General features: G+C 53.8%; 49 protein-coding genes and 1 riboswitch (1 of these 50 only partly in view). Of the genes, 41 read left to right on the forward strand and 8 right to left on the reverse strand.

Annotation, left to right across the window (positions count from 1 at the left end; genetic code table 11):
• Nucleotides 1-114 precede the first annotated feature (114 nt).
• The 23 genes from NST26_RS04280 to NST26_RS04390 all read left to right on the forward strand — a co-directional run bounded on the left by NST26_RS04280 (nt 115) and on the right by NST26_RS04390 (nt 29703).
• A complete protein-coding gene (locus NST26_RS04280; protein WP_340978641.1) occupies nt 115-1560 on the forward strand; it encodes a sensor histidine kinase in 1446 nt (481 codons plus the stop codon).
• 23 nt (nt 1561-1583) lie between these two features.
• Nucleotides 1584-2219, forward strand: a complete 636-nt coding sequence (locus NST26_RS04285; RefSeq protein ID WP_036693598.1) for a response regulator — start codon at nt 1584-1586, stop codon at nt 2217-2219.
• Between the two features lie 455 nt (nt 2220-2674).
• Nucleotides 2675-3415, forward strand: a complete 741-nt coding sequence (locus NST26_RS04290; RefSeq protein WP_209879404.1) for a YveK family protein — start codon at nt 2675-2677, stop codon at nt 3413-3415.
• Nucleotides 3399-4040: a CpsD/CapB family tyrosine-protein kinase gene (locus tag NST26_RS04295; protein WP_036723430.1), complete on the forward strand. Its 642-nt coding sequence runs from the start codon at nt 3399-3401 to the stop codon at nt 4038-4040. Before NST26_RS04290 ends, NST26_RS04295 begins: the two co-directional genes overlap by 17 nt.
• 46 nt (nt 4041-4086) lie before the next feature.
• Nucleotides 4087-4977, forward strand: coding sequence for a UTP--glucose-1-phosphate uridylyltransferase GalU (gene galU, locus NST26_RS04300; RefSeq protein ID WP_340955785.1), 891 nt, complete (start codon nt 4087-4089; stop codon nt 4975-4977).
• A gap of 79 nt (nt 4978-5056) precedes the next feature.
• Nucleotides 5057-5749 carry a sugar transferase gene (locus NST26_RS04305; protein ID WP_339312934.1) on the forward strand — a complete coding sequence of 231 codons (693 nt, stop codon included), beginning with the start codon at nt 5057-5059 and terminating at the stop codon, nt 5747-5749.
• A 24-nt stretch (nt 5750-5773) separates the two neighbouring features.
• Nucleotides 5774-6709 (forward strand): glycosyltransferase, encoded by a 936-nt coding sequence (locus NST26_RS04310; RefSeq protein WP_209879411.1) that lies wholly within the window; start codon nt 5774-5776, stop codon nt 6707-6709.
• Between the two features lie 15 nt (nt 6710-6724).
• The gene (locus NST26_RS04315) at nt 6725-8071 is read left to right on the forward strand and encodes an O-antigen ligase family protein (RefSeq protein ID WP_340978643.1); all 1347 of its coding nucleotides are present in this window, start codon (nt 6725-6727) and stop codon (nt 8069-8071) included.
• The gene (locus NST26_RS04320; RefSeq protein ID WP_076078985.1) at nt 8068-8841 is read left to right on the forward strand and encodes a WecB/TagA/CpsF family glycosyltransferase; all 774 of its coding nucleotides are present in this window, start codon (nt 8068-8070) and stop codon (nt 8839-8841) included. Before NST26_RS04315 ends, NST26_RS04320 begins: the two co-directional genes overlap by 4 nt.
• 98 nt (nt 8842-8939) lie before the next feature.
• Nucleotides 8940-10370, forward strand: coding sequence for an O-antigen ligase family protein (locus tag NST26_RS04325; RefSeq protein ID WP_340958151.1), 1431 nt, complete (start codon nt 8940-8942; stop codon nt 10368-10370).
• A complete protein-coding gene (locus NST26_RS04330) occupies nt 10336-11715 on the forward strand; it encodes an oligosaccharide flippase family protein (protein ID WP_076078987.1) in 1380 nt (459 codons plus the stop codon). The genes NST26_RS04325 and NST26_RS04330 overlap by 35 nt, the downstream gene beginning before the upstream one ends.
• A gap of 261 nt (nt 11716-11976) precedes the next feature.
• Nucleotides 11977-12831 carry a glycosyltransferase family 2 protein gene (locus NST26_RS04335; protein WP_036693614.1) on the forward strand — a complete coding sequence of 285 codons (855 nt, stop codon included), beginning with the start codon at nt 11977-11979 and terminating at the stop codon, nt 12829-12831.
• Nucleotides 12818-14008 carry a glycosyltransferase family 4 protein gene (locus NST26_RS04340; RefSeq protein ID WP_036723420.1) on the forward strand — a complete coding sequence of 397 codons (1191 nt, stop codon included), beginning with the start codon at nt 12818-12820 and terminating at the stop codon, nt 14006-14008. Before NST26_RS04335 ends, NST26_RS04340 begins: the two co-directional genes overlap by 14 nt.
• Nucleotides 14005-15144 carry a glycosyltransferase family 4 protein gene (locus tag NST26_RS04345; protein WP_036723419.1) on the forward strand — a complete coding sequence of 380 codons (1140 nt, stop codon included), beginning with the start codon at nt 14005-14007 and terminating at the stop codon, nt 15142-15144. Before NST26_RS04340 ends, NST26_RS04345 begins: the two co-directional genes overlap by 4 nt.
• A gap of 101 nt (nt 15145-15245) precedes the next feature.
• Complete coding sequence (locus NST26_RS04350) at nt 15246-16346, forward strand: glycosyltransferase (protein ID WP_036723418.1); 1101 nt, start codon at nt 15246-15248, stop codon at nt 16344-16346.
• A 4-nt stretch (nt 16347-16350) separates the two neighbouring features.
• Complete coding sequence (locus NST26_RS04355) at nt 16351-17691, forward strand: UDP-glucose dehydrogenase family protein (protein ID WP_036723416.1); 1341 nt, start codon at nt 16351-16353, stop codon at nt 17689-17691.
• Nucleotides 17692-17762: 71 nt separating this feature from the next.
• On the forward strand, nt 17763-18101 hold the full coding sequence (locus NST26_RS04360) for a hypothetical protein (RefSeq protein WP_340978645.1): 339 nt from the start codon (nt 17763-17765) through the stop codon (nt 18099-18101).
• 850 nt (nt 18102-18951) lie between these two features.
• Entirely contained in the window at nt 18952-20325 is a 1374-nt protein-coding gene (locus NST26_RS04365; RefSeq protein WP_339253882.1) for a sugar phosphate nucleotidyltransferase, read from the forward strand.
• Nucleotides 20326-20462: 137 nt separating this feature from the next.
• Nucleotides 20463-20543: riboswitch (cyclic di-GMP riboswitch) on the forward strand.
• Nucleotides 20544-20557: 14 nt separating this feature from the next.
• Nucleotides 20558-22918, forward strand: a complete 2361-nt coding sequence (locus tag NST26_RS04370; RefSeq protein ID WP_340978646.1) for a PA14 domain-containing protein — start codon at nt 20558-20560, stop codon at nt 22916-22918.
• 192 nt (nt 22919-23110) lie between these two features.
• Nucleotides 23111-24631 carry a glycosyl hydrolase gene (locus NST26_RS04375; protein WP_340978649.1) on the forward strand — a complete coding sequence of 507 codons (1521 nt, stop codon included), beginning with the start codon at nt 23111-23113 and terminating at the stop codon, nt 24629-24631.
• 76 nt (nt 24632-24707) lie between these two features.
• On the forward strand, nt 24708-27392 hold the full coding sequence (locus tag NST26_RS04380) for a discoidin domain-containing protein (RefSeq protein WP_340978651.1): 2685 nt from the start codon (nt 24708-24710) through the stop codon (nt 27390-27392).
• Nucleotides 27393-27521: 129 nt separating this feature from the next.
• Nucleotides 27522-29000 carry a potassium/proton antiporter gene (locus tag NST26_RS04385; RefSeq protein WP_339253887.1) on the forward strand — a complete coding sequence of 493 codons (1479 nt, stop codon included), beginning with the start codon at nt 27522-27524 and terminating at the stop codon, nt 28998-29000.
• A gap of 247 nt (nt 29001-29247) precedes the next feature.
• Nucleotides 29248-29703, forward strand: a complete 456-nt coding sequence (locus NST26_RS04390) for a Dps family protein (protein WP_076078998.1) — start codon at nt 29248-29250, stop codon at nt 29701-29703.
• Between the two features lie 155 nt (nt 29704-29858).
• On the opposite strand, the gene NST26_RS04395 is transcribed toward NST26_RS04390, so the two are convergent.
• On the reverse strand, nt 29859-30563 hold the full coding sequence (locus NST26_RS04395) for an AIM24 family protein (RefSeq protein WP_036723116.1): 705 nt from the start codon (nt 30561-30563) through the stop codon (nt 29859-29861).
• A gap of 12 nt (nt 30564-30575) precedes the next feature.
• Nucleotides 30576-31067: a hypothetical protein gene (locus NST26_RS04400; protein ID WP_339253888.1), complete on the reverse strand. Its 492-nt coding sequence runs from the start codon at nt 31065-31067 to the stop codon at nt 30576-30578.
• 208 nt (nt 31068-31275) lie between these two features.
• Between NST26_RS04400 and NST26_RS04405 the strand changes: the two genes are divergently transcribed.
• The 11 genes from NST26_RS04405 (at nt 31276) to NST26_RS04455 (ending at nt 41692) form a co-directional block, all read left to right on the forward strand.
• Nucleotides 31276-31962 (forward strand): M50 family metallopeptidase, encoded by a 687-nt coding sequence (locus tag NST26_RS04405; protein WP_209879442.1) that lies wholly within the window; start codon nt 31276-31278, stop codon nt 31960-31962.
• Nucleotides 31963-32149: 187 nt separating this feature from the next.
• On the forward strand, nt 32150-32833 hold the full coding sequence (locus NST26_RS04410; RefSeq protein ID WP_340978657.1) for a hypothetical protein: 684 nt from the start codon (nt 32150-32152) through the stop codon (nt 32831-32833).
• A 233-nt stretch (nt 32834-33066) separates the two neighbouring features.
• Entirely contained in the window at nt 33067-34032 is a 966-nt protein-coding gene (locus tag NST26_RS04415; RefSeq protein ID WP_036723123.1) for a helix-turn-helix transcriptional regulator, read from the forward strand.
• 259 nt (nt 34033-34291) lie between these two features.
• Nucleotides 34292-35281: an ABC transporter ATP-binding protein gene (locus NST26_RS04420; protein ID WP_340978658.1), complete on the forward strand. Its 990-nt coding sequence runs from the start codon at nt 34292-34294 to the stop codon at nt 35279-35281.
• Nucleotides 35278-36270 carry an ABC transporter ATP-binding protein gene (locus NST26_RS04425; RefSeq protein WP_340978660.1) on the forward strand — a complete coding sequence of 331 codons (993 nt, stop codon included), beginning with the start codon at nt 35278-35280 and terminating at the stop codon, nt 36268-36270. The genes NST26_RS04420 and NST26_RS04425 overlap by 4 nt, the downstream gene beginning before the upstream one ends.
• A 113-nt stretch (nt 36271-36383) precedes the next feature.
• Nucleotides 36384-38051: an ABC transporter substrate-binding protein gene (locus NST26_RS04430; RefSeq protein WP_340978661.1), complete on the forward strand. Its 1668-nt coding sequence runs from the start codon at nt 36384-36386 to the stop codon at nt 38049-38051.
• Nucleotides 38052-38076: 25 nt separating this feature from the next.
• On the forward strand, nt 38077-39081 hold the full coding sequence (locus NST26_RS04435) for an ABC transporter permease (RefSeq protein ID WP_339253894.1): 1005 nt from the start codon (nt 38077-38079) through the stop codon (nt 39079-39081).
• Nucleotides 39082-39094: 13 nt separating this feature from the next.
• The gene (gene nikC, locus NST26_RS04440; RefSeq protein WP_036723130.1) at nt 39095-39988 is read left to right on the forward strand and encodes a nickel transporter permease; all 894 of its coding nucleotides are present in this window, start codon (nt 39095-39097) and stop codon (nt 39986-39988) included.
• Between the two features lie 473 nt (nt 39989-40461).
• Nucleotides 40462-41016: an RNA polymerase sigma factor gene (locus NST26_RS04445; protein WP_340955764.1), complete on the forward strand. Its 555-nt coding sequence runs from the start codon at nt 40462-40464 to the stop codon at nt 41014-41016.
• On the forward strand, nt 41017-41337 hold the full coding sequence (locus tag NST26_RS04450) for a hypothetical protein (protein WP_340955762.1): 321 nt from the start codon (nt 41017-41019) through the stop codon (nt 41335-41337).
• Nucleotides 41315-41692 carry a PLDc N-terminal domain-containing protein gene (locus NST26_RS04455; protein ID WP_339253901.1) on the forward strand — a complete coding sequence of 126 codons (378 nt, stop codon included), beginning with the start codon at nt 41315-41317 and terminating at the stop codon, nt 41690-41692. The genes NST26_RS04450 and NST26_RS04455 overlap by 23 nt, the downstream gene beginning before the upstream one ends.
• 289 nt (nt 41693-41981) lie before the next feature.
• Here the strand turns inward: NST26_RS04455 and NST26_RS04460 are convergent, their stop codons facing one another.
• Entirely contained in the window at nt 41982-43193 is a 1212-nt protein-coding gene (locus NST26_RS04460) for an IS4 family transposase (protein WP_340978664.1), read from the reverse strand.
• A gap of 203 nt (nt 43194-43396) precedes the next feature.
• Between NST26_RS04460 and NST26_RS04465 the strand changes: the two genes are divergently transcribed.
• The 3 genes from NST26_RS04465 (at nt 43397) to modB (ending at nt 45389) form a co-directional block, all read left to right on the forward strand.
• Complete coding sequence (locus NST26_RS04465; RefSeq protein ID WP_340955758.1) at nt 43397-43618, forward strand: hypothetical protein; 222 nt, start codon at nt 43397-43399, stop codon at nt 43616-43618.
• A 335-nt stretch (nt 43619-43953) separates the two neighbouring features.
• Nucleotides 43954-44697, forward strand: coding sequence for a molybdate ABC transporter substrate-binding protein (modA, locus tag NST26_RS04470; protein ID WP_340958148.1), 744 nt, complete (start codon nt 43954-43956; stop codon nt 44695-44697).
• 29 nt (nt 44698-44726) lie between these two features.
• Nucleotides 44727-45389 carry a molybdate ABC transporter permease subunit gene (modB, locus tag NST26_RS04475; protein WP_036723137.1) on the forward strand — a complete coding sequence of 221 codons (663 nt, stop codon included), beginning with the start codon at nt 44727-44729 and terminating at the stop codon, nt 45387-45389.
• A 193-nt stretch (nt 45390-45582) separates the two neighbouring features.
• Here modB and NST26_RS04480 read toward each other — a convergent pair whose 3' ends face one another.
• Complete coding sequence (locus NST26_RS04480; RefSeq protein ID WP_036723139.1) at nt 45583-47199, reverse strand: helix-turn-helix domain-containing protein; 1617 nt, start codon at nt 47197-47199, stop codon at nt 45583-45585.
• Nucleotides 47186-48991, reverse strand: a complete 1806-nt coding sequence (locus tag NST26_RS04485; RefSeq protein ID WP_340978665.1) for a sensor histidine kinase — start codon at nt 48989-48991, stop codon at nt 47186-47188. The genes NST26_RS04480 and NST26_RS04485 overlap by 14 nt, the downstream gene beginning before the upstream one ends.
• Before the next feature lie 222 nt (nt 48992-49213).
• On the opposite strand from NST26_RS04485, the gene NST26_RS04490 reads away from it, so the two are divergent.
• From NST26_RS04490 to NST26_RS04505, 4 genes are all read left to right on the forward strand, one after another.
• Nucleotides 49214-50785, forward strand: coding sequence for an extracellular solute-binding protein (locus NST26_RS04490; protein WP_340978666.1), 1572 nt, complete (start codon nt 49214-49216; stop codon nt 50783-50785).
• Nucleotides 50786-50863: 78 nt separating this feature from the next.
• Nucleotides 50864-51772: an ABC transporter permease gene (locus NST26_RS04495; protein WP_036723142.1), complete on the forward strand. Its 909-nt coding sequence runs from the start codon at nt 50864-50866 to the stop codon at nt 51770-51772.
• 24 nt (nt 51773-51796) lie between these two features.
• Nucleotides 51797-52666, forward strand: coding sequence for a carbohydrate ABC transporter permease (locus NST26_RS04500; protein WP_036723143.1), 870 nt, complete (start codon nt 51797-51799; stop codon nt 52664-52666).
• Nucleotides 52667-52714: 48 nt separating this feature from the next.
• Nucleotides 52715-54919, forward strand: a complete 2205-nt coding sequence (locus tag NST26_RS04505; RefSeq protein WP_340980797.1) for an alginate lyase family protein — start codon at nt 52715-52717, stop codon at nt 54917-54919.
• 48 nt (nt 54920-54967) lie between these two features.
• Here the strand turns inward: NST26_RS04505 and NST26_RS04510 are convergent, their stop codons facing one another.
• The 3 genes from NST26_RS04510 to NST26_RS04520 all read right to left on the reverse strand — a co-directional run.
• Nucleotides 54968-55759 (reverse strand): hypothetical protein, encoded by a 792-nt coding sequence (locus tag NST26_RS04510; protein WP_340978668.1) that lies wholly within the window; start codon nt 55757-55759, stop codon nt 54968-54970.
• The gene (locus NST26_RS04515; RefSeq protein WP_340978669.1) at nt 55756-56757 is read right to left on the reverse strand and encodes an iron-siderophore ABC transporter substrate-binding protein; all 1002 of its coding nucleotides are present in this window, start codon (nt 56755-56757) and stop codon (nt 55756-55758) included. Before NST26_RS04515 ends, NST26_RS04510 begins: the two co-directional genes overlap by 4 nt.
• An 81-nt stretch (nt 56758-56838) precedes the next feature.
• Nucleotides 56839-57671: the 3' portion of an ABC transporter substrate-binding protein gene (locus NST26_RS04520; protein ID WP_340978671.1), read on the reverse strand. The gene runs 805 nt beyond the window's last position; the window shows 833 of its 1638 coding nt (coding positions 806-1638); its start codon lies off the right edge, out of view — the gene reads right to left on this strand; it ends in the stop codon at nt 56839-56841.

The raw sequence follows: 57671 nt of genomic DNA on the forward strand, positions 1-57671 counted from the left end.
GTTCCTGCGGGGCCTTCCGTAATATACAAATCCCTACTAATCATTGTGCTATTCTTATTTGCCCAACTATTCCCGTATTATTACCGGAGGTTCCATGCAAAAGCCCGTACTCTAATGCTGATGGTCAGTATAGAGACGGCACTCATTGCGGTGTTGATGTTATTTACTGGAGGATACGATAGTCCTTTTAAGCTATATGTACTGAATCCGGTGCTGTTTGCGGCGGGTGCGCTGTCTTTGTATTGTGCCTGGAGTCTGATCCTGGGTTATATTGCCATGGTGGCGGTATCGGGCTACATGGATGCCGGTTCTCCGGGTCTTACGATTGCTGAAATTATGCTTGCCAATGGTAACCTGTTTCTAGCCCTGGCTCTCGCGGTTATAGTTATGCAGATGGTTAAGGGGATAAAGCGGCAGCGGGAGGAAGCGAACGCGCGGACCAACGATACCATGGAGCATATCAAATCGCTTTATCACATCGTGGAAACATCAAGCCAGCATGACTTCATGAATATTGGTCAAGTCATTACCGACTATGTGGTCAAGCTTACCAAGCTGGAGAAGGCACTGTTCTGGTTCGCCAAAAAAAGCGGTGAGCCTGCTCCGCAGAGCCGCCAGACGGGATGGCAGCATGAGGAGGAGCGCTTTCTGTTCATGGAGCTTGAGAAGCACGAGCATGAATGGAGGCTGCAGCGTGAACCGGTATTCAAGAGTATGCCGGGGATCGGCGACTTCCTGCTGATGCCGGTAAGAATGAGCACCCGGTTCGTCGGAATGATTGGCGTGAAGCTGGAAGCCTCGGAAGGGCTGGAGGGCCGCCGGTGGTACATCCAGCAACTTATGTTCCTGTCGGAGCTGAGTGCTATTATTCTTGAGCGCCACGAGCTGGGCGTGATCGAGAACCGGCTGATCATCACGAACGAGCAGAACCGGATAGCCGATGAGATGCACGACAGTGTCTCCCAGAGTCTTTTCGGCATCGTCTATGCGACCCACTCCCTGAAGCAGACCTGGCGCAAAATGTCTGAGCGGGAGCTGGAGGAGCAAATTGAGCTTATCCATGATTCAGCCACTAAGGTAGCCAAGGAGCTGCGGATTACCATCTACAGCCTCAGCTCCAAGAAGAGCGGCGGCCCGAGCTGGCTTGGGATGGTGCGCTCGCATCTTAAAAGCCTCTCCCGGCTTAATGATGTTGAGATTGAACTGAAAATAACGGGGGATGATTTCAGTCTCCCTTATCCTTACCACAAGGCACTCTTCCGGATTATCTCCGAAGCGACCGGCAACGCTATAAGACATGGTGCTGCCAGCCGGGTGGATGTAGAACTGTCGCTTAAGCCGAAATGGATTAGACTATCGATTATCGACGATGGCGTCGGTTTCGATGCAGATCTAAGCTGGAACGAACCTGATGAGCACTCAGGCGGACTGGGAATGAAGAATATGCAATATCTGGCACAGTCCCTTGGAGGCGATTTCCAGTTAACCAGCAGTGAGAACGCTGGAACCAGAATTTTAATCTCTATACCTGTCGGTGTGGCTGAACTGAAAAATGCATAAACTTTAGGCAGGAGGTCGTTCAAGTGAAAATCGTCATTGTTGATGATCACCCTTTGGTGAGAAGAGGATTGGCATCTGTGATATCGATGCAGTCCAATCTGCAGTTTGCCGGCGAAGCAACGAATGGCCAAGAAGCTCTTCTCGTGATTGAGGAGATACAGCCTGATCTTGTGCTGATTGATCTGAAGCTTGCCGATGAATCGGGCCTGGATATTATCAAGGAAGCCCGCGTGCGCGGATTCTCATGCAAGTTCATCCTGCTAACATCCTCAGCCAGCCGGGAAGATTTCCTGAAGGCGGAGGAAGTGCTGGTAGACGGTTATGTACTGAAGGAAGCTCTGCCGGAGGAATTGCTGTTTGCCATTCAACTGGTCCACAAGGGCAGGAAGTATTACGATCCCGGGCTGATGGAAGATAAGATGCGCATGAGCGGCAGCAGTCCGACCGATGAGCTTACACCCAAAGAGAAGGAAGTTCTGATTGAGCTGGGACAGGGGGCCTGCAACCGCGAGATTGCTTCACGCCTGTTCATCAGCGAATTCACCGTCAAGAAGCATGTCAGCCAGATTCTGGCGAAGCTGCAGGTGGCAGACCGGACGCAGGCGGCCTTATACGCCAATGCTGTCGGGCTTACCAAATATGAGATGTCATACGATTAATAATCATCCCTGTGAATGATCGGGGACGGAGCACGGACCACGTTGTCCGTGTTTTTTTGCGTTCAGGGAAATCAAAGAAGGGGGAGATTACCGGTGCAGGCCGGATGTATGCCAAAAACAGCACACATTATGCTCGCAAGCGGGCCCACGGCCCGAATGTATGTGAAAAACAGCATACATTATGCTGGCGCGGAGTGCTGACACGAAGGTGCGCCGGCATCCTTCACCCGGCTGGGTAATCTTGGCTCACTGCTGGTGTTAGCATTTTCCATGGATATGGTACTAAAGTATACCATCCACCCCCTCTGGCGGACCAAACACAGTCACTCGAAAGTGAAGTGTAAAGTGATGCTAGGGGGCATGTGATAAATCCTGCGCGTTGTTAGAATAAAAGCAAGACATCTGAAACTTTCATGATTGCTTTCAAAACGAACATAAGCGGAAGGAGGGTTACTGTGGAAAAGACGATTCTGGATTACATTAACCTGATAAAGAAAAAATTATGGTTAATCATGGTATTTGTACTGATCTCCTGCGCCACCACCTTCTACGTCAGTAAAAACTTCGTTGCACCCGTCTACTCCGCCTCTGGACAGCTACTGGTCAACAACGTTGTGAATGTCCCCGAGAGCAATAATCTCAACGCACTTAACTTCAGTCTTAACCTCATCGAGAGCTATAAGGAAATCATGAAGTCGCCAACCATTATGAAGAGTGTGATCGCGGAGCATCCCGAGTTCGGTCTGACGGCGGGCCAACTGGCTGCCAAGCTGCAGATCAAATCCTCGGAGAAAAGCCAGGTGATTAATCTGACCGTGGAGGATAAGGATTACGGCACTGCAGCTACGATTGTAAACGCGGTTTCGCAGACCTTCATCCGCAGCCTGCCGGCACTGATGAACCTGGATAATGTAACATTCCTGACTCCGGCTGATCCTGCAGCCCAGCCTCTGCCGGTCAACGGCGGGGTGACCATGAATATTCTAATCAGTTTCGTGGTGTCACTGATGGCAGCGGTCGGGATTATCCTGCTGATGGAGACGCTGAACGGTACGCTGAGAAACGAGAAGGAAGCGGAATTTGAGCTTGGCCTTCCGGTCATTGCCAGTATTCCAGCCATCCGCAAACGCGATTTCGGCAGTGCGAACAATGACAAGGCAAGAGTAGGGGAGGGCAAATATGTTACGGCTGAATAGAAGTCTAATCGCGGACATAAACCCGTCATCGCATGTCTCCGAATCCTTCCGCTCGCTGCGCACGTATATCCGCCAGCTCGGCTTGCTGAAGGGGCCAGGCGGACAGGTGCTGCTCTTCACTTCAGCGGAGAGCGGCGAAGGCAAGACCACCATTCTCTCCAATCTGGCTGTATCCTTCGTACAGGATGGCAAGAAGGTGGCGGTGGTGGATTGTAACCTGCGGAAGCCCGGCCTGCATAGCGTGTTCGATGTGGAAGGCAGCCAGGGGCTGGCAGCTTACTTGAGCGGCTACGAGGAAGCAAAGGACGTTCTGGTATACGGCAGCTTGGCGAATCTGGCGGTAATCCCTGCCGGAGTGAGTACAGTCAGTCCGCCGGATCTGCTCGGCAGCGAGAAGATGGCCGGGCTGCTTACAGAGCTGAAGGCAAGCTTCGATCTGATTCTGCTGGATTCGCCGCAGGCGGTCGATTACAGCGATGCACGGATTCTGGCCCCGCTCTCGGATGGGGTGGTCATTGTCGCCAGACACGGCCGGACGAAGCGCGAAGCGCTCCGCAAGCTGAAGGGTCTCATGGAACAGACGGGTGTAAGGATTCTCGGAATAGCAATGAACCAGACCAAGTAGAACACCGAAGCGGCAATGTGAACGAAACTATTGGGAGGTATGTGTGATGAAAAAGGTAAAAAAGGTAATTATCCCGGCGGCCGGGTTAGGCACACGTTTCCTTCCGGCGACCAAGGCAATGCCCAAGGAAATGCTGCCTATTATCAACAAACCGACGATCCAGTATATCGTGGAGGAGGCCATTGCCTCCGGGATTGAAGACATCATCATTGTTACCGGTAAGGGAAAGCGGGCGATCGAGGATCATTTCGACAACGCCTTTGAGCTTGAATCCCGGCTGCTGGAGGACGGTAAGCTGGAGCTGCTCAAAGAGGTACAGCGGTCCTCCAAGGTGGAAATTCACTACATCCGGCAAAAGGAACCCAAGGGTCTCGGCCATGCCGTATGGTGTGCCAGACGGTTCATCGGCGATGAGCCATTCGGCGTTATGCTCGGCGATGATATTGTAACCGGACAGGTCCCTTGCCTGAAGCAGCTGATCGACCAGTATGAGGAGACCCAGAACTCGGTGATCGGGGTACAGGTTATCCCGGATGAATTCACGAACCGCTACGGGATTATCGAGCCGGATCTGCAAGACGGGAAGCTCTACCGGGTGAACAACTTCGTGGAGAAGCCGGCACTTGGCACGGCGCCTTCCAATCTGGCAATCATGGGCCGCTATGTCTTTACCCCTAAGATCTTCAAGTATCTCGATCTTCAGGAGAAGGGTGCGGGCGGTGAGATCCAGCTGACGGATGCCATTCAGAAGCTGAACCAGAGCGAACGTGTCTATGCTTATAACTTCGACGGTACCAGATATGATGTCGGCGAACGGCTCGGTTATATTTTGACCACACTGGAATTTGCCTTAGAGAGCGAGGATCTGCGTTATCAGGTCATGGATGCTATGGCGGAATGGTTAAAAAAAGCGGGACAGACCTCGGTCAGCAGCTGAGACGGTTCCCCGAAAGCGGGCGACACAAGCCGGAGTCAAGAAGTAAGGCTGCATAAACCTTAACGAGAAATGAGGAGAGATGAGCATGCAAAAACTGCCGGAAGACTATGAGGCCGTCCTGCCGAAACTTTACATGCTGCATTCGGGTGAAGAAAGCAAGGGAATGGAGTCCTATCTGGTCATGAAGCGGATCATCGACATCTTGTTCTCTGCCCTGGGGCTGCTGTTCCTGCTCCCGCTCTTCGCAGTGGTGGCTGTCCTGATTAAGCTGGAAGATCCGAAGGGCAAGGTGTTCTTCCGCCAAATGCGGGTCGGCAAGGACGAGAAGCTGTTCCCCATGTACAAGTTCAGATCCATGGTCTCTAATGCCGAGGAGCTGAAGGAAAGTCTCATGGCCTATAACGAAGTAAGCGGCGCGATGTTCAAGATCAAGAATGATCCCCGTATTACACGGATTGGAAAATTCATGCGCAAGACCAGTATTGATGAACTGCCGCAGCTCTGGAACGTGCTGATGGGGCATATGAGTCTGGTGGGTCCCCGTCCTCCGCTCGTTGAAGAGGTGGAGCAGTACACGGAATACGACAAGCAGCGGCTGATGGTAACCCCCGGCTGCACCGGCTACTGGCAGGTAAATGCCAGAAACAGCGTCGGCTTCGACGAGATGGTTCAGCTGGACCTCACGTATATCCACATGCGCAGCACGATGCTGGATCTGAAGATTATTGTCAAGACCGGCCTGATGCTGCTAGGTTCCAAAAATGCTTATTAAAAATATGGGAATTAGGTGATGCCGATGTTCGTACACGGAGATGGACCTGAGATTTCCATTATCATATGCACCTATAACCGGTCGGCGCTGCTGGTGAAGACTCTTCATTCACTGCTGCCGCTGGAGAATTTGCACCAGGCCGAGATCATCGTCGTGGATAACCAGTCCACGGATGATACGGCGGCCGCCATTAAGGGGTTCATCGAAACCTATGGTGCGGATATGGATATCCGTTATCTGCTGGAGCCGGTTCAAGGGCTGTCAGCAGCCCGGAACACAGGAATTCTGGCTTCCAAATCGCAGCTCATCGCTTTCCTGGATGATGATGCGATCCCCTGCCGGACCTGGATTACAACCATTGTGAACACCTTTGCGGATAAGCCGGAGGTGATGGCTATGGGCGGCAGGATTGCTCCGATCTTCGAGAGCAAGCGCCCGGATTGGCTGATCAAGCCGTTCGAGCTTCCTTATACGATTGTCGATCTGGGGAGCCGGATCAAAGAGTATCCGAAGCGCCTTCACCCTTGCGGGGCCAACATGGCGATGCGCAAGCCGGTATTCGATATCAGCCTGTTCCCGCTGGAGCTGGGCCGCAAGGGCGATTCGCTGCTCTCGGGTGAAGAGACCTGGCTGTTCAGCCAGCTGCAGCAGGAAGGGCATTCCATTCTCTATCATCCCGAGATGGCCGTGGATCATTTCGTTCCGGCGAACCGGCTGACGGAGGACTGGATCATGAAGCGGTATTACAGCCAAGGCATATCGAACGCTATGAAGAGTGAAGGAATGAAAGGGCATCTGCTGCTCCTGGGCAAGACAGGCGCCAAAGTCATCTACATTCTGGCAGATTCCGTTCTATCCCGCAGTAAGGGAAGGAAGCTGCTGAATAAATGCCGGCTGGAGAGTATTCGCGGAACTCTTCATATGATTCTTAACCGGAAGAGGGAATCCGCAGCGGGGTGAGGGGAGGTACGCGCGATGACCCATTTTGAGTGGGGCTCCAAAATCAATAGTCTGCCATACGGAATGCTCTATCTCGTAACAGCACTGTTCCTGGGAACAGCTGTCATCTTCCAGCCGGTCATCGCAGTAGCGGCCGTATTCTTCATTCTGCTGCTGGTTGCCTCCCTATCACGCCCTGAACTGATCAGCTATTTCGTTCTGCTGACCACGGCGGTCTCGATTAACTTCTTGTACAGCGGGAGTATGTTCGGTATTGAGATCCTGTCGCTCTACAAGCTGGTTATTCTGATGCTGCTGGTGCCGTGTATCCTGGTCAATGGCCTCAGGTTCAAGCTCAGTCCTCCCTTATGGGCGATGCTGGCCCTGATTCTGCTCACCTTCAGCTTCTCCATCTGGCTGCCGGAGATGAGCACATCGATTGCGGTCAAAGCCTTCATCGGACTGTCTCTGCCCTTCGTGCTTCTGCTGATCAACTGGAAGAAGGAGGTAGCCGAGAAGCAGATTCGGATCATTACCCTGCTGCCGTTGGTCAGCATGCTGCTGGGCGTGGTGCTCCAGGCTGCGAATATACATTCACTGGTAGCCGTTGAGTTCACAGGCGCGGTTCGGGTGCAGGGGGCGAACATACCGCCTCACCTGGCGATGCTGGCCTTCATGGGAGTAGCGATCGCGTTCATCGAGATCAAGCGCAGTCCGCAGTATATCCGGTTCAATTACATCATGCTGGGGCTGAATTTCTTCATTCTGGTGATTACAGGCACGCGCGGGCCGATTCTCGCCCTGGTGCTGATGGTGCTCTATTACTTCTATGATATCTCCCGCGCTTTTCTGAAGGGGAAGAAGAGATTTCTGATCCCGCTGCTGTGTTCACTGCTGGTCATCACCTCGGCAGTATACATGCAGCTGGACAACATCAAGAAGCGCTCCTTCGAACGGACGACCGAGACGGGAATTGATCTGTCGGGGCGGGCGGAGGCCTGGGAGTACTTCCTGAACAAGGCGGCGGATTCGCCGGTGGCAGGACGGGGGCTTGGAGCCGTAACGGTGGCGAATGACGGAACGCTCTACGGAGGGTTCGTGGTTCCGCATAACGAATATATCCGCTTTTATTACGATGGGGGATACGTTGGTGCCATCCTGCTGCTGCTGTCCTTGCTCGCTGTGTTTCTAATGGTATACAGAGTTCTTTTGCCGGCGGTCAAACCTTATTATTCTCTCTTTATTGCAGCATTTCTGATCTATTCTTTCACGGATAACACGCTGTCGACGGTCCAATTCATTATTCCGTTCTGTTGGTACCTGAACTGCCTGTATCGATCTTCACAGCTGGCCGATTCCCCACAAAAAGAAGTGATACGATGAACCAAGTGAACATGTTCGATGTCAATTTCGATAACTATGATTTCATGGACCTGCTGGATTATATCGACAGAACCATTCAGGAGAGGAACCAATCCTACATCCTGACCTGTAACGTCGATCATGTGATCAAGCTGCGCAAGGATAAAGAGTTCCGGGAAGTGTACTCCGAAGCAGGTGCCGTAGTCGCGGACGGGATGCCGATTATCTGGGCGTCCAAGATGCTCGGCAAGCCGCTGAAGCAAAAGGTGTCCGGCGCTGACCTGTTCAGCCGCCTGGGCAATGCGTTCGAGCAAAGGCAATACCGGTTGTTCTTCCTCGGTGCCGCCGAGGGTGTGGCGGAGCAGGCTACGAAGAATCTGAAGGCCGCCTTCCCGGGCATTAACGTCGTGGGCTGTTACTCTCCTTCCTACGGCTTCGAGCACAACGAAGAAGAGAACCGGCATATTATCCGGCTGCTGACTGAGAGCCAGCCCGATATCGTGTTCGTAGGGGTAGGCGCACCGAAGCAGGAGAAGTGGATCTACCGTCACTATACCTCCTACCAGGCGCCGGTCTCCATCGGCGTAGGTGCAACCTTCGACTTCCTGTCCGGCTCGGTGAAGCGGGCACCGGATTTCATGCAGCGAACCGGCATGGAGTGGCTATGGAGACTTAGCCAGGAGCCGGGCCGGTTATGGAAAAGATACCTTGTCGACGATGCCCAGTTCCTGGTGCTGCTGCTCAAGGAGCTGCGCAAACGGGGCAAGGTGAAGAACAGCAGTACGGATTGAAGAAAGCGGCGAAAGACGGGAGGCAGGGAATGAAGATGCTAAGCAGAGATGAGAATAGTCTGAATCTTCCATCGGCACAAGCTGTGAAGTCGGCTGTAATGATGACCTTGATCTGCGCCTCGGCGCTGGCTCTGCCGCTTGCGATCGGCTTCGCCAGTGCGAACCTGAGCGCGTCGAACAGCCTGCAGGGCATCATCCTGGCAGGCATCCTCTTTCCGGCCTTGCTGCTGGCCTTGCTGAATACACGGATGCTCATCCCGTACACGCTGCTGATCTGGGCGGTTGCCCCGGAGCTGCGGCGGATTGCAGACTGGTACGAAGGCGTGTATCATTCCGTCTCTCTGCTCAGTCTGGCCCCGCTGCTGACCGGAGCGACCTTAGCCATTCCGGTGCTGCGGGAAATTCACCGGATCCGCAAGTCCTCCACCCGGATTATTCTGCTGTTCTCCATCGCTCTGGCCTACGGCGCATTGATTGGTCTGGCGAAGAACGGCATCGGCTCGGTATACGATCTGGCGAATTACATCGTACCGCTGCTGCTGATACCCTTCTTCGCGGTGACGCCGTTTAAGCCGAAGGATATCGACCGGCTGCTGTACGCTTTTGCCAACATTGCCGTGCTGGTTGCCGTTTACGGGATCGTGCAGTATCTGACCGTTCCTCCCTGGGATGCCTTCTGGATGCGGAATGCCGATATGATCTCCATCGGGACCCCCTATCCGCTGGAGATCCGGGTCTTCTCGACACTGAACTCCCCGGGTCCCGCTGCAACCTTCCTGGTCTTCGCCCTGGTGCCGATGATTCTGGAGAAAAGATGGCAGGGTACCCTGCGCTGGCTCGGTGTTCTGCTCGTAGTAGTCTGCCTGCTGACTACGCTCGTCCGGTCCGCATGGCTGGTCCTGCTGGTGATGCTGCTGGTCTACATCGCTTCCTCTCCCTCCAAGGGCAAATGGAAGACGCTGTTCCAGCTCGCATTCGTGGCAGCCGCGCTGTTCTGGATCGTGCCGAAGCTCCCTGGAGCAGAGGGGCTGGTGGCTCGGATGGAGACCCTGACCTCCGTGCAGGAGGATCATTCCTACAATGAACGCCTCAGTCTCTGGACCAACATGCTGCCGATGGTCGCAGGCAACCCGGTAGGGCAGGGGATCGGCAGTGTAGGCCAGGGCACCAAGCTTGGCAACGGCGGAGAGCTGGGGGAATACGGCAATATGGATAACGGCTTCATCGCGCTGCTGCTGACCTTCGGTGTACTCGGCGCATTGTTTTTCTTCGGAGCGCTCGGTGCGGTCATCAAGGAGATCGGCGCCAGAGTCACCCGCAGGAATGAACTTCAGCCTTACGCCAGACTGGCGCTGGCGGCGTGGATGGGAGCTGTAGCCAGCCTGATATCGGATAACGGCTTTCCCGGTCTTAAGGGGTATCTGATCTGGATGCTGATCGGACTTGGCCTCAGTGCCAAGGAGCTCAATCAAAGCAGAAAGAAGGGACTACCGCATGCAGCAGTCAAGCGCCAAATCACTACCCGCTAACCGGGTATGGTCCACCTTCCGGAGATTCACGAAGAGTAAGGACAATAGCTCGGCTGCTGTCAAAACGATGTTCGTCAGCGTGCTGATCCTGCTGGTCAATATGCTGACCGGCGTACTGACCGCCCGTTATCTCGGTCCGACCGGCCGGGGGGAGCAGACAGCGATGGTGAACTGGTCGCAGTTCCTGGCCTTCAGCATGAGCTTCGGGATTCCCTCGGCGCTGATCTACAACGCCAAGAAGAATCCGGAGGAAGCCGGGGTGCTGTACCGGATCGCCCTGCTGATCGGCCTGACGTTCGGAACCATCGCCATGACAGTCGGGATACTCGTGCTGCCTTATTGGCTGGGGTCGTTCAGTCATGAGGTAGTGGTCTTCGCCCAGTGGTCGATGATTCTCTGCCCGCTGATTGTGGTGTCGCAGATCAACAACGCGGCCTTCCAGTTCAGAGGGGACTACAAGACCTTCAACTGGATGCGGTACCTGGTGCCGCTGCTGACGCTGGGAGCCATCGGCATTCTGATCCTGACCGGCTACATGAATCCTTATACAACTGCACTGGCCTATCTGGTGCCGTCAGTTCCGCTGTTCATCGGGATGACAATTCTGCTGCTGCGGACCTACAAGGTCAAGCTCCGGGATTCCTATCTTAATTTCAAAAGATTGTTCACCTACGGTCTGGGCTCCTACGGGAACGACCTGCTTGGACAATTCTCGGTATACATAGACCAGATCATCATTGCCGGATTACTGAGACCGGCAGATCTGGGGCTCTATGCGGTAGCGGTCAGCCTGTCGCGTATGGTGAACTTCTTCGCGAATTCGATCACGGTGGTGCTCTTCCCGAAGGCCTCCGAGATGTCGAAGGACGAAGCGGTTGCCCTTACCTTCAAGGCTTTCCGGATCAGTACTACCTGTACTCTGCTTGGCGCAGTGTTCCTGATGCTGGTAGCGCCCTTTGTCATCCCGCTGCTCTACGGCAAGGATTTCAATACCGCGCTTACCGTGTTCCGCCTGCTGCTGCTGGAAGTAACCATCAGCGGCGGGACGCTGATTCTGGCTCAGGTGTTCATGGCGCTGGGCAAGCCGAAGTTCGTATCCATCCTGCAGGGGGTCGGCCTGATCCTCGTGATTCCGCTGCTCTTCCTGCTGGTGCCGAAGTTCGGATTGTTCGGAGCCGGGGTGGCTATGCTCTCATCGGCTGTGCTGCGGTTCCTGTTCATTATTCTCAATATCAGGTACAACCTGAAGGTTAAGCTTCCACGGCTGCTCATTAACGCCCAGGACCTTCAGTGGATGAAGACGACGATGAATTCGTATATTCGCAAGAAACCTATGGATGTGTAGCAGTTAAGTAACTAGTTGTTTTGGCGAGCCGAGTACACGAGGCGAGCCCTTATCTGCTTAAAAAACCAAGGGACGGTGTTTGGAGAAGCGGAGAGAAAATTTGGAGCTGTAGGAGCGTTAGCGTCCGCCTTTGTTCTCTGATTTCACCCGCTATCAGCGGTCCAATCAAGGAAATCAGAGAACAACAGCGGCCGGAAGCCCAAACTTTTCTCGCAGCGACGACACACGCCGGACCCTACCAGGCAAAGGAGGATACCTATCATGGATTCAGTAACAAGCGTGCTTGGCGGCCGGGGCAGCTACCCGATCTCGGCGGTCATCATTGCCCAGGACGACGAAGTTCGGATATCCAAAGCCATTCAGTCCTGCCGGTTATTCGCCGATGAGGTGGTTGTAATCGACGGAGGAAGCAAAGACGGGACCGTAGGGCTATCCGAGAGCCTGGGATGCCGGGTGTATGTCAACCCATGGCCCGGATATGCGAAGCAAAGGGAATTCGGAGTGGAACGTGCCATCCATGATTGGGTCTTCCTGATTGATACCGACGAAGTGGTCAGCGAGGAGCTGGCCCGGGATATCCTGGAGCGCAAGCCGGGACTGACCGATGCTACGGTCGCGTTCTCGCTGTACCGGATTGGCGACTTCCTAGGCAAATGGCTGGATAAAGGCGAGTATCTGGTGCGGCTGTATAACCGCAAGGAATACGGTATCCGCAACTCTCTGGTGCATGAGATGCCAGAGGTGTCCGAGGAACGGACCGTGAAGCTGAACGGAACGCTGTGGCATCAAGGCTTCCGCAGCATCAACGATCATGTCGCCCGGTTCAACAAATACACCGATCTGGAAGCAGAGAGTGCATTCGCCAGCGGCAAGCCGTTCAAGCTGAGTCACCTGCTGCTGCGTCCGCCGGCACGGTTCCTGCAGAAGTATTTCCTGCATGGCCTGTTCAAGAAAGGCATCTCGGGCTTCGCGGTATCCGTCTTCTGGGTGATGTATGAATTCATGGTCGGCTTCAAGCATTACGAATTGCACAGCGCAGGCAGGCTGGCCCGGCATAACGAAGCGGGTCAGGCCGAGAAGGAGAACAAGGGGGAGAGAAGCTATGTCGTACAATGACGGACTCAACATTATGACGACCGGCCTCAGCTGGCCCTCGTTACAGCCCGGAGGACTGAACACCTATTTCAAATCCGTGTGTGAACAGCTCTCTTCACGGAACCGGGTGCATGCCCTGATCTGCAGCCAGGAAACACCGGAGACGCCGAAGGAACTGATCATTCACAATGCCGGTGATCCGAAGGAGACGATCTGGAAGCGCAAGGATGCTTTCCAGCGCAAGGCGGCCTCCCTGATGGGGGATGGCAGCGGGCGGATTGATATCCTCTACACCCACTTCGCCCCTTACGGCATCGGGCCGGCGATTGAAGCGAAGAAGCGGGGGATTCCGGTCATCATGACCTTCCACGGCCCGTGGAACGAAGAGATGAAGATCGAAGGTCAAGGTATCAAGCATAAGGTCAAAACAACGATTGCCAAATCGATAGAACATAAGGCTTACAAGCTGGCGGACAAATTCATCGTCCTCAGCGATTATTTCCGCAATATGCTGCACGAACTGCATGGTGTACCGCTGCATAAGATTACTGTCATTCCGGGAGCGGCCAATGTCGAGCGGTTCACACCCGCCCCCAATCGGCTGGCGGTCCGCCGGACGCTGAATCTGCCGGAAGGCGCAACAACCGTCCTGACGGTCCGCCGGCTGATGAACCGGATGGGGCTGCTGCAGCTGCTGGAAGCCTGGAAGCAGGTGGCAGAGCGGTTCCCGAATGCGATTCTGCTGATCGGGGGCAAGGGCCCGCTGCGCGGGGAGCTGGAAGAGCGGATCGCCGATTACGGGCTGGGCAACAAGGTCCGGCTGCTCGGGTACATTCCCGATCATGAGCTGGCCTCCTATTATCAGGCGGCAGATATGTTCGTCGTTCCATCCCAGGCGCTGGAAGGCTTCGGCCTGATCACCGTCGAGGCGCTGGCCTCGGGGCTGCCGGTGATGGCTACGCCGGTCGGCGGCAACAAGGAGATTCTCCAGGGCTTCCGTCCGGAGCTGCTGTTCAAGAGTGCGGCCAGCGAGGATATGGCGGAAGGCATGATTCATATGCTGAGCAACCGCAAGCTGCTGCCGGGCCGGGACGAATGCCGGAATCATGTGCTGGAGAAGTACACCTGGCAGCATGTGGGCGACAAGATTGAATCTGTATTCCTCGAAACCTTGGGAAAGGGTGTGAGCGTAGGATGATCAAAGTCGCTTATATCGACCACACCGCCAAATGGAGCGGGGGCGAGGTTGCCCTGTTCAACATCCTCACCAACATTGGTGAGCAGATTGAGCCGCTGGTGATCCTGGCGGAGGAAGGCACGCTTGCCGAACGTCTGCGGGAGAAGGGCATCGATGTCCGCATTATCCCGCTGGATGAGAGCATCCGCAGCCGCGGCCGCAATGCCGTGAATCTCGGGGCTCCGGCGGCTGCTATGAAGCTGCTGGCTTATGGCCGTAAGCTGGCTCCGCTGCTGAAGGAAGAGAAGGTGGATTGCGTGCATACCAATTCCCTGAAATCGGCCTTTTACGGAGCTGTTGCTGCCAAAAAAGCGGGCGTGCCGCTGATCTGGCACATCCGGGATCACATCGGGGCGCCTTATCTGAAGCCGGTTGTCGCCAAGGCGATCCGGCTGCTGTCACGCCTGCTGCCGAACGGGGTCATTGCCAATTCCCACTCCACGCTGAATGCGCTGGAGCTGCCGCGCTCGAAGAAGACGCTGGTCGTCTACTCGGCCTTCGCCAAGGCGATCGGTGAAGGGATCGGCCGGCGGGACCGGAAGGACTTCAACGTCCTGCTGGTCGGGCGGCTCGCCCACTGGAAAGGCCAGCATATTGTGCTGGAAGCGGCCAAGGCCTTCAAGCAGGACAGCCGCGTGAAGTTCTGGCTGGCCGGTGACGCTTTGTTCGGAGAGGAAGAATACAAGCAGGAATTAATTCAGCAGATGCAGCAAGGGGACATCACCAATGTCAGCCTGCTGGGTCATGTGGATGATATACAAGGACTCATGAACCAAGCGGATTTACTGATTCATACGTCGATCACTCCTGAGCCGTTCGGCCAGGTCATCGTCGAAGGCATGGCAGCCGGATTGCCGGTCATTGCCTCCAATGAAGGCGGTCCGGTAGAGATCGTAGTTCCTGGTGAGACAGGACTGCTGATCCAGCCCGGAGATGCTACTGTACTTGCAGACTCCATCACCTGGATGCTGAACCATCCCGAAGAGCGTAGACGGATGGCGGACAATGGAATGAGACGGGTGAAAGAGCATTTTGTCATCGAGAATACGGTCAAGGATATTGTCGCTTACTACAAAGGTCTGCTGGCAGTCACCTGACCTTCCCGCTCCATAATGCTTAAGGCTTGCATCATATCTGTCTCTAGCCATGCGTGTACTGCTTAATGATGCTGCTCCATAAAACTTTGAGGATGATTCACATGAAAATTGCGATCGCGCACGATTATTTAATCCAGATGGGCGGGGCGGAACGGGTGGTGGAGGTGTTTCATCACATGTACCCGGAAGCTCCGATCTTCACAACGGTTTTTAACGGAAGCCGCCTGACCGATAACCTCAAAGATGCCGATATCCGGGCCTCCTGGCTGCAGAAGATTCCGGGAGTGAAGCGTAACTTCAAAGGGGTGCTCCCGCTCTACCCCATGGCTGTCCGCGATTTGGACTTCAGCGGGTATGATATCGTTCTTAGCTCCAGCAGTGCTTTTATGAAAAGCATTCAGGTGCCCGAGTCCACCTTCCATCTGTGCTACTGTCATACGCCGATGCGTTTCGCCTGGGACTATGACACATACATGGAGCGGCAATCGAATTCCGGGTTGTTCAAAAGACTGCTTAAGGTGTATATGCAGCGGCTCAAGAACTGGGATCAGCGCACCTCCAAAAATGTGAACCAGTTCGTCGCCAACTCCTCAGTCGTGAAGACGCGGATTCAGAATTATTACCACCGGGATTCCGATGTGATTTTCCCGCCCATCAATACGGCCCGCTTCTCCAGCTCTACGAGCATCGGCGATTATTATCTGATTGTCTCGCGGCTGGTCTCCTACAAGCGGATCGATCTGGCGGTGGAGGCGTTCAACCGTAACGGGCTCAAGCTGTATATTGTCGGGGACGGACCGGACAGGAAGCGTCTGGAAGGCATGGCCAAGGGGAATGTTTCGTTTCTGGGCCGGCTGGAGGATGAGGAAGTCACAGGGCTGATGTCCCAGTGCCGGGCGTTTGTTTTCCCGGGGGAAGAGGATTTCGGCATCACGCCGCTGGAGGCGAATGCTGCTGGAAGACCGGTCATCGCCTATCAGGCCGGGGGAGCGCTGGACACGATTATTCCATACGTTAACGGCGTGTTTTTCCAGCATCAGGAAGTTGATGATTTGCTTAAGGCCATTGATGAGGTGGAGTCCTATGCGTGGGATATCGACCAGATTATGGGCCATGCACGCAAATTCGATGAGCAGGCGTTTATGGTTCAGTTCAAGCAGTATGTGGAACAGGCCTACGTCAATTTCCTAAAAGGAGGATGAAAGTATGAAACTCGCAGTGATTGGTACCGGCTATGTAGGACTTGTATCAGGCGTATGCTTTACCCTAAATGGAAATCATGTCATCTGTGTGGATAAGGATGAACAGAAGATCGAGAAGCTGAACCGGATGGAATCCCCTATCTATGAGCCGGGCATTGAGGCCCTGATTGAAATGAATCTGCGCGAGGGGCGGCTGAGCTTCTCGTCCGATCTTCAGGAGTCGGTCCGCCGCTCCGATATCGTCATTCTTGCCGTGGGTACGCCTTCTCTGCCGGGCGGCGAAGCCGACCTGAGATATATCGAAGGGGCGGCTGCCGAGATTGCGCAGGCGATGGAAGGCTATAAGATCATTATGACCAAGTCGACCGTCCCTGTTGGAACCAATGAGCGCATCCGCCAGCTGATCTCCTCCCTCACGAATCATCCCTTCGATATCGTCTCTGCGCCTGAATTCCTCCGTGAAGGCTCTGCCATCCGCGACACGCTTCATCCCGACCGGATCGTAATCGGACTGGATAATCAGGCGCTTGAGCCGACCATGCGCGAGCTGCATAAGGGCTTCACAGAGAATGTATTCGTCACGGATATCCGCAGCGCCGAGATGATCAAATATGCCTCGAATGCTTTTCTGGCGACGAAGATCTCCTTCATTAATGAGATTGCCAACATTTGCGAAAAGGTAGGAGCGGATGTCACCGAAGTCGCAGGCGGCATGGGGATGGACCAGAGAATCGGTGCGACCTTCCTGCAGGCCGGTATCGGCTATGGCGGCTCCTGCTTCCCGAAGGATACCAATGCGCTGATCCAGATTGCCGGGAATGTGGATTATGAGTTCAAGCTGCTCAAATCCGTCGTTGAAGTCAATAAAGGCCAGCGCTTCATGATTATCTCCAAGCTCCATGAATCGCTCGGCAGCCTGCGCGGCGCGGTCATTGGCATCTGGGGGCTTGCCTTCAAGCCCAATACCGATGATGTCCGCGAGGCCCCGGCCCGTGAGATCGTCGAGGCGCTGGTCGCTGAGGGCGCCATCGTGAAGCTGTACGATCCCATCGCCGCCGAGAACTTCCGCAAGGAATACGATCACCCGCAGCTCCGCTGGTGCGGACTGGCCGAAGAGGCAGCCGAGGGCAGCGATGCTGTCTGCCTGCTGACCGACTGGAGCCAGTTCAAGGAGATCAACCTGCACCAGCTTGCCGGAACCATGCGCCGCCAGGTGCTGATCGACGGCCGCAATGTCTATACCAAAGAGCAGATCGAGGGCACCGGCCTCGAATATATCTCCGTCGGCCGCCCGCAGATGGGCGGGCTTAGCGGATTCTCCGCCAGCGTGGCTGGCGCGGTGTAGACCGGCAATCCACTTGAAGCGTTACGGCGATAAATCCCATTGAATGCGCCGAAAGTGGGCTGGATGGCGAAATGAGAGGGATAAATCCCATTAAATGCGCCGAAAGTGGGCTGATGGGCGACTGGAGAGGGATAAATCCCATTGAATGCGCCGAAAGTGGGCTGATGGGCGACTGGAGAGGGATAAATCCCATTAAAAGCGCCGAAAGCGGGCTGGACGGCGAAATGAGAGGGATAAATCCCATTAAATGCGCCGAAAGTGGGCTGGATGGCGAAATGAGAGGGATAAATCCCATTAAATGCGCCGAAAGTGGGCTGGCTGGCGAAATGAGAGGGATAAATCCCATTGAATGCGCCGAAAGTGGGCTGAGCGATGAAATGAAGGAGATAAATCCCTCTGATGGTGCTTAAAGTTGCCTAAATGGAGCAAATGAGGAGCAGAAGTGCCCCTGATTTCCCGGATGCGGGCCAAATGGAGCAAATGAGGAGCACAAGTGCCCCTGAATCCCAGGAATGTTGGCTAAACGAGCAAATGAGGAGCACAAATGCCCCTGAATCCCGGGAAAGTTGGCTAAATGAGCAAATGAGGAGCACAAGTGCCCCTGATTTCCCGGATGCGGGCCAAATGGAGCAAATGAGGAGCACTAGTGTCTAGTACTTAACTAACCAGCTTCTGCCGCCGCGAAGTTACGCGGTGAGCCCTTGGCACAAGAGTCTTGAATTCCGGTCTTGAATTCCGGTCTTGAATTCCATTGTCTTGGAACTCTTGTTCTCTCCAGCCGCTAGGTCAGCGGCGACGCCTTGGAACAAGCGGCACTTAAGAGTCTTTGAGCCTTTGAATTTTTCTCCGCCGCAACAGTAGGCGGCAACCAGAGATTCAACTGTCGTGCAGCCTAGCAGCCGTCAGTAAGGTTTTCAACTGCTGCCGCGCAAGTATAGCGGCGGCCCGGCTCCCCTTGCCGCTACCACAAGCGGCAATATCGGATCTTTAGCCGGGAGCTTCGCCAGCGGGCGAAGCGGATATAAAATCACAAGCCTGTTATGAAATGGAGCGGAGAGGAATTTTGGAGCTGTAGGAGCGTTAGCGTCCGCCTTTGTCTCCGGATGTTATCTGCTGCAAGCAATATAATCAACAACATCTGGAGACAACAGCGGCCGTAAGCCCAAAATTCCTTGCAGCGACCCTCATAACAGGCGGGATTTTAACTCACAGCTCCGCAACAAGAAATACCCAATAACAATACGATATGGAGGGTTCACTATGAAACTAGTACTTCTATCAGGCGGCTCCGGCAAGCGGCTCTGGCCGTTGTCCAATGATTCACGCTCCAAGCAATTTCTGAAGGTACTGGCAAGCCCGGCAGGTGAACCGGAATCAATGGTACAACGGGTATGGAGACAGCTGGAGGAGAACGGCATGGCCGGGTCCTCGTATCTGGCGACCGGGCGCAGCCAGGTGGAGATGATCCAGAGCCAGCTCGGCAGCGAGGTGCCGATCATCGTGGAGCCGGAGCGGCGGGATACCTTCCCGGCTATTGCGCTGACGGCGGCCTACCTGTATTCCATCGCGGGGGTGTCCCCAAGCGAGACCGTGGCGATTCTGCCGGTGGACCCATACGTGGAATCCTCCTTTTTCGAAACGGTGCTGCAGCTGGAGAACACCATGCTGGTGAGCGGGGCGAACCTGGCGCTGATGGGCGTAGTTCCCGAGCATGCTTCGGAGAAATACGGCTACATTATTCCAACGGGCGCAGATGCGGGAGCGAATGGTTACCTGCAAGTGAGCCACTTCCAGGAGAAGCCGGACCGCATCCAAGCTGAGGAGCTAATCAGGCGGGGAGCGCTCTGGAACTGCGGAGTGTTCGCCTTCCGTCTGGGTTACCTGCTGGATATACTGCAGCGCAAAGGGCTGCCGCTCAATTACGAGGAGCTGCAGAAGCAGTATAAGCTGCTGTCCTCGATTAGCTTCGATTACGAAGTGGTGGAGAAAGAAGAGAACATCGTCGTGCAGCCTTACGCCGGATTCTGGAAAGACCTGGGCACCTGGAATACGCTGACCGAGGAAATGACCAGTAACCATGTCGGCAAAGGCTTTATCACCGCTGACTCCGAAGGCACCTGCCTCATTAACGAGCTGGATATTCCAATCACGGTAATCGGGGCGAAGGATCTGATTATCGCCGCCAGCCCGGACGGCATTCTGGTGACACACAAGGCCGAGAGTCCGCGGATCAAGGAAGTGCTGAAGACTTTTGAACAAAGACCGATGTACGAGGAACGCCGCTGGGGCCACTACAAGGTGATCGATTATGTGAAATATGATGAGGGCAACGAGGTGCTGACCAAGCGGATTTTCATCAATGAGGGCAAAAATATCAGCTACCAGCTGCATCACAAACGCAGTGAAATCTGGACCTTCGTCAGCGGGGAAGCCAGCATTGTCATCAATGAGAAGATGCATAAGGTGAAGGCGGGAGATGTGGTGCGGATACCGGAAGGGACCAAGCATGCCATTCTTGCTCTTACCGATGTGGAGTTCATTGAGGTGCAGACAGGGTCTGAGCTGGTAGAGGAGGACAATATCCGTATTACTCTGGACTGGGAGGATATCGCTCTACATCAGTTCATTTCGTAGGTCTAACTTATCTATTTAACCAATTGTTACAATTTTTAATCAGGCATTTAGAACTATTTTTCAGACAAAATTTGTTTTTACTCTACATTAAATTTGCATATCGACGATACTTACGGTAAGAGGGATTGATCCTTCCAAAACGACAATGGCAAACCTAATCGAAAGATAGGGACGCAAAGCTATAGGGCCTTCGCAAGAGTGGCAGCCTGGCTACCGAAAGGAAGAGAATATTGTGAAAACTTACCGTAAGTCTCGTTTGCTCTGCGCTGTGCTGTCGCTGGCCGTGGTATTGTCTGCTGTACCCGTGGGACTGGGAATCGCCCCGTCCACTGTCAAGGCTGCTTCCTCTACAGGAGCGCCCGTGAACCCTAATGCCTCAGCCGAGGCGGTCAAGCTGCTGAACAGTCTCTATGAGATCTCCGGGAACGGAATCATTACAGGGCAGCATGACTATTTCGAAAGTCCGGATGAGCTGAGCAACAAGCTGAAGGGAACAAGCGGACAATACGCCGCACTGCATGGGTATGAGCTTGGAGCAATCGGTGGACAGAGCGAGAGCGGAGTAGCTGCACAACGCAAAAATATCGTCTGGAGTGCAACGAACTGGTCCAGAGCGGGCGGCATTGTCGCCATGACCTTCCACCAGAGTCTGCCGGGCACCAAGTACGAATGGTCCAATGTGCAGAAGCCAATTACTCAGGCGCAATTTAACAAATACGTAACCCCCGGCACGCCAGAGTATAATGCTCTAATCACTGATCTGGATAAAGTAGCTGTCTCTCTGAAAAGTCTGCGGGATGCTAAGGTTCCGATCCTCTGGAGACCGTACCATGAAATGAACGGCGGCTGGTTCTGGTGGGGCAAGAAAGACAACTTCACTGCACTATGGAATATTATGTATGACCGGTTCGTGAACGTTCATCAGTTAAATAATCTGATTTGGGTATGGAACCCGAATGCGCCGAATGCCAACTCTGATCCCTATGCACGGACCTATCCGGGCGCGGACAGAGTGGATGTGCTGGCAGCAGATATATATAATAACGACTACTCGAATAAATATCATGATGATCTGACCAGCCTGGCTGGCGGCAAACCGATCGGCATCGGCGAGAACGGCGAAATGCCGAACATCTCGAAGCTGAAGCTGACCCAGCAGAATTACGTGTTCATGATGAACTGGGGCAAGATGCTCTATGAGAATAACAGCACGGCTACGATCAAGAATTTCATGAATGACAGCTACACACTGACCCGTGACCAATATAAGGCCTGGTCTGCTCCGGCGGCGGCTCCTAAGCCAACGGCAACGCCTACCGCAACGCCGACTGCAACACCAACACCAACGCCGACTGCAACACCGACACCAACGCCGACTGCAACACCAACACCAACGCCGACTGTAACACCAACGCCGACTGCAACACCAACCGTTGCGCCGATTCCGAAGCCGGTCCCAACCTCCGGTGATACGGACAGTAAGCCTGCCCAGAATGGCTTGCTTGGAGAATACTTCAAGAACATGACGCTCTCGGGAACGCCGGTTATGGTGCGTAACGATGATGTCATCAGCTTCAATTGGCGCCAGGGTACTCCTAATGCTGCACTCGGCGTGGATTACTTCTCGATCCGCTGGACCGGCCAGATTAAGCCGGCTTACAGTGAGACCTATCAGTTCTATACTACATCGGATGACGGTATCCGCTTGTGGGTGAACGGCACAGCAGTCATCGACAGCTGGGTCAAGCAGAGCGGAACTGCCCGCACAGGAAGCATTGCCTTGACTGCCGGGCAACTGTACGATATCAAGGTAGAGTATTACGAGAATGCAGGCGATGCGAATGTCCATCTGATGTGGCAGAGCCCCAGCCAGGTGAAGGGAACCGTACCTGCAAGTGCGCTTTTCTCCAGAGCAGGCAACACATCCATACCTGCTCCGGCTGCAACAGCAGTACCGACAACGGTACCAGCAGCGACAGCAGCACCAGCACAGACAGCAACGCCGGCACCAGTAACGACACCAATGCCAACACCAGCACCAACACTGACGCCAGTAACGACACCAACGCCAACACCGGTGCCTACGCCGACAGCGGTTCCTGTTCCCGTTCCTTCTCCTACAGCAACATCGGCGGATCCGCCGGTAGAAGTTCCTGCTGCCAATGGACTGTACGCGGAATACTTCAATAACATGACACTTTCGGGCGAACCCGCTGTAGTGCGTACCGATGCTGTGCTTGATTTCAACTGGCGCCAAGGCTCACCGGATGCCGCTATCGGCATAGACTTCTTCTCTGTCCGCTGGAGCGGGAAGATGAAGCCGCTGTACACGGAGACTTATCAGATCTACACCACTTCCGATGACGGTATCCGCGTACGGGTGAACGGTGAGCTTGTGATTGACAGCTGGGTGAAGCAGAGCGGCACCGAACGCATGGGCAGCATCAGCCTGACCGCAGGCGAGCTGTATGATATTCAGGTAGAGTATTATGAGAATCAAGGGGATGCAAAAGCGCGGCTGATGTGGCAGAGTCCAAGCCAGGCCAAAGGAACCATTCCGGCAAGCGCGTTGTTCCTCCCGTCCGCTTCGTAAGCTCATAAGGTCCGCAGCTGTGTTCAACATTGGCGCTGTTACTGGTTAAGACGTTACAATTATAAATCCTGTAAGCCACTCTTAATGGCCCTGCTTACCAGCAGGGCTACTAAGCTATAGAAAGGCAGACAATCCGGCAGGCGTAACCTCCGGGGCCCTGCCGGAGAGTGTGGCTGAAGAAAGGAGATTACATTGAACACTTACCGTAAGTACAGGCTATATACAACTATTTTTCCTCTAATCCTTATCCTTTCATTGCTTCCATGGGGGGAAGGGCGCAGTCTGCCCGCAGCCGCCAAGGTTACGGCACCTGCCGCCCCCGCTCCCATACAGCCCATTAATCCTTCGGCCTCCAAGGAGGCTTCCGCACTGTTAAGCTATCTTAGTAATCTCAGCGGCAAGGGGATGATATCCGGCCAGCATGATTACCTGGAGAGCCCCGATGAATTTAATAATAAGCTCCGCACCACAACCGGCCGCTATGCCGTTCTGCATGGCTATGAGCTGGGAGCCATAGGCAACCAGTCCAAGGAGACCATTGCCAAGCAGCGTCAGGCTGTCGTGGACAGCGCCATCCGTTGGCATGAGGGCGGCGGTATTGTCGCCATGACCTTCCATCAGAATCTGCCGGGAACCGCGCCGGTATGGACCAATGTGCAGAAGCCGCTGAGCCAGAGTCAATTCAAGCTGTATGTCACTCCCGGAACGCCGCAGTACAAAGCCCTGGTCGCTGAGCTGGATGAAGTGGCCAAGTATCTGGGCGAGCTGCGCGATGCCGGAGTTCCGGTGTTATGGCGGCCCTATCATGAGATGAACGGCGGCTGGTTCTGGTGGGGGCAGAAGGATGACTTCGCGAAGCTCTGGGACCTGGTCTATGACCGCATGGTGAATACGCATAAGCTGAATAATCTGCTGTGGGTATGGAATCCGAATGCTCCCAACAAGTCGTCTGAGCCGTATGCCGCCTATTTTCCCGGCATCGCCAAGGTGGATATTCTGGCCGCCGACATTTATGACAATGATTTCAAACAGTCTTATTATGACAGCCTCCTGAAGCTGGCCGATGGCAAACCGATCGGAATCGGGGAGAGCGGAGAGCTTCCAGACCCTGTCATCATGTCTCAAAAACAAAGCAAATGGGTATATACGATGACATGGGGCAAGATGCTGGTTGAGAATAACCCGACCGTGAAAATTCAAAGCTTCATGAACCATAAATACACGGTATCGCGGGAGGATTACAAGCTCGCGGCGGGTGCCAAAACGCATGCGGCGGCTGTAAGCTCAAGGAACGGCCTGAGAGGCCAGTATTATGGCAATATGGACCTGTCCGGCACACCGCTGCTTACCCGTAATGACAGCACCCTTCAATTCAACTGGCATGGCAGTTCACCGGCTCCCGGCCTTCCCAAGGATTCATTCTCGGTACGCTGGACCGGGACCCTTAAGCCTCTCTACAGTGAAAAGTATACGTTCACCGCTTCTTCGGATGACGGCATCCGCGTATGGATCGGCGGCAAGCTCCTGATCGACAGCTGGAAGAACCAGAGCAGTGCGAGCAAGGAGGGCAGCATCACGCTCTCTGCGGGTACCCCCTACGCCATCAAGGTGGAGTATTACGAGAACCGCGGGGATGCCAGCGTCAGTCTGATGTGGAGGAGCCAGAGCCAGAAGCAGATGATTATTCCCCAGAGCGCGCTGACGCTTCCTTAAGGAAGCTCCGCGGAAAACGAAGTGTGACGTAAACCAGGTACAGCATAGAATTCCGGAAGAAAGCGAGGACAAGGGAATGAGGACTAGAGTTCAAAAGAAACCCAGTAAATATCTCCACCGACTACTAAAATTTGCAGCACTGATCATCTTGATTCTGTTGTCCGTCTCTGTCTTCGGAGATTACGGGACGAAGGACGGTGAAGATGATGTGGATCTGTCTTCATTGTCGGCGGCCAAGGATGCCGGTCCTGAGATGCCGGAAGGAACTGTTCTATGGAAGCTTGGCAAGCATGACGGCTCTGCCGGTGAGTTCAAGGCGGCAGGGTCAAGCGGGGTGAAGAAGACACTCAGCATAGCTTCAACCACTGCCAGGTCGGCAGAGCTGAAGTCACTGCCCTCCGGCCTGCATGGGGAGACCAACCCGGAGCTGCGGATTCAGTATGAGCTGGATAAGATCCCGGAGCACGGGGTCTTATTTCGCGTGAGCATTATCGATGCTTACAAATCCGTTCCCCAGATGAGCGTGTTCTCCAACCGTCAGCTCTCAGGCATCATTCAGATCGCCGGGATTGCCGGAACAGGCAGCAAATACGACTTCCGCAAAACCTATGAGCTGTACATTCCCAAAGAGCAGCTCATCAGCGGCACCAACGAGCTGACGCTGCGGACGGCCAGAGGAATCTATTCCTCAGAGGCTGAGGATAAGTACAACTGGTGGACATGGGATAATCTCAGTCTGGAGGCGCTGAAGTCTCCGATTAAGGAGCCGATTCACGGCAGCTATACGCTGACGGGAACGGTGGTGAATAACAAGCAGTTTTATTTTGACGAGGGGGCGGTTACCCATCTGCCCTATATTATGAAGTGGCTGGGTGTAGCCTATAGCGGCAATATCATGCGGACCAGCTGTGCCAGCGATGTAGGCCGCTCGTGTGAGAATATGGAGGAGTACTACAAGGTCCTGAAGGATTACAATATGCAGGCCGTAGCGCTCTATCTGTACACAGGCGATATCAAGCTGAAGGCGGATGGAACGCTGCCAGAGGATGCGGAGAAGAAGCTGACGGATTATTTCCAGAAGTACAGCCCGTACTTCCAGTATTACGAGGTGGATAACGAACCGGGCCTGTTCAACCGTTCCAAAGCGGTCAATCTGGCCATAGCCGAGTGGCTGAACAGCAAGGGTAAGACGATCGCACCGCATCTGCAGACGGTTGCACCCGGATGGGCCTACTGGCCGGGCTACAGCGAAGACTCGTGCGGCAATCAGAAGGGTCCGGTGAAGCAGTGCGGAGACCCGGACGGCTGGGAACGCGATCCGAAGCAGCGCGATGAGCTTGAAGCGGTAACGGATCTGACGAATGGCCATTCTTATGGGGATTCCTATATTTTCGGACAGGGCGGGAGCTTCACGGAGAACCTGAAGACCTTCGGGGGCTCGGTAGACGGACTTAGCAAAAAAATGCTCGCCACCGAGTTCGGCACCTCGGACTCCCATGTGGACGCGTATCAATATGGGGCCAAGGAGCGGACTTCAGCGGTGTTCGACCGGATTATGCGGGCACATATCGGCTATGCCGAGATGTTCGTGCAGCATGCCGCCTTCTTCAAGAATTTCAGCCTGTTCAAATACGGCTTCAATCTGGAGGATCATGATCCGGCGGCTACAGAGATCTACTACACCAAGGAAGGCGAAGAATCCCGCGTCAGTATCATGCGCAGGCTGGATCTGGCTTATGCTACACACGGCGCTCCGCTGACCTACCAGATCAGCAATAAGGAGGAGCTGAAGGATAAGCTGGTCTACGTAAGAGCAGTGGACACCTCCACGCTTGAGCCGCTGGCGGGCAGCAAGGCGACATCCAACAAGGTGCTGGTGAACTTCGTCAATTTCGAGAAGACCGAGCAGACCGTTAAGGTCAAGGTCACTATGCCGAAGAAAACGGAGTACGAAGGAGAACGGTTCGGCAAGGGCGATACTTATGAGGAGGCCCGCAGCTATGTAACCGGCAGGGCTGCTTCGCCGGAGCTGGAATTCACGGAGACGCTGGCTCCGGGAGAAGGCGTGCAGTACATTCTGGAGCCTTCCTCTGAGGTGGCGGATATGGCGCCTCAGGGCCTGAAGGCGACTGCTGTCAAGGGATTATCGATGCATCTGAACTGGCTGGAAGCCCCCGGAGCAAGCTATGAAGTGCTCCGGGCGGACGGCCCGGACGAGAAGCTGAAGGTCATCGCTACAGCAGTGAAGGGAACCGAGTACAACGACAGCAAGCTGAAGGAAGGCACACTTTATACTTATGCTGTAAGAGTGTCCGGCTCTGGCATGATGTCAGAGAAGACACAGATTACAGCAACCGGACTTGTCCCGCTGGACCGGGCAGGCTGGAAGGTGACGTCCAGTGTGAGTAAGGAGGCTTCCAATCCGGCAGGGGCCATTGACGGAGACCGGCGGACCCGCTGGGATACGGTCAAGCATCAGGCTTCGGGGGAGTACTTCCAGATTGATCTGGGCGCAGAACATACGGTAGAAGCTATAGATATGGATTACCCTTTATCGCCATATGACTATCCGCGCGGCTACACTGTCCACGTATCGGAGGATGCCAAGAGCTGGAGACAGGTCGCAGCGGGCAAAGGCCAGCTGGAGAAGACCAAGATTACGTTTGCCCCGGTCAAGACCCGGCATATCAAGATTACCCAGACAGGCTCCGGCGGCAACTACTGGTCCATTCAGGAGCTGCAGGTGTATTCAAGAGAATGAAGGACGGCATAATAACCTCCGTGGAATTCAGCCCACCGGGGTTTTTTTCTGTCTCAGAATCATACACATACTATAAAATACATGGGGCTAAGGCGGATACCCGGCTCCGGGGAAGGTGTGAACCGGTTCATGACTCATCTTGCAGATCAAATCATCCTGCTGCTGGCGGCTTTGCTGCTGATCGCCGTGCTCTCCACCAAATTCTCCACCCGTTTTGGCATGCCTGCTCTGGTCCTGTTTATTGCAGCCGGCATGGTACTCAGCCATTTCATTTATTTCAACAATGCTTCGCTCACGCAGATTGCCGGCATTTTTGCCCTGGTGGTGATTCTGTTTGAGGGCGGGATGCAGACGAGCATGAAGGATATTCGCCCGATTCTGAAGCCGGCGTTGTCGCTGGCTACACTCGGAGTGCTGCTGACTGCGGTGATCGTCGGTGTGTTTGCCAAATTTATACTTGGAGTGCCCTGGGCGGAGAGCTTCCTGTTCGGGGCCATTGTCGGTTCGACAGATGCAGCGGCGGTATTCTCCGTGCTGGGCGGCAAAAATATCGACAAACGGCTAACCTCGACGCTTGAAGCCGAATCCGGCAGCAATGATCCGATGGCTGTATTCCTTACCGTGTCGCTGATTGAATGGGTGCAGCACCCAGATACCGCAGTCTTGCGCCTGGTGCTGTCGTTCTTCTGGGAGATGGGGGTAGGACTGCTGGTCGGGATCATCATCGGCAAACTGGCGGTGTACCTGATTAACCGGATTAATCTGGACTCCACCGGATTGTATCCAGTCATGGCGGTCGGCTTCGCAGTTCTGACTTACGGGGTTTCGGCTATGGTACACAGCAGCGGATTGCTAGCTGTCTATGTCATGGGGCTGGTGCTGGGGAATTCCGAGCTGATGTACCACCGCACCATTATGAATTTCAGTCATGGCTTTGCCTGGATGATGCAGATTGCCATGTTCATTCTGCTCGGGATGCTGGTCTTCCCGCAGGAGCTGGCGGCTGTGGCCTGGCAGGGGCTGCTGCTGTCCGTGATTCTGATGGCCCTAGCAAGGCCGCTCGGCGTATTCCTCAGCCTGCTGTTGTCCCGGTTCTCCTTCCGTGAAAAGACACTGATCTCCTGGGCCGGGCTCCGGGGAGCCGTCCCGATTGTCCTGGCGACCTACCCGCTGCTCGCGGGGCTGCCGCATGGCAGGCTGTTCTTCAATGTCGTATTCTTCGTTGTTCTGACCTCGGCAGTGATTCAGGGAACAACCATTTCACCCCTGGCCTCGCGGCTGAGGCTGGTGGGCCGGGAGCAGGAGTCCCAGCCATCCTTGATGGAGCTTGTCGCGCTAGGGAAGACTGATTCCGAATTCAATCATATCGGAATCGACCGGCAGATGGCGATATCCGGCATGCAGATAGCAGAGATCGGCCTGCCGGACGATATTCTGTTCACGGCCATTATACGGAACAAGACCATCGTGACGCCGCATGGCAGCACGGTGATTGAGCCCGGAGATACGGTATATGTGCTTAGCCCCAAGAGCAAGCGGGAGGAGATGCGTGCCATCTTCCGCAGCGGACTGGGACGGGCGGCAGAGACGGATATCCCTACGGTATAAGGGACATCCTACGGGAGGATGTAAGCTTCTCTTCCGGTTCAGGTGATTTATGTCAATCCATGTGCTTTTGCAGAATTGTGATTCAAATTATAGGATAGCCTCCCGGAGGAGTGCTAGAATGTGCAGTACATCAAGGATGCAGGACATTAGATTGCAATACAGTAAAAAGTGTGTTAAATTGTATATAGATTTAGAACGAGTCTAAATACAATGTATTGTAGAATACACATTCCGGGAGGTTATTTAAATGAGTACACAAGTTAACAGCCACACTGCACTGCATGCTGTTCTGAACCGTCAGACCGCGAACTGGACGTTGCTGGGAGTGAAGCTGCATCACTACCACTGGTATGTCAGCGGAACCCAATTCTTCACCCTGCATGAGAAATTCGAAGAGCTGTACAATGAAGCCGCGGGTTATGTGGATGAGCTGGCTGAGCGGCTGCTTGCCATCGGCGGACGTCCTGCTTCTACGATGGCAGAGTACCTGAAGCTCTCCAGCCTGAAGGAAGCTGCCGGCGGTGAGAGCGCCAAGGAAATGGTGGCACAGCTGGTTCAAGACTTCGCTGCCGTAGCTGAAGAGCTGAAGCAGGGCATTACTAGCGCAGAGGAGGTCAGCGACCAGCCTACCGCCGATCTGCTGATCGGCATCCGGACAAGTGTAGAGAAGACAGCCTGGATGCTGAACGCTTACCTTGCGTAATTCCGGCATAGGACATATAGAAGAGCGCCCGCGTTACACCTGCGGGCGCTCTTTGCTTAAAATATAAGAATTTATATGTTGCACACAATAACTTATCCTTCTATTTCTCGCTGAAACGGTACCGTCCTTTAAAAGGACGGCAATGCCGTTTCCATTTACTTAATAAATACACCGCCGAAGGGCAGGGCTTCCCGCAGGAATCGCTTGATAATACCGTCTTCATTATTGTCGCGCTCGAAGCGTCTGCTCTGGCGTCCGGCTTGGAACAGAACAGGCCCGTGGCCGGTCATCTTCCAGTGATAGCTCATATGCTGGCTGGCGAGATGGTTGCCGTACACCGTCAGCTCAAGCTTGGCATTCTCGGGATAAGCGATAATACTGCCGGCATCGACATAGAGCGGATCGAAGGGATGCAGCTCGGCTTCGCAGACCGTGCCCTCCGTCAGAATGCCGATGCTGCCGCGGCCGGAGAATTTGACCTTGACGATATCCCGGGTAATCAGCATATTCTTCATGCTCAGCACTCTCGTCTGCATCGTGACGCCCTTGCTGTAGAAGAAGAGGTGCCTGAAGTCGTAGAGCAGATCGCTTTTGCTGTCGAGCTGGATGGTCTTGACCCGGTAGCCGGGCGGCAGCGCGGCTGTGAACCGGCAAGGGCCGGTCAGATCCGCCCGGATCAGCTTGCGCTTGCGGTACATCCCCTTCACATCCATGAACCGGTCGGCCCGTCCCGCCGAAGGGCCCTGGTAGGCAATAATCTGCTGCGGATGCAGCACATGGACCTCCTCGTTCTCCTGAACGGTAAAAGCAACCGCCTGTCCGCTGCCGCTGTCGCCTTCATCCTGAATGTCAATGTTCATTCTTCATCCTCCTTAACGCAGCCGGTCGCTTCTTCTGGAGCGGTACCGCATTGTGAAGCGCAGCACCCGGATCAGCAGGAAGTAGCCCAGCAGAAGAGCAATCCCGGAGATGACCGTCACCTTGATCCGGTTGAAGTAGTTCTCTCTCGCCGTGCGGTCATTCTTCAGCTCGTCCACGACCTGGCTGAGCTGGCGGTTCTGCTCCTGCAGGGCAGCATTCTGGGACTGATACGTCTGCATTTGCTGCAGGCTGTCCGTCAGCTGGTCCTTGGCTTCACCGAGATCCTCCTTCGTCTGCTGAAGCTCTTCTGCAGTCTTCCGGTAACTCTCCTGCAGCTTGGTGACTTCTCCGGGAAGCTCCGAGAAGCTCTGGATTCCATTGTATATATCATTCAGATAATTGGCCTTGGCCTCGGGGGCAGGCCAAGTGAGAGTAAGGCCAAGCATAAGCAGGGACGAACCCAGCAGCTTCAGCAGCACTCCTGTTACCCGTCTTTTCATCAACTGATCACCACCTGTTAGAGCTAATTGTCTTCTCATTTTATCATAGCTGCTTGCCGTTTGAACAACCCGGGCGGCTGTAGGCATAATTACCCTTTGTATCTATGGAGAGAACCAAGAGGTAATACAGTGTTAAGGCAGGGATGGTTTCCATAATATTGAGTGTCGCTGCAAATTAACGTATACTGTGAACGGAAAGGGGCTGTATTCAATGAATAGATGGCTCAAAACACTGTTGTTCCTGGCGGGCTCCGCCCTGTTGACCCGGTTTATTCCGTTCTCCTCCTTATTCCGTAATCTGGATACCATGTTCCATGAATTCGGCCACGCGCTGATGACTCTGCTGCTCTCCGGCAATGTGCTGCGCATTGAGCTGTATTCTGATCACAGCGGTGTGACCTATTCGGCGATTGCTGCCGGAGGCAAGGCGATCCTGGTGTCGCTGGCGGGTTATCCTCTGGCTTCACTGTTCGCGTTGCTGCTCTTCTATTTCTATAGTAGAGATAAGCGGGAATGGGGGCTTGTTCTGACCAGCCTGGTCGCGCTGATTATGCTTGTGCTGTATGTACGGGGCGGCTTCGGGATGATCTGGCTAAGCGGCTTCATTCTGCTGAATGCTGCGATGCTGTTCCTCTGGCCGAAGGTCAGCAAGGTGTACTATCTGTTTCTTGCGTTCCTGACCCTGGAGGAGTCCGTGATGGGGACCTTATTCCTGGTCTATGCTTCCGTCGTGACACCTTCCCGGGCAGGGGATGCAGCGAATCTGGCCAGATTGACCATTTTACCGGCCCCTGTGTGGTCACTCCTGTTCTTCCTCTTCGCATTGCTGTGTGCAACCTGGGCCCTTGGGCTGTTCTTCCGGCATGAGAAGGCGGGCAGACGGGTCCGATTGATGTAATGCGTAAAACTTTGTTCGTCATATTTTGACAAAAGAATAGACTTTCATAAAGAGGCAATCACCTTTTGGGGTAGGTTGGCTCTTTTTTTGTCGATATTATAGGACCGAACATACATTCCATGACAAGGAGTTGTCCGCCAATATTGGTACATTAATAGAAGACCCAAATTAAGAAAGAGGTGGAAATATGCAAGCAAGTATTCAGACGTTGTTTACATGGAGCCAGGAGCGTATTTTGGCAGGCGGTGCCAAGAAAATAGTGCTGCTCGTGGAGTGGAAGGGAGCGCTACAAGGGGAGGATTCCCGCAAGAAGAGCCGGAAGGTGGTAGCCCGGGATATTGAGCTGCGTGTCTGGCTCGAAAGTCATGTCAAGGTAACAGGATGTTACGGCTGTAGTGCAGAAGATGGAGAGGGGAGATCACTGCTCCTGAAGCTTGGCAAAATCCATTCCGGGCAGCGCAGGTACATCGCCCTGGAATTCATGATGGCGGGTATGCCTGCAGGCATACATGAAGCCCTCTGGCTGCAATGGCAATACAAGCAGCCTACGGTGGAACGTATCCGCGAGCTGCCGCTCAAGAAGCTGGGAATCGAATATTCCCATCATACCGGCCTGCTGGGGGCAGGCTCCTGCTTCCATGTGGAGAAGCATCTGGCGCTGCTGCAGACAGAGGCGCTAATCGCGGAAGCCCAGGAGGCCCGGATGAAGAACAAGCCTGAGGTACCCGCAGATATTCTTCGCAGGCAGGCCGATCAACTACTCCTGATGGCTGCCCGCTCCGGGGATATGCAGCTGCTCAGAGAAGCGGAAGCGCTGTATAAAAGACTGGAGGCAGAGCATCTGCCGCTCAGCAGGATAGGAATGAGATAATTGCTGGGAAGCTGCGTAGATAGAATAGGAATTACCCATACATAGGGCTCAAATATAGAATCACACCGGGCGGAGCAGATAAAGAAATGCGTAATATCTAAATGTGGTAACATAGTAAAATAGTTCTATTATATTTTCTTATCTCGGTTATTACATCCTTGGTTATAGATATATATAACTAGTTTATTTAAAAATAATGGGTCTATTTTACCATAAGTCAAGGAGAACTGAATATGACAGACCGATTGATCCGGCTGATGCGCATCATTACGCTAGTTCAAGCCAAACCGGGAATTCTGGCCCGTGAGCTGGCGGAACGATGCGGCAACAGCGAGAGAACGATTTATCGGGATATGGATGCGCTCAGTGCCATGCATATCCCCATTACTCATATGGGACATGGCAAGGGGTATGCTTTTATCGGTAATTTCGCGCTGTACCCCTTGGATTGGTCAGAAGAGGAAGAAGAGGCTTTTTCACAGTTGCGCAGTATTATGGCGGAGATCAAACCTTTGCTGCCCCCGGGCTTTGAAGACGCATACGAGAAAGTGATGGCGGCAGATTATAAGCAAAAGGCAGAAAGGGAAGAAACAATGGAGCGTACGAAAAAGGAAGCCGGACCAAACTGGACGGAAAATAGCAGATCTCAGGGAGACCAGCCCCTCTTTCTGACCGACATTCTGGATGCGGTAATGAAGCAGCGAAGCATACAGGCCGACTATAGTGAGAACGCCTACGAAGAAAAAGGTATCCGGATTGATCCCTATTGCCTGGTCCCGCTAGAGAATCGTTTTCACCTGATTGGTTTCTGTCACCGCTTCGGGATCATCCGTACCTTTCATATTAACGGCTTCTCCAGTGTCAATCCGCTGGACAGGTGGTTCTCCAAAGACCAGTTCGATCTGCAGTCCTTCATGGAGCAGAAGTGGTCCCTGGAACAGGACAGCCTGCAGGTTGAATTCAGAGTCAAATTCTCGCAGCGGATGATGGAACGGCTGAAGCAGGAGGAGATGTTTGTGAAGCCGAGCAGGGTGGACCGCCAGAACCGCAGCCTGCATTTCAAGGTCGCTGTGGAGCAGGATATCGGCTTCGTTCATTGGATTATGAAATACAAGGAAGAGGCTGAGATTATGGAGCCGCTATATTACCGGGATGTGCTGAAGCAACAACTGGAGAAGTGGCTGTCGCTGTACAAATAACTGCAGGTATATTTTCCTCACACTTTTATGCTCTGATATATTCATATAAAATTCATAGGGTTAGTTATATGTACAAATTTTCCTTGCCTAGATAGGACATCCATAGTAAAGTTATACATTAAATAACAGTAATATGTATTTAAAGTTAATTAGATTACTTATTATGTTAGGTATTGGTTAATATATCTAACTTTTTAAATAGTTTTCCTGAGCAGGCATTTGACCTTCGTTCAATTTTTAACAGAAAAGAGGGAGAGACTTGATCCAGCCGATTCTGAGCATTGAAAACCTGCATACCCACTTTTTAACGGACCGCGGAGAGGTTCCGGCAGTGGATGGTGTCGATCTCTACATTAATCCGGGCGAAGTTCTGGGTGTCGTAGGAGAATCCGGCTGCGGTAAAAGTGTCACCTCCCTGTCTATCCTGAAGCTGGTCCCAAGCCCCCCAGGGAGAATTGTTGACGGACGCATCCTGCTGAAGGGCCGCGATATTGTTCCGCTGAAGGAGAAGGATATGCGCAAGATCCGGGGGGATTCGGTCTCGATGATCTTTCAGGAGCCGATGACCTCGCTGAATCCCTTATTCACGGTTGGACAGCAGATTATGGAGACGGTACGCCTGCACCGTGGTCTCTCCAGGAAGGAGGCCCGGGAGCATGCTGTCGGTATGCTGCGCAAGGTTGGAATTCCCCGGCCGGAAGCGATCATCGACGAGTACCCGCATCAGCTATCAGGAGGCATGCGCCAGCGTGTCATGATTGCCATGTCGATCTCCTGCAGCCCGGAGCTGCTGATTGCCGATGAGCCGACAACCGCGCTTGATGTAACCATTCAGGCTCAGATTCTGGAGCTGATCCGCCAGCTGAATGAGGAGCAGGGCACTGCCGTTATGCTGATTACCCATGATCTTGGCGTAGTAGCCGAGATGTGCCACCGTGTGGCTGTGATGTATGCCGGCAAGGTGGTGGAGGAAGGCAGTGTGCATGATATTTTCAAAAATCCGCTGCATCCGTATACGAGAGGACTGATTGCCTCCGTCCCCCGGATGGATGAAGCTAAGGAACGTCTCTACTCCATTCCGGGCAATGTGCCGATTCTCAGCACAGAGATGCAGGGCTGCCGGTTCGCACCGCGCTGCCCGGAGGTCATGGAGCTGTGCATGCAGAGCCTTCCGGCGCTGACACGGCAAGAGGAGCAGCACAGCTGCAGATGCTGGCTGCATGACAGTGAACAGGAGGATGCGGTATGAGTGAGAGCCTGCTTGAGGTCAAGGGACTCCGGAAGTATTATCCGCTGAACAAGGGCTTCTTCAGCCGGGAACGCGGCAGTGTGAAGGCTGTGGATGATATCTCCTTTGCTGTGAGCAAGGGAGAGACCTTCGGTCTGGTAGGGGAGAGTGGCTGCGGCAAATCGACTACCGGCCGCGCGCTGCTCCGGCTGATTGAGCCGACAGCGGGCGAGATCTGGTTCGAAGGGCAGGAGCTTACGAAGCTGTCTGCGGAAGATATGCGGCGGCAGCGCCGGGAGATGCAGATTGTCTTCCAGGACCCGTTCTCCTCCCTGGACCCGCGTCATACTGTGCAGCGTATTCTCGAAGAGCCGATGATTGTACACGCTACTTGCGATGCCAGGCAGCGCAAGGCAGAGGTGGAGCGGCTGGCGGATGTAGTCGGATTGTCCAGGGCCCATCTGCAGCGTTACCCTCACCAATTCTCCGGCGGACAACGCCAACGGATCGGCATTGCCAGAGCACTGGCACTCCATCCGAAGCTGATTATTGCGGATGAGCCTGTCTCTGCGCTGGATGTATCGATCCAGTCCCAGGTTATTAACCTGATGCAGGATTTGCAGCGGGAATTCGGCTTAACTTACATATTTATCGCCCATGATCTCAGTGTGGTGAAGCATATCTGCGACCGGGTAGCGGTAATGTACCTGGGGCGGATTGTCGAAATTACGGACAAGCATAAGCTTTATGCCCGGCCGCAGCATCCTTATACGCAGGCTCTGCTGTCTGCGGTTCCTGAACCTGATCCCGATATCCGTAAGGAGCGGATCATTCTGCAGGGGGAGGTACCAAGTCCGGCGAATGCGCCAGTCGGATGTGCATTTAACACGCGTTGTCCGCGCGTGACGGAGCAGTGCCGGGTGATCAGGCCTCCGCTGATGGAGACAGAATCCGGACACTTCACAGCCTGCCATCTCTATGATGGAGAAGCCAATACACCGCTTGCCTGATTTGCTTGCATCTTAGAGCCATATACAGAAGAACCTTGGTTTATAGCTGTGCTACCTGCACGGCTCTATATAAACACTTTGATATTTCAATGAAAGAAGGGAGCTTTCTGGAGATGAACAAATGGGGTAATCTCGCATTGGTACTGATGCTTGGCGCGGGGCTCGCGCTCAGCGGCTGCGGCGGAGGGAACAACACAGGCAACACGGGAAATACCGGAGGGAATACGGCGGCAACAAATGCTCCGGCAAGCTCACCTGAGACCTCCGGGACAGCGCAGGATACCCTGATTCTGGGGCGCGGGGGCGACTCGGCTTCCCTGGACCCGGCGATTGTGACGGACGGGGAGTCGCTGAAGATTGCGCATCAGGTCTTCGATTCGCTGCTCGAGTATAAGCCGGGTACCTCTGAAGTCCAGGCCTCACTTGCCGACAGCTGGGAAGTAACGCCGGACGGGCTGAGCTACACCTTCAAGCTGCATCCTGGTGTGAAGTTTCATGACGGAACCGATTTCAACGCCGAGGCAGTCGTGTTCAATTTCCAGCGCTGGAGTGATCCGGCCAGTGAATACAAATTCGAAGGTGATTCTTTCGATTACTATGACTCCATGTTCGGTCCGGACGGGGCGCGGGTGATCAAGGAAGTGAAGGCGGTGGACGAGTCGACGGTTCAATTTGTACTGAACCAGCCGCAGGCGCCGTTCCTGCAGAATATCGCCATGACCACCTTCGGGATTGCCAGTCCTGCTGCGGTCAAGGAGAAAAAGGAGAATTTCAAGAATGAGCCGGTAGGGACAGGCCCGTTCGTGTTCAAGGAGTGGAAGCGCAATGATTCCATCACACTGGATAAGAATACCGCCTACTGGAAGGAAGGGCTTCCCAAGCTGAACAAGGTCATCGTGCGATCGATTCCGGACAACTCAGCCCGCTTCACGGCGCTGCAAAACGGGGAAATCGATCTGATGGAAGATCTCAGCCCGGATGACTTGTCCACGCTGGAGAGCAACAGTGCTCTGACCAAGATTGAGCGTCCGCCGTTCAATGTGGCGTACCTCGGCTTCAACTTCAAGAAGAAACCGTTCGACAATGTGAAGGTAAGGCAGGCGCTCAGCCATGCAGTCAACAAGCAGGAGATTATCGATGCATTCTTCGCCGGCCAGGCCCAGGCTGCGGTGAATCCTATGCCGCCTTCCCTGTGGGGCTATAACGACAGTGTGAAGGATTATGAGTATGATCTGGACAAAGCCAAAGCGTTGCTGGCCGAAGCGGGTTATCCTGACGGACTGCCTGATCCGGTGACACTGTACGCGATGCCTGTATCCCGTCCTTATATGCCTGACGGCAAGAAGGTAGCCGAAGCGATTCAAGCAGAATGGGAGAAGATCGGGGTCAAGACCGTTATTGAGTCCCCAGAATGGGCGACTTATCTCGATGACACCAAGGCCGGGGAGAAGGACGATATCTTCATGCTAGGCTGGACCGGCGACAACGGCGACCCGGACAACTTCCTGTACACCCTGCTGGACAAGGATGCTATTCCCGGCAATAACCGTGCCTTTTATGTGAACGAAGAATTGCATACGCTTCTGACCGGCGCCCAGAAGGAGACAGACCAGGGCAAACGCACCGAGCTGTACAAGCAGGCTCAGGAGATTATCAAAGCCGATGCGCCATGGATTCCGCTGGTTCATACCACACCGCTGCTGGCCGGCAAGGCCAATCTGAAGGGCTTCGTTCCCGGACCGACAGGTACGGAGTATTACAGTGAGATTTATTTTGAATAAATACACCTTTGGAAGGTGAACGGAATTGAACTCTTACCTCATAAAACGTGTGATGGTGCTGTTCCCCGTGCTGATCGGCATGACCCTGATCGTCTTCTCTATTATCCATGCCATTCCGGGTGATCCAGCCGAGACGATTCTCGGCCAGAAGGCGACCGAGCAATCCAAGCAGGCGCTGCGTAACCAGCTTGGCCTCGACAAGCCCTGGCTGCAGCAATATTTTAATTACATGGGTGATTTGGCCCGGGGGGACCTCGGGACTTCGATCCGAACCAAAACGCCGATTGCCAAAGAAATCGTACCGTATCTGGCCGCTACGCTGGAGCTGACGGCTGCCAGCATGCTGTTCGCAACCTTCGTCGGAGTGAACGCCGGTATCCTCAGCGCCTGGAGGCAGAACTCCTGGTTTGACTATACGGCGATGATCATCGCGCTCATTGGGGTATCGATGCCGATCTTCTGGCTGGGGCTGATGGAGCAGTTGCTCTTCGCGCTGAAGCTGCACTGGCTGCCGTCCATCGGCAGGATGGACCAGCGCAATCCGGTGGAGACGATAACCAACCTGTACGTGCTGGATACGATTCTGGCCGGGCGGTGGGACCAGCTGTGGACGGTCATTAAGCATCTCATTCTGCCGAGTATTGCACTTGGCACGATTCCGATGGCGATCATTGCCCGGATGACCCGCTCCAGTATGCTGGAGGTGATGAATTCCGATTATATCCGTACAGCCAAGGCCAAGGGTATGTCGCAGTTCCTCGTGGTCTATAAGCATGCGCTGAAGAATGCACTGATTCCGGTGCTGACAGTAATCGGTCTGCAGACGGGGGCGCTGCTCGGAGGGGCGGTGCTGACCGAGACGATTTTCGCCTGGCCCGGGGTAGGGCGTTATATTTTTGAAGCGATCAGCTCGCGGGATTATCCGGTGATCCAGACCGGGATTCTGATTATTGCCTTTATCTTTGTGGTCATCAATCTGCTGGTGGATCTGCTGTATGCCGCTATCGATCCGCGCATCAATTACAAGTGAGGGGGAGCAGCTAATGGGACAGGCAGCACTACAGGCTCCACCTCCTAAGGCTCCGGCGGATCAAGCCTCCGGCCCCTGGCGCGATGCATGGAAGGCCTTCCGCAAGAACAAGACGGCTATGGCCGGGCTTGGCATTATCCTGTTCTTTGTACTGATTGCGCTGCTCGCGCCATGGATTGCCCCGTATGATTTCAAGGCCCAGCAGCTGGTGAACCGCCTGAAGCCGCCGTCGGCAGAGCATTGGTTCGGTACGGATGATCTGGGGCGGGATCTGTTCACCCGGGTAATCTATGGGGCGCGGATTTCACTCTGGGTGGGATTCTTTTCCGTAATCGGCTCGATCATTGTCGGCACTGCGCTGGGCATCCTCGCCGGATACTACGGCAAATGGATGGATATGATCATTTCCCGTCTGTTTGACATTTTGCTGGCTTTTCCGAGTATTCTGCTGGCCATCGCTATTGTAGCTATTCTGGGACCTTCCTTGCAGAATGCGCTCTACGCGATTGCCATCGTCAACATTCCGACCTACGGCCGGCTGGTCCGGGCCAAGGTGCTGAGCCTGAAGTCCGAGGAGTACATTACGGCGGCCAGGGCCATCGGGATGAAGAACGGGCGGATTCTGTTCAGCCACATCCTGCCGAACAGCCTGACGCCGATCATTGTTCAAGGCACTCTTGGCGTCGCGACAGCCATCATTGAAGCCGCCGCCCTGGGCTTCCTTGGACTGGGCGCTCAGCCGCCGGACCCGGAATGGGGCAAGATGCTCTCCGATTCCCGCCAGTTTATCCAGAAGGCTCCCTGGACCGTGGTGTTCCCGGGCCTGTCTATCATGCTGACGGTCCTCGGCTTCAACCTGATGGGCGACGGCCTGCGGGATGTGCTGGACCCGCGGATGAAGAATTAAATCTGAATAGAAGGTATTAGCAAGGGCTGTTCCAAGCCATATTAATGGCTGCTTGGGACAGCTCTTGTTTTGATGGAAGGTGGTTTCCTGTGTTAGTTGCAGAATGTACACTTAAAAGCAGCCAAAAGGCATAGTTTCATCTTCTAACTGTATTCTGTACAACTAAATCTGCCCAATTAGCTGATAAACGGGAGAAGGCTGCCTTTTAAATGTACGAAATACAACTAAACGTGAGAAGGGTTAGGAATCGGGCATTTTAGTTGTACGAATTGCAATTAAGCCAACCCCGTCCTGTCCTCGGGTCAGGGCTAAACCTTAGTTCAGAATTAGCCCAACGTGGTTCCCGAATGGGAGATTCGTTTCTCAGAGTTCTGTGAACCGAAGCCCTACTTTTCCCAAAAATAACTTTGTGAATTTTCGAACAATATCCGGGACGCTACGTAATGTAGGTTGAAAGGGTGGGCGGAGAACAGATGATGACCGACAAACAGCTCGTTGAAGGATGCAAGTCCGGTCAACAAGAGCATCTTGAGTTTCTCATTGTCAGGTATAGGGATGATTTATACCGGTTCTGCCGCCATCTTACCTTGAACCGGCAGGATGCGGAGGATTTGTTCCAGGAGGTATGGGTACGTGTGCTCCGCAAGCTGGAGAAGTATGATGCGGAGCGTCCCTTTAAGCCTTGGCTGTTCCAGGTGGCCTTCAACATGTACCGTGACCGCTACCGGAAGTGGAAAAGCGTGTATGCCCTTTGGACCTGGTTGTCCTCGGATGCGGAGCTTATACATATTAGAGACCCGGCTCCACTGGCAGAAGAGGATCTGCTGCGGCATGAGGAGCACCGGCTCCTGGAGGAATGCCTCCGGAGTCTGCCCAAACGTTACCTTGCCCCTCTCGTAATGTATTACTATGAGGAGTTCAGCTATGAGGGCATAGCGGAGGTGCTGGGAGTTCCCCTCGGAACTGTCAAATCCCGATTGAATCATGGTAAGAAGCTGCTGCACAAGCTAATGAAGGAGATGAACTAAATGAAGGAGTCCGGAGAAGAAGACCGGCTGCTGACGGAATATTTCAATCTGCCGCTCACGCCATCACCAGAGCTTGTCTCTAATGCGATTCGGCGGATTCACGGGCGCAGAAGAATGGTAATCCTTTCCGGGTTAATGGTCCTGCAATGGCTGGTATTCCTGATGCTGGGATTGTATTTCCTGGCCGGTCCGGCTGCCATGCAATGGAAGATCAGCATGGGGCTGCTGTTCATCCTGTCTCCAATGGTCGCCGGAACATTGCTGTTGTACAGTACTATGGGAGGCGGGAGAGGGTCTTATGAAAGTTCACTTAACCGTTGAGAAATTTGTTTTTTGGGCGCTTACAGCAACCATCCTGGTAAGCTGTATTGCGCTGGGGTACGCTATAAGCCCCTATATGGGCGAGTTTATGGAGGAGAATCTGACCTGGCTCATCGTGATAAGCCTGTTGGCCCTGCTGTTCCTGGGGCTGAATGTGCTAATCGCGGTATTCATTTATAAAGATGCCTCGCGGCGGCGGATGAATGCCTGGCTGTGGGTGACTGCGGTCATCTATATCCCTAATTTCATCGGTCTGATCCTGTATCTCCTGGCAAGGAAACAGCATCATATTCACATAGCATCTAATGCAGGCAATGAGGGTATCCGTTGTCCGCACTGCGGCCATCTAATCTAAACCGGGGAGTGTTAGGGATATGAAGAATAAATGGATGAAACTGGGGATTTTGATCGTCATGGCGTCGGTGCTGCTGACTTCCTGTGACAAGAAAATAATGTACGTCGGGTCCAGCACAAAGAGCAAAATAAGCGGCTCCTACACACTACACATGCTTAAAATCTGACATATGAACTCAATCCATCAAAAGTAATAATTTTACAGTTCGTTTTTCAGACTCAATGAAAAAAAAGAGAGACAAGACTTAAAGTGTAGACTTCAGTTACCAAATAAAGGTATTTAGTGTTTGTTATGCCAAAATGATCTTTACCGTCGCTCGTTTCTCTTTCGTTTGTGCATGAGGCTCTTCAAGCTTTGGAACCTTCTGTCGCCCTTTCGAAGAGCGGGTGGGCTCACGATTCAGCGCTTTAATAAAGTCTTCCCAGTCTTCCCTGGCATAATATCTCATCATCCTCAGCATATTCCATACACTCTGGGAGGTCTGGATCTCCAGATGTATGAGCTGGCAGATCAGTGCCGTAATGATGGCGATGTAACACTGCACCCATACGGCATGCGGATGATGATTGTGAAAATGTATGGTCGCCAGATGCTGCTTGATCCATTTGAAAAACAACTCGATTTGCCAGCGGCAGCGATAGATTTCACTGATATCTTCAGCGGAAAGATCCTGACGATTCGTAATCACCTCGTAGACTTTCCCTTGCTGATCTTGAAACTGCACAAGGCGAACGTGAAAGGTTTGACCTGACGTTTTGTCTAAAATCTCTACGTCCGCATCCCGGGAAATAGGGCTGTGGCTAGAAACTGGACGTTCGGCCTGCACGGTATACTTTGTTTTTGCACGTAGCCGGGCGACAAATAGCAGCGCTCCTTCGCTCTCTGACCATTCTCTGAAGTTCCCGTAATTCACGTAGCCACGGTCGAAAATATATGTGGTTTCTGCGGGAATCACGAGACGTTTGACCGCTTGCTGATCCGACACGCCGATGGTGGAAAGCACAATTTCATCCGGGAAATGACATCCGGCCTCCACAGAAAGCAGCCGGACATGCATTTTGACACCCTTTGTTTTGCTTTGATAAAACGCCCAGTCCCCCAGCACTTTCGGTAGGGATATGCTCGTTGAATCGACGGGAGTCAATTTCCCAAAATGTTGAATCCCCTTGGCTTCTGCTTTACGTACTTTTAATTCCCGGACGAGCTCCGTAAACAACCACTCCAGATAAGCAAGCGGAATGGCATCCAGCTTGCGATTCAAGGATGACTCATGGATGGTAGAGATTTCAATAAGGTCTTGAAGTTCCGAATTGGTTTGCAGGTTGAGTACAATGTCGGGAAGAAAGCGTCTCTGCTGGAACTGGGCTTCTACAAAAAGGGTAACGGCAGCTCCGACGGTAAGTTTTTTTGAATAATGATCTTCGAATGGACAACGAAAAGAATGGAACGCTAGACGCTGCAAACACTTGCGTAAAACTGAATTTTTTGTTATGTTACCCATGGTTGAGCTCCTTTTGTGGAGAGTGATGGGTAACCTGCCTACACTCTCTACATTAGGGCTTTTTCTTTTTGTACACTAGAGCAAACATATCTTTTTTTATCCATTATTAGTAATAATTATCTTCTAACTTTTTATGTTAGATTCTGTGCATGTTTAGTGGCTCCTACAAGCTTTTTACGGGCACAGAGGAGAAGAAGCTGAGCATGAAAAGCGGCGAAACGATCAGCATCGATTACAAATCCAAGGTGGAAAAGGGCCAGCTGTCCATAAAGTTATACGGGCCGGATAATGAGGTGCTTACTGAACTGGCAACCAATGAATCAGGTACCGAGAAGGTGGAAGCCGGGAAAGACGGGAAATACCGGATTGAAATCAAGGGGGAAGATGCCAAGGGAAGCTTCAAGGTTGCTTTCAAGGTCGAATAACTGGAACTGTGAGAAGTTTATTGCGAATAGCCTTAGAACAGGCCTCTTCCATATACATAGGGCGGGGTTTTTTTGTTGTATGGATTAGGGGAGTCCCTATTTTGTTAGGATTTATATGTTTTGGGGTCCCCGCAAAGTACCTGAGTCATCATCGAAGCTAAAGCTGCACTTTGTGGGGGTGTTTTGATACTAATTATAACTAAACATATACAAACATAATCAAATGCATTGTATAATTCGATTTAACTTGCTAGAATATGATCAAAATAAAGAATAGGGATTGGGAGGTATGGAGTGTGCTGAAGAAGTGGTTAGCGGGATTGTTGGTGCTGCTTATGGTGGCGGGCGTGTCGGCGGGTTCAGCAGGAGATGTTGAGGCGGCAGTGAAGAAGACGGAGATTATTGTCTCCGCAGCAGCGAGTCTGCAGGATAGTCTGGACAAGATTGCTGTGCAGTATGAGAAGCAGCATCCTGAGATTAAGCTGGTGTTCAATTATGGCGCCTCAGGTACGCTGCAGAAGCAGATTGAGCAGGGAGCACCGGCCGACTTGTTCTTCTCGGCAGGCGATAAGCAGATGAACGCGCTGGTGGATAAAGGGCTGATTGCAGACCACAAGGCGCTGCTGAAGAATCAATTGGTCGTCGTTGTGCCTTCCGATTCGAACACGAAGCTTACAACCATTACTGACCTTACCGCTCCAGCCTTCAAAAAGGTAGCCGTAGGCCAGCCGGAATCGGTACCAGCCGGACAATACGCTCAGCAGTCCTTGACCGCGAAGAAGGTATGGGATACGCTGCAAAGCAAGCTGGTCTTCGCTAAGGATGTCCGTCAGGTGTTGTCTTATGTGGAGACAGGCAATGCAGATGCCGGGTTCGTCTACAAGACGGACGCGTTAACCTCGAAGAAGGTGAAGATCGCCCTGACGGTGGGCGGCCATGTACACAAGGCGATTAACTATCCGGTGGGCATTGTTAAGGATTCGAAGCATCAGGCGGAGGCCAAAGCCTTCTATAGCTATGTACAGACAACTGCTGCCAGCTCGGTCTTTACTGGCTACGGGTTTCAATTGGCGAAATAAGTAACTTCTATTAGATAGGGTGAAAAGAGATGGAGATCAATTGGACCGACTTTTTCGCCCCGGTCTGGCTGTCCATCAAGATTGCGGTATTAACCAGTATGATCGTGTTCCTGCTGGCCACACTGGCTGCCCGGAAGATGGCGGGACGCCGGTTCTTCGGACACAGCCTGGTCGAAACGGTCCTGCTGCTGCCGCTGGTGCTGCCGCCAACCGTGGTCGGCTTCGTCCTGCTGGTGATCCTCGGACGGCGGAGCTGGATCGGGAGGCTGTATGAACAGTTCACGGAGCAAACGATTCTGTTCACCTGGGGGGCGGCAGTCATTGCCGCTGTTGTGGTTGCTTTTCCGCTGGTATACCGCACGGTCAAGGCAGGCTTCGAAGGGGTAGAGAAGGACCTTGAGGATGCAGCGAGGGCGCAGGGAGCCAGCGAGCTTCAGGTGCTGCGCTATGTGACCCTGCCGCTGGCCGGGCGTTCACTGGCTGCCGGTTATGTCCTCGGCTTCGCCCGCGGGCTGGGCGAGTTCGGGGCAACGATTATGGTGGCGGGCAATATTCCGGGACGCACCCAGACCGTGCCTACCGCGATCTATGTAGCGGTGGATGGCGGCAATATGACGCTGGCCTGGATGTGGGTCGGCTCAATCATTGTCATCTCCGCACTTATGCTGATGTTCGTGAACCGCCGTACCTGACGGCTTAGCTTAACAAGGGTAACCCCCGTCCTCACCGGAATTTCCGGTGAAGGCGGGGGCTTTTTGCGGTAAACCGGATACAATCGAAAAACCGACCACAATCGGCGTTGCGCGGGCGCGTAGGCAAAATGTAATCGAAAAACCGACCACATGGGACCGGGAGCGCGCGTAGGCCATGCTGCTGTTTCTGAATTTATATGCTTTGGGTCCCCTGACGGCGGTAATCGGAGGGGGAGACGCCAGTCTCCTTCTTGAAGATCCGGTTGAAGGACCGGTAATTCTCGAAGCCGATGGATTCGGAGATTTCGAAGGTTTTGTGGTCGGTGGTGAGCAGCAGCAGCTTGGCCTGTTCGATCCGCAGGCGGGTCAGGTATTGGACAAAGCTCTCGCCGACGGCCTTCTTGAACATGGAGCTGAAGTAGGGCACGCTGTAATTGATCGAAGCGGCCAGCTCCTCCAGCTTGTAGGGATAGCTGAGATCTTCGCGCATTTGTTGAATGATACGTGTGATGGAGGCATCGATCTTCCGGCCGCCCTCCTGAAGCTGCTGAAGCTTACGGAAATGATCGCAGGTGATCTCATGTACAGCGTTGAATGTCTGGCACAGCTCGATTTGTACACGCAGCTCTGCTTCGAGATCCGCCCCGCCTTCCGCCCCAATAACGTTATGGCTCATATCCAGAAAGACTCGCAGATATAGGGACTTGATCTGCTCCGGGTCCCAGGCTTGCTCCATCGCCTGACGGTGCAGGGATTGGCGCTCCTGCTCCAGAGCTGCCGTGCTGAGATGCGGCTCCAGCAGCGCTTTCTTCAGCACCTTGCTCCAGAAGCGGCTCTGCGGCTCAGGAATCCGCTGGAAGCTGGAGAGCTGCCCCCACTCCCCAATGCCGATAAGCTCATTGCAGCGGTAAAAGAACGGGTACGGCGCCGAAGCCAGCCGCTTCAGTGCCTCCGGCCGGTCCTCCAGTCCCTGTTCGAAGCTGCACAGCAGGGCGATGCAGCTCATCCGGAGATTCGCGGCCAAGGATTCCAGCACCTGCTCCAGGAAGCGGGGTCTCTCCGTCTTGAAGCTGTCGGTATACAGGGCAAGGAACCGCCCTTTGTCGAGGGCGATAACCTTATGCGGGCCTATGCTGCCGAGCAGCTCCTTCAGCACGTTCACCCCGGCGAATTGCCACAGCTTCAGCTCCTCCAGCTGGTCGATCGGGAAGCGCAGGGAGTTGCGGTCCAGCTCCAGCAGCAGGGTCATGAAGCCCTGGCCGTGAAGCGGGAGCTGCGAGTCCGCAAGACTGCGCAGCCACTTGGCTTCAGCCGCCGGGCTGCGCAGCATGTCGAGGAACAGGCTCTGCTCGATCTCGACTTCGCTCAGGCGAACCTGCTGCTCCAGCTGCAGATAATTGTCTCTCGTCTCGCCGCGTGAATCCGCCAGGACTGCCAGCTCCTCCATCGTCCGGGTCAGCAGGCCCGGATCGGAGAGGCAGTCATCCTTAATCAGGTAGGAAGCCGCCTTCAGATGAATGGCCTGCTGGGCATAGTGGAAATCCTGATGACAAGTCAGGATAATGATCTGCGGGGCAGGTGCCCCGCTCCGTTCGATCTCGCGCAGCATCTCCAGCCCGTTCATGCCCGGCATTGTAATGTCGGTAACAATCAGCTCCGGCTTATGCTTCAGGAACAGCTCCAGCCCGTCCCGGCCATCCTCAGCTTCGCCGACAAGGGTGAACAGGTCAGCGCGCTCTTCAATGAAATGCCGGAAGACCGTTCTTGCCGGAATCTCGTCCTCCACAAGGACAACTCTATAGTGATTCATGATGTTCCTCCTTAATCAGAACGTTCCCGGACGGCAGCAGCATGCGGATGGTCAAGCCTTCGCCCGGAGCGCTGGTGAGCAGGATCTGTGTCTCCGCCCCGAACAGCAGCTTCATACGCATCCATACATTCTGCAGTCCGATGTTCTCGGCAGACTCTTCCTGCTGGAGCTGGAGCTGCAGCTTCCTCAGCTCAGCCTCTTCCAGACCGTTCCCGTCGTCCTCGACTTGTACAATAATATGGCTCCCGCCGGGACTTCTGTATACGCGCACACGGATATGCCCTTCCGGTGCCTTGCGCGGGAGAATGCCGTGGAACACGGAGTTCTCAATCAGCGGCTGCAGACCCAGCTTCGGAATCATCATGCCCCGCAGCGGCTCCTCAATCTCAGCCTCCAGATGAATCTGGCATTTGTAGCGCATATTCAGCAGCCCGACATAATCCGCCAGATAATCAAGCTCCTGCTGGAGCTGCACCGTCTGCTCGAAATTCTCCATCGAATACCGCAGCAAGGCCACCAGCCGTCCCATCAGGGAGTTGATCTTCTCATAATCCTTCATCATGGCGAACATACGGATCGTATTGAGGGTATTGTACATGAAATGGGGGTTGATCTGCGACTGCAGCGCCCGGATCTCCAGCTTGCGCTTCAGATCCTCCGAATCATGCAGGTCTGCCAGCAGATCCTGTATGCGGACAGCCATGGTATTGAGCATCCGGCCCAGATCCCCAATTTCATTATTGGCGAAATGGGTGACCCGGGCATCGAAATTCCCTTTTTTCAGAGCATCGACCTGCCGCTTCACAGCCTGTAGAGGCCGGTAGAGCTGATACCCGAAGCCGACCACACAGAGCGCCCCCAGACAGACCAGAATCAGCAGAAAATAAGTAACCGTCCGGCGGATAATCTCGGCGCTGGCCGTCAGCTCTTTGGACGGAATCTCCGAGAGCACGATCCACTTGTCGTAGGTGGAGGTCTGCTTGACAGAGACAATAGAGGAGCCTGCCGCGAACTGATCCGGGCGCTTCAGCTCCTTCCAGCGCCCCAGAATCTCCTGAACCCGCTGCTTATCCGCCTGCTTATCCAGCTTGCTGGTCGTGGCAATGGTCAGGCCGTCTTCCGTCAGCAGGGAGATAGAGCCCTCGCTTCCAAGCTGGATATTCTCAATCTGCTGCTGGTATTGGCTATTATTCATGGAGATCAGCAGCACGCCCTTCAGGTCCTTATATAAGTCGAAGGGAACGCGTGAGATATAATAGGTAGACGAATTCAGAATAGCCAGCTCAGGCAGCGAATGCTTGTCCAGAAAAAGATTCGGCCGTCCCGAAGCCAGATACGCTTCAATCAGCGGCCGGTACGGGGACTCCTCCAGCATGGCCGGGGCTTCCGTGGAGGAGAGAACCTCTCCTGTAACGGCGGAATAGACCTGTAGGCCCTCCACATTCCCGATGATGGCGGACGCGCCGCTGAGCACGGAGATCAGATCCTTTTTGCGGACCACCTCTTCAAAATATTGGGCAGAAGGCGAGACCAGCGCGCTCTGAATGGACGAGATCCGCGAGTATTGCTCGCTGAGCTCCCGCAGCCGGGTCATGGTTAATTCAATCCGGTCCACGACCTGATTGACGAGCTGGGCATTCAGGCGGTTCACCTGCTGCTCCACCGTCGTACTGGATACGCTTACAGAGATGAAGGACAGCACAATCAGCGGAACCACCGAGATGGCGAACATGACCACAATCATCTTAATATAGAAGCTCCGCCGCAAAAAGCTGAAAAAGGGTGAATTCATAGCGTCACATCCGTTAAGGGTTTTGGACTACGGATACCGGGCAGGCTATCCTAAACAGATTATAGTACATTGACGGACATGGAGATACCTGCGGCCCGGCAAATCTTAAAAATGGTGACACTTTGGCTGGAATCCGGCATGTTCTTAAGCTCCGGCGTCTTCTATAATCCAAAGTGTAAGCACGATGTAAACGCAATCAATACAAGCAAATGGGGGATGACAATGAATATTACAAAAAAGCTTGTACCGCTTGTAGCTTCGGCGGCGTTGATGGTAACTGCACTGGCGGGCTGCGGCAGCGGTAATAATTCAGCGGCAGGCAGCACAGCGGCACCGGAAGGCAGTACACCAAGCGGTGCGGCTAGCAAGCCGGCTAGCATCAAGGCCATGACCATTCTTTTCGGCAATCCGCCGGAGATGACGAACAACAAGGCACTGGAGGATCTGGAGAAGCGCGGCAATGTAGATCTGAACGTAACCTTCGTGCCATCCGAAGCCTATACGGATAAGCTCTCTGTGGCAGTATCGGCCGGAGATTCCTATGATCTGCTGCTGATGGATGGCGGCAAGGACGATAAATTCAACAACCTGGTGAAAATGGGCGCTTTTCATGACCTGACCCCTTACCTTGCGAAGACCAAGAATATCAGCCAGATTGATGAGGTGGTCTGGAACGGTGCCAAGATTGACGGCAAATCCTACGGGATTCCCCGCCCTCGCGGTCTCTACGGTGGAGGTGAAGCCAATATTCTGATCCGCAAGGATTGGCTGGATAAGTATAATCTGCCGGTTCCGAAGACGATGGACGAGCTGACGAATGCGCTTGCGGTGTTCAAGGAGAAGGACCCGGCGGGCGGCGGCAAAACCATCCCGTTCACGATCTACGGTTCAGACGGTGTGAACAGCCCCGGGCCGTTCTCGGGTGTCCTCCCGATCCAGTATGCCTTTGGCATTCCTAATGTGTGGAAGCTGGACGGCGACAACGTGGTCCGTGATTTCCAGACGCCTGAATACAAGGCATTCCTGGAGTGGCTGAGAGATTCGTGGAGCAAGGGCCTGATCGACAAGGATGCGCCGGTATTGAAGAACCAGGGGCAGGCGCGGAGTAAGTTCCTTGCGGGCACTGCGGGTGCTTTTGTCGGGAATGTCAGTGATATTGTAGAGACCAACGTAGAAAAGCTGAAGCAGACCGACCCGAAGGCCGAAATCGCGATTGTCGATGTGCTTGAAGGCGCGAACGGACAGAAGGGTGCTTCTGTACTCTCCGGGTACTACGGACTGTGGGCGGTTCCAAGCTCCGTGCCGGAGGATAAGGTGCAGCAGATTGTAGACTTCCTTGACTTCACGGCCTCCGAGGAGAATGTAGCGTTCTCCAAAGCGGGAGTCACCGGCATCCATTCCAGCGATTTCAAGAATGGGGTTGCGGTGCAGACCGAGGAGCAGAAGAAGCAGTATGAGCTGGATAAGCCGAACAATTTCATCCTGGAGAACCGTGCAGATCCATATGTATACGCCAACTCCAAGGAGCCGGACATCCTGGCGCTGCAAAAGACAACTCTCGATACGATCAGCAAGATCGGGGTGGAGAATCCGTTCCTCAGCTACAACTCACAGTACGCCAGCAAGAATCCGGACAGCTATAAGAAAATGAGTGCGGTCATGACGAAGTATGTGCTGGGCGAGGGAGCCTGGGAGGATGTGCAGAAGGAGATTGATACCTGGACGGAGGGTCCGGGCGTGCAGATCACTAAGGAACTGCAGGACCAGTATAACGCAGAGCATTCCGCGAAGTAATACAACAACACTATATACAGAGGCAAAGGAGGGGGCTTTCCCCTTTCTTTTGCCCATTTGGATAAGGAGGTTTAGCCTGTGCAGAGAGCTTTACGACCCAAACGGTTTCATCAGCTATGGCCCTTTTACTTACTGGCAGCACCGGGTATTCTCTACTTTCTCACCTTTCATTACATTCCGATGACAGGACTCATTCTGGCCTTCAAGGAATACAGCCCGTTCAAGGGCATGATGGACAGTCCCTGGGTGGGGCTGGATAATTTCAGACAGTTTTTCGGAACCTCCGATTTCTATATGTTGCTGAAAAATACGCTGCTGATCAGTCTGCTGAATCTGATCATTTATTTCCCCTTCACGATCCTCCTGTCGCTGCTCCTGAATGAAGTGCGGCTCAAGGTGTTCAAGCGTGTCTCGCAGACCATCGTGTATCTGCCTCATTTTCTCTCCTGGGTCGTGATTTACGGGATTACGATTTCCTTCTTCGGGCCTTCGGGCGTCATTAACCATTACCTCGGCCAGTGGTTCGACGGCAGCGCCAACTTCCTGGTTAGCAATGAATGGTTCCGGCCGCTGGTCATCTTCCAGTCCATCTGGAAGGATGCGGGCTGGGGCACGATTATCTTCCTGGCGGCACTGGCGGGAATTAACCCTGAGCAGTATGAAGCAGCCAAGGTGGATGGAGCGAGCCGTCTGCAGAGCATCTGGCATATCACCCTCCCCGGCATCAAAGGGACCATCGTGATTCTGCTGTTGCTCCGTCTGGGCTCCTCGATGGACTCCAACTTCATGCAGATCTTCCTGATGACCAATAGCCTTAACCTGGATGTCTCCAATGTCTTCGATCTGTTCGTCTACCATGTCGGTCTGGAGCAATTCAATTACAGCTTCGCGATTACCGTAGGCATGTTCAAATCCGTTGCCAGTCTGATCCTGGTCCTCGGGGCCAATTATGCGGCGAAGCTGCTGGGTGAGGAAGGCATATTCTAGAACAAGAACAGGAGTGGAGAGGTTATGAAGCTTAAGGCAACCTGGTTTGACACCATTATTGTAGTCATGATTTGCTTAATCAGCTTGCTGGTTATTCTGCCTTTTCTATATATTATCGCGGTCTCGTTCAGTCCGCCGGGAGATTCGATGGCCGGGAATTTCTTCATCTGGCCCAAGCACTGGACACTGGACGCCTACAGCTATCTGCTGAATGCGAATACGTTCCTGACCTCCGTCAAGAACTCTGTAATTATCACGGCGATGGGCACGGTGCTCAGCCTGTTTGTCTCGATTACACTGGCTTATGCCCTGTCGAAGAAATTTCTGCCCGGACGCCGGATCATGCTCCTGGTTATTTTCTTCACGATGATCTTTCACGGGGGCATGATTCCGAACTATCTGGTCGTCAAAAATCTGGGTCTGATCGATTCTTACTGGGCGGTAGTGCTTCCGGCAGCCTCCAGTGCCTTCAATATCATGGTCATCCGCTCGTTCTTCCAGAGCCTGCCTGAGAGTCTGGACGAAGCGGCAAGAATAGACGGGGCGGGGGAATTCAGGATTCTCTACTCGATCGTGCTGCCGCTGTCCAAGCCGATTATCGCCACGTTCACCCTGTTCTTCATGGTGCAGTTCTGGAATGAATTCTTCTCGGCGGTTATCTATCTGAATGATACGACACGCTGGCCGATTCAACCGCTCCTACGGCAGATGGTGGCGATCAGCGCCTCCAATATCTCGGCAGAGGCAGCGGTGGATGCTTCGCTTGCGGCCAACCTTGGACCCAATGTCCAGAATGCGGCCATTTTGCTGGCGATGCTGCCTATCGTCATAGTGTACCCGTTCCTGCAGAAGTATTTTGCCAAGGGAGCAATGCTTGGTTCGATTAAGGAATAGACTCAGGCGGAGAGATCCGCGAATATAAAGGTGATGATAGAATTGACTATGGGGTATAAAGATCTGCGGCACAATCCCGCATACACTAAGCCGCAGTTATCTGCTGAAAAATTCTTAAGCACGAGGCTGGACTTGACCAGACTGGAGCTTGCCGGAGTAGCGGCTAAGCTGGATATAGGCGATGTCCCCGGTGCACGGGATGCTTATTTAGAAGTCATTGCAGCGGGTAACAACGGAAGATACTACTTTGATGTGAAGGATGTTCCCAAGCTGAAGGCGTACGCTGCCAGCCATTACAGCGGAGAGGAGGAGGCGCAGCAGGATATTACCGAGGCGGACCGGATTGTGGAGGGAGATATCCCCCTGTTCAAAGGGAAAAGAGTGGTCTTCCGGAACGGAAGCTACGACTGGAACAGCTGGCTGTTCGACAGCTCGCAGTATCAGCTGCATCTGACCCGGTTCGTCTATGTGAAGCGTCTGTCCAGAGCCTACGCGCTGACCGGGGATGATAAATACGCCAAATGCTTCAATGATATGATCAGTCATTTCATTGACGATAACCATATGCCGGTGGATGGTACGTTCCGGGCGGAGCATTGTAGCTGGGACCCCCTCTCGGCCGGTGTGCGGATGTTCATGCTGCCGGAAGCCTTCATTACCTTCTTCGGCTCTCCGGCCTTCGAGCCTGAGGTGAAGCTGAAGCTGATTCAGTCCTTCCAGCAGCACGGCGAATATGTGCGCAAATACCATGCGAGCGGCGGCAATCATGTCTGCATGCAGCTCCGGGGGCTGACTCAGACGGCGCTGCTTCTGCCTGAGCTGAAGGATTCCGCCGAGTGGCTGGAATACGCCGGGCGTAAGCTGCCGGGATACATCCTTGAGAACGTCTACGCCGACGGGGTACAGTTCGAGGGCAGCCCGAATTACCACCTGATCGTCATGCGCGAGCTGTATGAACTGGTGGTTCTGTACCAGAAGCTCGGCATCGATGCCGGAGAATACCGGGAGACGCTGGAGAAGATGTATGTCGTCACGATGCATCTGCTGGCACCGGACGGGCAGCTGGTCAAGTTCGGCGATACCGATGTTCAGGTGCTCAGCGAGCTGCATAATGTCATGAGCCTGGGCGCTTACCTGTACCAGCGGGGGGACTTCAAGGCATTGGGTCATGAGCGGCTGCCGTTCTCCCTGCTGTGGAGAGTGGGGCCGGAGGCTGCGGCGGAGTATGATCAGCTCAAGGCTGTTGAGCCGGCGGAGACGGCAGCCTGCTTCCCGGCAGGCGGTTATGTAACCTCGCGCCAGGGCTGGAGTCCTGACGATATGTACATGGCGATGCGGGCAGGTGTCGGGATCGGCGGGCATGCGCATTCCGATGCGCTCAGCCTGGTGCTTTACGCCGGAGGACGTGAGCTGCTGGCGGATTCGGGTATGGGCTTGTTCGAGTGGAACAAAGAACGTAAATATACAGTCTCGACCCGTGCCCATAACACTGTAGTTGTCGACGGTCAGGACCAGCATGTCCGCAGCTTCCACTGGAATACGCCGCCTACGGCGAGCTGCAGAATCTGGGACACGCAATTTAGTGAAGTCTATGATTATGCTTTTGCAAGCCAGTACGGATATACCCGGTACGAAGATCCGGTGGTTCACTCCCGTAAGGTGCTGTTCGTCAAGAACAGCTATTGGCTGATCGTGGACCTGTTCCAAGCAGAAGGGCAGCACCGCTATGAGCAGTATTTCCACCTGCCGCCGGGTGCAGCAACCTACGATTCTCTCAGCGGGGAAGTGGTCTCGCAGCTTGAGGGGGCCAATCTGCTGCTGAAGCCGCTGCCCTCCGGGCTGGCGGAGGACCGGCTGACGCTGGAGCAGGGCCTGATCTTCAAGCAGGGGCACTATCACGAGAGTCCGGTCATGAAGCGTTCCCTTACCCTAACCGGCAGTGCAGCCATCGTAACCCTTGCCGTTCCGTTCGGGGCAGCGAAGCCGCAGGTGCATGCCGAACGGCTGCCTGTGCGGCAGCAAGGGGAATTACTCTCCGTGCAGGAGGCAACCGCGCTGCGTATCGATATGGAGGAGCGGGTGGATGACATCTGCCTCTATCATAAGAGTGTCGATGTCACGAGCTACCTCGACCATACCGGCAATATTATCTCTGAAGCGCTGCTGCCCCGCAAGACGGAGCCGGAAGGCATCGCGTTTGCCGGGGGCAGCTATAACCGGGATGTTATTGTTATTAGTGGTCCTAGAGGATAGCAGAACAGAACTAAGCAACGCCCATCCTGAACCGGGGATGGGCGTTGCTTAGTTGTCTAATATATTCCATCTGTCTTCCGGTGATAGCTTGGGGCAAGTGCTGCAATACTCTCCGGCATCAGGCCCAATCCTGATCCGGTAGGCCAGACAGCAATGCCTGCGCAGATATAATGAGCGGCCGCGCAGCTTCGGATGCTCAACCTTGCGGAACCGCATGGATAATTCATCCGGCTTCTCCGGCTGAAGCAGGGTATTATAATCCTGGCCGATGATCCGGCCCCGATCCTCAGAGTCCCAGAGGCCCCTGTCCGTGCGCAGCCTTCCATACAGGTTATGCAAATTATGCGAAACCAACGACCACATGACTCGTTCCTTGGCTCCCGTATAACTTGATACCGCTGCGAACACCTGCCGCAAATGTTTCAGCAGGTGTTCCAGATATTTGGCAAGGCAGGCTTGGCGGACTTCCGAAGAGTTATCAAACCATCTGTCCGTGGCTGCGGTCTCCGCTTCATACTGCATCATTCCTGCATCCGTTAGCCTGAACCGTAAAGCGCCGGGCAGCAGGGAGAGCGGGGTATCGAAGAGAGTGATGGAGGCGGCCAGTCCCATAATCAACACCGAGTACCTTTTGGCAAACAAAGTTCCTACTACAATTCCCGGAGGCTGCCCAAGCTGGAGTGATTGCTGCCCGATAATTAGCGGAAGCTTCGCTTCGTCCAATAGATCTTCTGTACTGAACGGAAAAGAATTACTCCGGTTCTCCGTGACCGTCAAGGCAAAATGCTGCTGCATAAAACCTTGTATCCACTGGCTCCCAAAAGGTTCAGCGCTGCTCATGGCTCCATCCATGCCACTATTTCATCAATAATCTCGCCCCGGCCGATAACCCCCCAGCCCTTGAAAAGCCAGAAGGAATCGGTCTCATGAACCTTTCCTCCCTGTACGGCAGGGATGTTCTTCCAGAGTGCGCTCTTCTGCATGTTGTCCAGGAAATCGCGGGCATTCGGGTCCATCTCAAGGACGATGAAATCTGCTCCCAGCTCCGGCGTTTTCTCCAAAGATAAATCCTCTCTCTGCTCTGACGGCGTAAGTGCGGCGGGTTCAAATCCGAGATCCTGGTAAAGGAGTGCATTGGTTGGATGACCTTGCTGTGCGTACACTTGGAGTGTCTTCTCCCGTACACGGAGGTAGGCGAGTTTTTTGTTCTCCAGCACTTTGATTTTCTCGCTGGCCTGGATCGTTTTCTGTTCCAGTTCAGCAATTTTTTCCTTCGCCAGGTCCGTCTTGTCATACATCTCCGCAATGGTTAGCAGGTCCTTGGTCCAAAAGGAAGTATCGTCGCCATAATCAAGCCATTCATTTCCAAGAACGATGGTAGGGGCGATTTTGTTCAGTTGCTCATACGAATTCTCGGCCGTCCGGCTCTCAATAAGAATCACATCCGGATCAAGCAAGGTAATGGCCTCAAGGTTGGGATTATCCGCCGAACCTACGGTTTGTACCCCCTGCAGCTTGTCAGCCAGATAGGGAAGATACTCTCCTCCGTACCGGACCTCTGTGTTCACACCGGAGGGCTTCTCTCCGATAGTCAACAGATGATCTATGTACTCTGCTGTGAGAACAACGATCTTATCGATTTCGGACGGAATCACAGCTTCTCCCTTAAGGTGGGTAATTGTGCGTGTGCCCGTTTCCGCAGCCCCCTGATCGCTGGTTTGGGAGGCGGAGGGACGTGGTTCTTCAGAAGCCGGTTGTCTTGCTCCATTGCTGCACGCAGCCAGTATCAGCAGCAGCACGGCAAGGAGCATGATCTGGAGGGATTTCAATCGCTTCATTTATTTCTAGTCTCCTTTGTGCAATAGATAATAATAATCATTATCATTATGATAGGAGAACGATACCTACTTTACAATGGATTATAACCCTGTGTTGGCGTGGATAATTCTATCGGCCGGCCTGCTAATCCGGGATGCAACATACGACATGGCCCACTTTCTGCCTGAGGGTCCGAGTGTTTTGAACAACAGATCTCCGGCATCGAATACCCGGGACTGCTTCACTGCATCCAGGGAAGACCATTCTCTGGACGAGAGCAGTGCTTCCAGCCGTTGTCTCGATTCCAGGGTAGGGTCCGCAGCCAAAAAGATGGTTCCCGGGTTATGCCGGGGAAGCTCATGAATCTCGAAATCCATTGCTTCAGTCTGCTCACGGGTTGAGGGGGGCGGACTCAGTCCAAGATCTTGGTATAGCAGAGTTCCTGTCTGATTGGAGGCGCCGTATAAGCGGTAGAATTCAGAGCTGACTCTGATAAAAGAAACTGTGGGCCGCACATCCTGTGCTTCCAGCTGTGATCTAAGGAGGTGCTTCTGCTCTGCGTAGCGGTTCATCCAGTCGTCTGCCTGCTGCTCTCTGCCCAGAATGCGGGACAAACGGGACAACTGCTGCTCCACATTATCGGTATGCTTAAGAACAACCGTCGGTGCGATGGACTCCAGCAGCTCGCCTGGTAACAGGCGGTCGCTCCCAATAATCAGATCAGGCTTCAACCGTGCCAGCTCTTCATAATTCAACCGGGAACCGTTCAGGCGGACTATGTCCTGCTCCAGTATACCGGAGTGGGGAAGGCTGTAATTTCTTGACACCCGCTCCCGGTAAGACAGCGCAGCCACTGGCATCAATCCAAGTGTCATCAGATAATCATCCAGACCATAGTAGAGAACAGCAATACGGATATGATTGTTTTTGAGGT

This window comes from Paenibacillus sp. FSL R7-0128 (assembly GCF_038002245.1).
Classification (GTDB): domain Bacteria; phylum Bacillota; class Bacilli; order Paenibacillales; family Paenibacillaceae; genus Paenibacillus_AQ; species Paenibacillus_AQ silagei.

Bases quoted from the DNA above. Each gene is read 5' to 3' on its own strand.
- NST26_RS04430 (WP_340978661.1), top strand. From the start codon at position 36,384: ATGAACAAATGGGGTAATCTCGCATTGGTACTGATGCTTGGCGCGGGG.
- NST26_RS04295 (WP_036723430.1), top strand. From the start codon at position 3,399: ATGTTACGGCTGAATAGAAGTCTAATCGCGGACATAAACCCGTCATCG.
- NST26_RS04425 (WP_340978660.1), top strand. From the start codon at position 35,278: ATGAGTGAGAGCCTGCTTGAGGTCAAGGGACTCCGGAAGTATTATCCG.
- NST26_RS04515 (WP_340978669.1), bottom strand. From the start codon at position 56,757: ATGAAGCGATTGAAATCCCTCCAGATCATGCTCCTTGCCGTGCTGCTG.
- NST26_RS04350 (WP_036723418.1), top strand. From the start codon at position 15,246: ATGAAAATTGCGATCGCGCACGATTATTTAATCCAGATGGGCGGGGCG.
- NST26_RS04355 (WP_036723416.1), top strand. From the start codon at position 16,351: ATGAAACTCGCAGTGATTGGTACCGGCTATGTAGGACTTGTATCAGGC.
- NST26_RS04485 (WP_340978665.1), bottom strand. From the start codon at position 48,991: ATGAATTCACCCTTTTTCAGCTTTTTGCGGCGGAGCTTCTATATTAAG.
- NST26_RS04345 (WP_036723419.1), top strand. From the start codon at position 14,005: ATGATCAAAGTCGCTTATATCGACCACACCGCCAAATGGAGCGGGGGC.
- NST26_RS04335 (WP_036693614.1), top strand. From the start codon at position 11,977: ATGGATTCAGTAACAAGCGTGCTTGGCGGCCGGGGCAGCTACCCGATC.
- NST26_RS04280 (WP_340978641.1), top strand. From the start codon at position 115: ATGCTGATGGTCAGTATAGAGACGGCACTCATTGCGGTGTTGATGTTA.
- NST26_RS04340 (WP_036723420.1), top strand. From the start codon at position 12,818: ATGTCGTACAATGACGGACTCAACATTATGACGACCGGCCTCAGCTGG.
- NST26_RS04490 (WP_340978666.1), top strand. From the start codon at position 49,214: ATGAATATTACAAAAAAGCTTGTACCGCTTGTAGCTTCGGCGGCGTTG.
- NST26_RS04405 (WP_209879442.1), top strand. From the start codon at position 31,276: ATGAATAGATGGCTCAAAACACTGTTGTTCCTGGCGGGCTCCGCCCTG.
- NST26_RS04360 (WP_340978645.1), top strand. From the start codon at position 17,763: ATGAGAGGGATAAATCCCATTAAATGCGCCGAAAGTGGGCTGATGGGC.
- NST26_RS04415 (WP_036723123.1), top strand. From the start codon at position 33,067: ATGACAGACCGATTGATCCGGCTGATGCGCATCATTACGCTAGTTCAA.
- NST26_RS04410 (WP_340978657.1), top strand. From the start codon at position 32,150: ATGCAAGCAAGTATTCAGACGTTGTTTACATGGAGCCAGGAGCGTATT.
- NST26_RS04395 (WP_036723116.1), bottom strand. From the start codon at position 30,563: ATGAACATTGACATTCAGGATGAAGGCGACAGCGGCAGCGGACAGGCG.
- NST26_RS04365 (WP_339253882.1), top strand. From the start codon at position 18,952: ATGAAACTAGTACTTCTATCAGGCGGCTCCGGCAAGCGGCTCTGGCCG.
- nikC (WP_036723130.1), top strand. From the start codon at position 39,095: ATGGGACAGGCAGCACTACAGGCTCCACCTCCTAAGGCTCCGGCGGAT.
- NST26_RS04305 (WP_339312934.1), top strand. From the start codon at position 5,057: ATGAGCATGCAAAAACTGCCGGAAGACTATGAGGCCGTCCTGCCGAAA.
- NST26_RS04385 (WP_339253887.1), top strand. From the start codon at position 27,522: ATGACTCATCTTGCAGATCAAATCATCCTGCTGCTGGCGGCTTTGCTG.
- modA (WP_340958148.1), top strand. From the start codon at position 43,954: ATGGTGGCGGGCGTGTCGGCGGGTTCAGCAGGAGATGTTGAGGCGGCA.
- NST26_RS04315 (WP_340978643.1), top strand. From the start codon at position 6,725: ATGACCCATTTTGAGTGGGGCTCCAAAATCAATAGTCTGCCATACGGA.
- modB (WP_036723137.1), top strand. From the start codon at position 44,727: ATGGAGATCAATTGGACCGACTTTTTCGCCCCGGTCTGGCTGTCCATC.
- NST26_RS04320 (WP_076078985.1), top strand. From the start codon at position 8,068: ATGAACCAAGTGAACATGTTCGATGTCAATTTCGATAACTATGATTTC.
- NST26_RS04330 (WP_076078987.1), top strand. From the start codon at position 10,336: ATGCAGCAGTCAAGCGCCAAATCACTACCCGCTAACCGGGTATGGTCC.
- NST26_RS04500 (WP_036723143.1), top strand. From the start codon at position 51,797: ATGAAGCTTAAGGCAACCTGGTTTGACACCATTATTGTAGTCATGATT.
- NST26_RS04445 (WP_340955764.1), top strand. From the start codon at position 40,462: ATGATGACCGACAAACAGCTCGTTGAAGGATGCAAGTCCGGTCAACAA.
- NST26_RS04390 (WP_076078998.1), top strand. From the start codon at position 29,248: ATGAGTACACAAGTTAACAGCCACACTGCACTGCATGCTGTTCTGAAC.
- NST26_RS04465 (WP_340955758.1), top strand. From the start codon at position 43,397: ATGAAAAGCGGCGAAACGATCAGCATCGATTACAAATCCAAGGTGGAA.
- galU (WP_340955785.1), top strand. From the start codon at position 4,087: ATGAAAAAGGTAAAAAAGGTAATTATCCCGGCGGCCGGGTTAGGCACA.
- NST26_RS04505 (WP_340980797.1), top strand. From the start codon at position 52,715: ATGGGGTATAAAGATCTGCGGCACAATCCCGCATACACTAAGCCGCAG.
- NST26_RS04310 (WP_209879411.1), top strand. From the start codon at position 5,774: ATGTTCGTACACGGAGATGGACCTGAGATTTCCATTATCATATGCACC.
- NST26_RS04450 (WP_340955762.1), top strand. From the start codon at position 41,017: ATGAAGGAGTCCGGAGAAGAAGACCGGCTGCTGACGGAATATTTCAAT.
- NST26_RS04480 (WP_036723139.1), bottom strand. From the start codon at position 47,199: ATGAATCACTATAGAGTTGTCCTTGTGGAGGACGAGATTCCGGCAAGA.
- NST26_RS04380 (WP_340978651.1), top strand. From the start codon at position 24,708: ATGAGGACTAGAGTTCAAAAGAAACCCAGTAAATATCTCCACCGACTA.
- NST26_RS04325 (WP_340958151.1), top strand. From the start codon at position 8,940: ATGATGACCTTGATCTGCGCCTCGGCGCTGGCTCTGCCGCTTGCGATC.
- NST26_RS04460 (WP_340978664.1), bottom strand. From the start codon at position 43,193: ATGGGTAACATAACAAAAAATTCAGTTTTACGCAAGTGTTTGCAGCGT.
- NST26_RS04455 (WP_339253901.1), top strand. From the start codon at position 41,315: ATGAAAGTTCACTTAACCGTTGAGAAATTTGTTTTTTGGGCGCTTACA.
- NST26_RS04510 (WP_340978668.1), bottom strand. From the start codon at position 55,759: ATGAGCAGCGCTGAACCTTTTGGGAGCCAGTGGATACAAGGTTTTATG.